55 protein-coding genes (1 of these 55 running past the window's edge) are annotated in these 57,671 nt (G+C 39.3%); 8 read left to right on the forward strand and 47 right to left on the reverse strand.

The genetic code is table 11. The features are described from left to right. Window positions 1–411 precede the first annotated feature (411 nt). From MOZ64_RS08300 to MOZ64_RS08345, 10 genes are all read right to left on the reverse strand, one after another. Window positions 412–1,896 carry a flippase gene (locus MOZ64_RS08300; RefSeq protein ID WP_320326097.1) on the reverse strand — a complete coding sequence of 495 codons (1,485 nt, stop codon included), beginning with the start codon at window positions 1,894–1,896 and terminating at the stop codon, window positions 412–414. Window positions 1,897–2,257: 361 nt separating this feature from the next. After that, window positions 2,258–3,124 carry an O-antigen ligase family protein gene (locus MOZ64_RS08305; RefSeq protein WP_320326098.1) on the reverse strand — a complete coding sequence of 289 codons (867 nt, stop codon included), beginning with the start codon at window positions 3,122–3,124 and terminating at the stop codon, window positions 2,258–2,260. Between the two features lie 401 nt (window positions 3,125–3,525). After that, window positions 3,526–4,545, reverse strand: coding sequence for a glycosyltransferase family 2 protein (locus MOZ64_RS08310; protein ID WP_320326099.1), 1,020 nt, complete (start codon window positions 4,543–4,545; stop codon window positions 3,526–3,528). Next, a complete protein-coding gene (locus MOZ64_RS08315) occupies window positions 4,508–5,542 on the reverse strand; it encodes a glycosyltransferase (RefSeq protein ID WP_320326100.1) in 1,035 nt (344 codons plus the stop codon). Before MOZ64_RS08315 ends, MOZ64_RS08310 begins: the two co-directional genes overlap by 38 nt. 8 nt (window positions 5,543–5,550) lie before the next feature. Further along, a complete protein-coding gene (locus MOZ64_RS08320; protein ID WP_320326101.1) occupies window positions 5,551–6,396 on the reverse strand; it encodes an N-acetyltransferase in 846 nt (281 codons plus the stop codon). Window positions 6,397–6,406: 10 nt separating this feature from the next. Then, window positions 6,407–7,555: a DegT/DnrJ/EryC1/StrS family aminotransferase gene (locus MOZ64_RS08325; protein WP_320326102.1), complete on the reverse strand. Its 1,149-nt coding sequence runs from the start codon at window positions 7,553–7,555 to the stop codon at window positions 6,407–6,409. Beyond that, window positions 7,552–7,974, reverse strand: a complete 423-nt coding sequence (locus tag MOZ64_RS08330) for a sugar 3,4-ketoisomerase (protein WP_320326103.1) — start codon at window positions 7,972–7,974, stop codon at window positions 7,552–7,554. The genes MOZ64_RS08325 and MOZ64_RS08330 overlap by 4 nt, the downstream gene beginning before the upstream one ends. Window positions 7,975–8,018: 44 nt before the next feature. Then, complete coding sequence (locus MOZ64_RS08335) at window positions 8,019–8,984, reverse strand: glycosyltransferase family 2 protein (RefSeq protein ID WP_320326104.1); 966 nt, start codon at window positions 8,982–8,984, stop codon at window positions 8,019–8,021. Between the two features lie 11 nt (window positions 8,985–8,995). After that, entirely contained in the window at window positions 8,996–9,856 is an 861-nt protein-coding gene (locus MOZ64_RS08340) for a glycosyltransferase (protein WP_320326105.1), read from the reverse strand. Next, on the reverse strand, window positions 9,843–11,252 hold the full coding sequence (locus tag MOZ64_RS08345) for a sugar transferase (protein WP_320326106.1): 1,410 nt from the start codon (window positions 11,250–11,252) through the stop codon (window positions 9,843–9,845). Before MOZ64_RS08345 ends, MOZ64_RS08340 begins: the two co-directional genes overlap by 14 nt. 178 nt (window positions 11,253–11,430) lie before the next feature. On the opposite strand from MOZ64_RS08345, the gene MOZ64_RS08350 reads away from it, so the two are divergent. Then, window positions 11,431–12,123 (forward strand): AzlC family ABC transporter permease, encoded by a 693-nt coding sequence (locus MOZ64_RS08350; RefSeq protein ID WP_320326107.1) that lies wholly within the window; start codon window positions 11,431–11,433, stop codon window positions 12,121–12,123. Next, window positions 12,120–12,410 carry an AzlD domain-containing protein gene (locus MOZ64_RS08355; RefSeq protein ID WP_320326108.1) on the forward strand — a complete coding sequence of 97 codons (291 nt, stop codon included), beginning with the start codon at window positions 12,120–12,122 and terminating at the stop codon, window positions 12,408–12,410. The genes MOZ64_RS08350 and MOZ64_RS08355 overlap by 4 nt, the downstream gene beginning before the upstream one ends. Here MOZ64_RS08355 and MOZ64_RS08360 read toward each other — a convergent pair. The 8 genes from MOZ64_RS08360 to MOZ64_RS08395 form a co-directional block, all read right to left on the reverse strand. Continuing rightward, on the reverse strand, window positions 12,407–13,747 hold the full coding sequence (locus MOZ64_RS08360) for an MATE family efflux transporter (protein WP_320326109.1): 1,341 nt from the start codon (window positions 13,745–13,747) through the stop codon (window positions 12,407–12,409). The genes MOZ64_RS08355 and MOZ64_RS08360 overlap by 4 nt on opposite strands. A 34-nt stretch (window positions 13,748–13,781) precedes the next feature. Continuing rightward, window positions 13,782–15,419 carry a Na/Pi cotransporter family protein gene (locus MOZ64_RS08365; RefSeq protein WP_320326110.1) on the reverse strand — a complete coding sequence of 546 codons (1,638 nt, stop codon included), beginning with the start codon at window positions 15,417–15,419 and terminating at the stop codon, window positions 13,782–13,784. Between the two features lie 89 nt (window positions 15,420–15,508). Then, window positions 15,509–16,045, reverse strand: coding sequence for a flavin reductase family protein (locus MOZ64_RS08370; protein ID WP_320326111.1), 537 nt, complete (start codon window positions 16,043–16,045; stop codon window positions 15,509–15,511). 38 nt (window positions 16,046–16,083) lie between these two features. After that, a complete protein-coding gene (locus MOZ64_RS08375) occupies window positions 16,084–17,250 on the reverse strand; it encodes a DUF349 domain-containing protein (protein WP_320326112.1) in 1,167 nt (388 codons plus the stop codon). A 384-nt stretch (window positions 17,251–17,634) separates the two neighbouring features. Continuing rightward, on the reverse strand, window positions 17,635–18,147 hold the full coding sequence (locus tag MOZ64_RS08380) for a glucose-6-phosphate isomerase family protein (protein WP_320326113.1): 513 nt from the start codon (window positions 18,145–18,147) through the stop codon (window positions 17,635–17,637). Between the two features lie 13 nt (window positions 18,148–18,160). Then, window positions 18,161–18,934, reverse strand: coding sequence for a glucose-6-phosphate isomerase family protein (locus MOZ64_RS08385; protein WP_320326114.1), 774 nt, complete (start codon window positions 18,932–18,934; stop codon window positions 18,161–18,163). 15 nt (window positions 18,935–18,949) lie between these two features. Next, entirely contained in the window at window positions 18,950–19,684 is a 735-nt protein-coding gene (locus tag MOZ64_RS08390; RefSeq protein WP_320326115.1) for a GntR family transcriptional regulator, read from the reverse strand. A 21-nt stretch (window positions 19,685–19,705) separates the two neighbouring features. Then, window positions 19,706–21,415 (reverse strand): class I mannose-6-phosphate isomerase, encoded by a 1,710-nt coding sequence (locus MOZ64_RS08395; RefSeq protein ID WP_320326116.1) that lies wholly within the window; start codon window positions 21,413–21,415, stop codon window positions 19,706–19,708. Between the two features lie 92 nt (window positions 21,416–21,507). Here MOZ64_RS08395 and MOZ64_RS08400 point away from each other — a divergent pair, with 92 nt between their 5' ends. Continuing rightward, on the forward strand, window positions 21,508–22,386 hold the full coding sequence (locus tag MOZ64_RS08400; RefSeq protein WP_320326117.1) for a DMT family transporter: 879 nt from the start codon (window positions 21,508–21,510) through the stop codon (window positions 22,384–22,386). A 214-nt stretch (window positions 22,387–22,600) separates the two neighbouring features. On the opposite strand, the gene MOZ64_RS08405 is transcribed toward MOZ64_RS08400, so the two are convergent. From MOZ64_RS08405 to MOZ64_RS08415, 3 genes are read right to left on the reverse strand one after another with little or no spacing between them, the layout of a single operon-like run. Next, complete coding sequence (locus tag MOZ64_RS08405) at window positions 22,601–24,415, reverse strand: CocE/NonD family hydrolase (RefSeq protein ID WP_320326118.1); 1,815 nt, start codon at window positions 24,413–24,415, stop codon at window positions 22,601–22,603. Then, window positions 24,393–25,664 (reverse strand): MFS transporter, encoded by a 1,272-nt coding sequence (locus MOZ64_RS08410; RefSeq protein WP_320326119.1) that lies wholly within the window; start codon window positions 25,662–25,664, stop codon window positions 24,393–24,395. The genes MOZ64_RS08405 and MOZ64_RS08410 overlap by 23 nt, the downstream gene beginning before the upstream one ends. Further along, entirely contained in the window at window positions 25,661–26,977 is a 1,317-nt protein-coding gene (locus MOZ64_RS08415) for an MFS transporter (protein WP_320326120.1), read from the reverse strand. The genes MOZ64_RS08410 and MOZ64_RS08415 overlap by 4 nt, the downstream gene beginning before the upstream one ends. Window positions 26,978–27,218: 241 nt before the next feature. Between MOZ64_RS08415 and MOZ64_RS08420 the strand changes: the two genes are divergently transcribed. Next, complete coding sequence (locus MOZ64_RS08420; RefSeq protein ID WP_320326121.1) at window positions 27,219–28,421, forward strand: ATP-binding protein; 1,203 nt, start codon at window positions 27,219–27,221, stop codon at window positions 28,419–28,421. Window positions 28,422–28,536: 115 nt separating this feature from the next. On the opposite strand, the gene MOZ64_RS08425 is transcribed toward MOZ64_RS08420, so the two are convergent. The 3 genes from MOZ64_RS08425 to MOZ64_RS08435 all read right to left on the reverse strand — a co-directional run bounded on the left by MOZ64_RS08425 (window position 28,537) and on the right by MOZ64_RS08435 (window position 32,452). Further along, on the reverse strand, window positions 28,537–28,950 hold the full coding sequence (locus tag MOZ64_RS08425) for a hypothetical protein (RefSeq protein WP_320326122.1): 414 nt from the start codon (window positions 28,948–28,950) through the stop codon (window positions 28,537–28,539). 13 nt (window positions 28,951–28,963) lie between these two features. After that, on the reverse strand, window positions 28,964–30,037 hold the full coding sequence (locus MOZ64_RS08430; RefSeq protein WP_320326123.1) for an endonuclease/exonuclease/phosphatase family protein: 1,074 nt from the start codon (window positions 30,035–30,037) through the stop codon (window positions 28,964–28,966). Between the two features lie 165 nt (window positions 30,038–30,202). After that, window positions 30,203–32,452: a glycogen/starch/alpha-glucan phosphorylase gene (locus tag MOZ64_RS08435; protein WP_320326124.1), complete on the reverse strand. Its 2,250-nt coding sequence runs from the start codon at window positions 32,450–32,452 to the stop codon at window positions 30,203–30,205. Window positions 32,453–32,536: 84 nt separating this feature from the next. On the opposite strand from MOZ64_RS08435, the gene MOZ64_RS08440 reads away from it, so the two are divergent. Then, window positions 32,537–33,559, forward strand: a complete 1,023-nt coding sequence (locus MOZ64_RS08440; protein WP_370659472.1) for a LacI family DNA-binding transcriptional regulator — start codon at window positions 32,537–32,539, stop codon at window positions 33,557–33,559. 37 nt (window positions 33,560–33,596) lie between these two features. On the opposite strand, the gene MOZ64_RS08445 is transcribed toward MOZ64_RS08440, so the two are convergent. The 13 genes from MOZ64_RS08445 to MOZ64_RS08505 form a co-directional block, all read right to left on the reverse strand. Beyond that, window positions 33,597–34,760, reverse strand: a complete 1,164-nt coding sequence (locus MOZ64_RS08445; RefSeq protein WP_320326126.1) for an ABC transporter ATP-binding protein — start codon at window positions 34,758–34,760, stop codon at window positions 33,597–33,599. Continuing rightward, on the reverse strand, window positions 34,747–36,252 hold the full coding sequence (malQ, locus tag MOZ64_RS08450; RefSeq protein ID WP_320326127.1) for a 4-alpha-glucanotransferase: 1,506 nt from the start codon (window positions 36,250–36,252) through the stop codon (window positions 34,747–34,749). The genes MOZ64_RS08445 and malQ overlap by 14 nt, the downstream gene beginning before the upstream one ends. A gap of 23 nt (window positions 36,253–36,275) precedes the next feature. Further along, window positions 36,276–37,280: a LacI family DNA-binding transcriptional regulator gene (locus tag MOZ64_RS08455; protein WP_320326128.1), complete on the reverse strand. Its 1,005-nt coding sequence runs from the start codon at window positions 37,278–37,280 to the stop codon at window positions 36,276–36,278. Between the two features lie 33 nt (window positions 37,281–37,313). Beyond that, window positions 37,314–38,147, reverse strand: coding sequence for a carbohydrate ABC transporter permease (locus tag MOZ64_RS08460; protein WP_320326129.1), 834 nt, complete (start codon window positions 38,145–38,147; stop codon window positions 37,314–37,316). 1 nt (window position 38,148) lies between these two features. After that, entirely contained in the window at window positions 38,149–38,991 is an 843-nt protein-coding gene (locus MOZ64_RS08465; protein ID WP_320326130.1) for a carbohydrate ABC transporter permease, read from the reverse strand. Window positions 38,992–39,053: 62 nt separating this feature from the next. Next, window positions 39,054–40,385, reverse strand: a complete 1,332-nt coding sequence (locus tag MOZ64_RS08470; protein WP_320326131.1) for an ABC transporter substrate-binding protein — start codon at window positions 40,383–40,385, stop codon at window positions 39,054–39,056. 121 nt (window positions 40,386–40,506) lie between these two features. Next, a complete protein-coding gene (locus MOZ64_RS08475) occupies window positions 40,507–41,091 on the reverse strand; it encodes a metallophosphoesterase family protein (protein WP_320326132.1) in 585 nt (194 codons plus the stop codon). Next, window positions 41,088–42,794 (reverse strand): BMP family ABC transporter substrate-binding protein, encoded by a 1,707-nt coding sequence (locus tag MOZ64_RS08480; protein ID WP_320326133.1) that lies wholly within the window; start codon window positions 42,792–42,794, stop codon window positions 41,088–41,090. The genes MOZ64_RS08475 and MOZ64_RS08480 overlap by 4 nt, the downstream gene beginning before the upstream one ends. An 11-nt stretch (window positions 42,795–42,805) precedes the next feature. Then, window positions 42,806–43,726, reverse strand: a complete 921-nt coding sequence (locus MOZ64_RS08485; RefSeq protein ID WP_320326134.1) for a DUF1848 domain-containing protein — start codon at window positions 43,724–43,726, stop codon at window positions 42,806–42,808. A gap of 17 nt (window positions 43,727–43,743) precedes the next feature. After that, complete coding sequence (locus tag MOZ64_RS08490) at window positions 43,744–44,223, reverse strand: GNAT family N-acetyltransferase (protein WP_320326135.1); 480 nt, start codon at window positions 44,221–44,223, stop codon at window positions 43,744–43,746. A gap of 1 nt (window position 44,224) precedes the next feature. Next, on the reverse strand, window positions 44,225–45,103 hold the full coding sequence (locus MOZ64_RS08495) for an alpha/beta fold hydrolase (protein ID WP_320326136.1): 879 nt from the start codon (window positions 45,101–45,103) through the stop codon (window positions 44,225–44,227). A 12-nt stretch (window positions 45,104–45,115) separates the two neighbouring features. Then, window positions 45,116–45,532, reverse strand: coding sequence for a PTS mannitol transporter subunit IIA (locus MOZ64_RS08500; protein WP_320326137.1), 417 nt, complete (start codon window positions 45,530–45,532; stop codon window positions 45,116–45,118). Then, the gene (locus MOZ64_RS08505; RefSeq protein ID WP_320326138.1) at window positions 45,532–46,701 is read right to left on the reverse strand and encodes a pyridoxal phosphate-dependent aminotransferase; all 1,170 of its coding nucleotides are present in this window, start codon (window positions 46,699–46,701) and stop codon (window positions 45,532–45,534) included. The genes MOZ64_RS08500 and MOZ64_RS08505 overlap by 1 nt, the downstream gene beginning before the upstream one ends. Window positions 46,702–46,835: 134 nt before the next feature. Here MOZ64_RS08505 and MOZ64_RS08510 point away from each other — a divergent pair, with 134 nt between their 5' ends. Together MOZ64_RS08510 and MOZ64_RS08515 are read left to right on the forward strand one after the other, a co-directional pair. Beyond that, window positions 46,836–47,117 (forward strand): autorepressor SdpR family transcription factor, encoded by a 282-nt coding sequence (locus MOZ64_RS08510; protein ID WP_320326139.1) that lies wholly within the window; start codon window positions 46,836–46,838, stop codon window positions 47,115–47,117. Continuing rightward, window positions 47,101–47,733: an SdpI family protein gene (locus MOZ64_RS08515; protein ID WP_320326140.1), complete on the forward strand. Its 633-nt coding sequence runs from the start codon at window positions 47,101–47,103 to the stop codon at window positions 47,731–47,733. Before MOZ64_RS08510 ends, MOZ64_RS08515 begins: the two co-directional genes overlap by 17 nt. A gap of 24 nt (window positions 47,734–47,757) precedes the next feature. Here the strand turns inward: MOZ64_RS08515 and glpK are convergent, their stop codons facing one another. Then, a complete protein-coding gene (gene glpK, locus MOZ64_RS08520) occupies window positions 47,758–49,254 on the reverse strand; it encodes a glycerol kinase GlpK (RefSeq protein WP_320326141.1) in 1,497 nt (498 codons plus the stop codon). A gap of 66 nt (window positions 49,255–49,320) precedes the next feature. On the opposite strand from glpK, the gene MOZ64_RS08525 reads away from it, so the two are divergent. Then, complete coding sequence (locus MOZ64_RS08525) at window positions 49,321–50,235, forward strand: alpha/beta fold hydrolase (protein WP_320326142.1); 915 nt, start codon at window positions 49,321–49,323, stop codon at window positions 50,233–50,235. 8 nt (window positions 50,236–50,243) lie between these two features. Here the strand turns inward: MOZ64_RS08525 and MOZ64_RS08530 are convergent, their stop codons facing one another. The 9 genes from MOZ64_RS08530 to MOZ64_RS08570 form a co-directional block, all read right to left on the reverse strand. Next, complete coding sequence (locus tag MOZ64_RS08530; RefSeq protein WP_320326143.1) at window positions 50,244–50,552, reverse strand: DUF956 family protein; 309 nt, start codon at window positions 50,550–50,552, stop codon at window positions 50,244–50,246. Then, a complete protein-coding gene (locus MOZ64_RS08535; RefSeq protein ID WP_320326144.1) occupies window positions 50,549–51,298 on the reverse strand; it encodes a PTS system mannose/fructose/sorbose family transporter subunit IID in 750 nt (249 codons plus the stop codon). The genes MOZ64_RS08530 and MOZ64_RS08535 overlap by 4 nt, the downstream gene beginning before the upstream one ends. Window positions 51,299–51,310: 12 nt before the next feature. After that, window positions 51,311–52,090 carry a PTS mannose/fructose/sorbose transporter subunit IIC gene (locus MOZ64_RS08540; protein WP_320326145.1) on the reverse strand — a complete coding sequence of 260 codons (780 nt, stop codon included), beginning with the start codon at window positions 52,088–52,090 and terminating at the stop codon, window positions 51,311–51,313. Between the two features lies 1 nt (window position 52,091). Then, window positions 52,092–53,069 (reverse strand): PTS sugar transporter subunit IIB, encoded by a 978-nt coding sequence (locus MOZ64_RS08545; RefSeq protein ID WP_320326146.1) that lies wholly within the window; start codon window positions 53,067–53,069, stop codon window positions 52,092–52,094. A gap of 127 nt (window positions 53,070–53,196) precedes the next feature. Further along, window positions 53,197–54,483 carry a dicarboxylate/amino acid:cation symporter gene (locus tag MOZ64_RS08550; RefSeq protein ID WP_320326147.1) on the reverse strand — a complete coding sequence of 429 codons (1,287 nt, stop codon included), beginning with the start codon at window positions 54,481–54,483 and terminating at the stop codon, window positions 53,197–53,199. Beyond that, on the reverse strand, window positions 54,470–55,324 hold the full coding sequence (locus MOZ64_RS08555) for an SDR family oxidoreductase (RefSeq protein WP_320326148.1): 855 nt from the start codon (window positions 55,322–55,324) through the stop codon (window positions 54,470–54,472). The genes MOZ64_RS08550 and MOZ64_RS08555 overlap by 14 nt, the downstream gene beginning before the upstream one ends. 47 nt (window positions 55,325–55,371) lie before the next feature. Next, window positions 55,372–56,739: a sodium-dependent transporter gene (locus tag MOZ64_RS08560; RefSeq protein ID WP_320326149.1), complete on the reverse strand. Its 1,368-nt coding sequence runs from the start codon at window positions 56,737–56,739 to the stop codon at window positions 55,372–55,374. An 80-nt stretch (window positions 56,740–56,819) separates the two neighbouring features. Next, on the reverse strand, window positions 56,820–57,368 hold the full coding sequence (locus MOZ64_RS08565; protein ID WP_320326150.1) for an LOG family protein: 549 nt from the start codon (window positions 57,366–57,368) through the stop codon (window positions 56,820–56,822). Window positions 57,369–57,390: 22 nt separating this feature from the next. Then, window positions 57,391–57,671 carry the 3' portion of an NAD(+) diphosphatase gene (locus MOZ64_RS08570; RefSeq protein WP_320326151.1) on the reverse strand. Its footprint extends 220 nt past the window's final position, so 281 of the gene's 501 nt are visible here — the last part of the coding sequence; its start codon lies beyond the right edge, outside the window; it ends in the stop codon at window positions 57,391–57,393.

Genomic DNA, 57,671 nt, shown 5'->3' on the forward strand with positions numbered 1-57,671 from the left:
ATAATTTAGACTCCAATCTAGAATTTTTTAAAGTTCTTGGAGCAGCTCCAAAAACTCTAATTGAATTCACTAAAATTATCGGAGATTTATTGATGAATTGGAATCCACTGTTTTATCTGACGCTTACAATGTAAGCGAGAACTCACAAAGCCACTTCAGGACATCGTTGAAGTGGCTCTATTTTTGTTGATTTAGTGTAAGCGTCTGATAAACTGGTGTCGATGATGTTAGAATAAAAAGGTACTTTAAACTTGGCGGGGTTGATTATCCCGCCAAGTTTAAATATAATTTTTGATCATACCTCTCTATAATTTAAAGCGTCAAAAAAAGCGTTGACTTTTTTTACTTTGTCAACAGTCTGCGATGGTGCGCTACAGGCTCATCATTTTTCCGTTATGGGCATAATAAGCCTCAATCTTTTTTTAAACGATTCTTTATTTGATCAAGCATCATATTAACAATTGGGTTCTTTAATAGAAAAAGGGAACCTGTATAAACAAAAAATGATCCAGCTATAGCAACTAGTGTCTGAATTATTATGTTTGAAATAAAAGCAGACGACATAACACATATCACAATAATCGATGTACAACCAACTAGAATTGTTAAGATATTTCTTATTGTTATCTTATTTATAAAAATATCGCCTATTATGTCTCGGATATTGTAAAAATTCATGCTAGCCATGGTAAATTCAGCAAGTACTGTAGTGATAGCGGCTCCTCTTTCCGCGAGAAGTGGAATCATAAAAAAATTCAACCCAATATTTTCACAGGCACTAAAGACAGAAGAAAAGAGTGAATACTTCTCTCTTCTGTATGGAATCAGAACACATTGATTAAAAAGTGTACTAAAGATAGAGAAAAATATTGCAATACTCAATATGATCAATGATGTTTGTGATGCCTCATATTTACTGCCTCCTATAATTAATACAATATTTTTGCTCAACATGATTAGTCCTATAACTGAAGGGAAGATTATAACAAACAGACTATTTGCAACTTTAAGCATAAGAGAATCATATTCTTTTTTCATCTTCATACCGGCATATAGAGAAAATCTGGGAATCGTTACCGTTAATGCAGCTGCAAGTACTGGAAGAATTGCATTATAAATTTTTGTAGAAACTCCATATATTCCGACTGTATAGTCATTTTTCAAATACCCAAGCATAGTTATATCTGAAGTAACATAAATCTGTATTGCTACATTCGAAGCAAAAATAATTAATATAGGTACAAGTCTTTTCATCCATTCAAAGTGGATTTTAAGATGAATATTGCATAATTTTCTTGCATGAATAAAATTTAGAACATTTGATCCGACAGTAGCAAATACTGTGACAGCTGTATAATTTAAATAGTCGCCGGGTCTTTTTACAAAAGTAAATAGCAACATTATTGAGATTATTTTAAAAATAATACTTCTGACTGTAATATATTTATATTCTTCATATATAACATACAACCATTCTGTTCCAACAGTTGTAAATATAATTTGAATACTAAATATGATGATACAAGTAGCATAATTCTGTGCTTTCTGAGAAAAAATAAGATACAAAAATAAACACCCATACGATATCAAAGTTGATGAGATATTTATAGTAAATATTTCACTTGAGAATTGACTAATCTTCTTCCTATCATCTCTATACTTTGCACCTTCTCTAACTGCATATTTGTCTATTCCAAGTGCAGCTAAGAGAAGAAAATATGATATTATAGAACTCGAAAAATTATATTTTCCAAGTTCACCAACCGAAAGGATTCTAGATACATAAGTGAAAGTTATTAAAGGAAAAAGTAGATTCAAAACAGTTCTTACACTATTTAAAATTGCGTTAGTTTTTATTGATTTCGTCTTTTTTCCTGCTGCAGGATATTTATTCATAATTGAAAACCTTCATTAGTCTTTAAAAATAACCTTTCTAAACGTTATTATCTTTCCTTAAAGATAATTCCCATACTTTACTTATAAATATCACCTATGCCTTTCTTCTTTTAACATTTTATTAAAATGCAGTTTGATAAAAACATTCAATACTAGTACTTTTATAAGAGGGCTATACATTCACAAAAACCCTAGTATAAGTTTCAATATAAACTATTTTTTGATATTCAGGATAAAAAATTTAAATATTTTTACTTACTATTTTATTGATATTAATTATTTTCATAAAATCAAAATAGTCTACTAGATAGTATAAAATACCTATTTTACAAGTTTCTTATTTCAAAAAAACTTCCACTAGTTAACTGGCAGTATCTCGAATATTACATAGTGAAATGGCCATCCCTAACATAAAGAAGATATATGGATCAGTAAGATATGTACCTGATATGCATAATTTAATTAGTCCACAACATATAAAAATACAAAATATATTTTTAATGTTCCATGGTATATTATTTTTAATTAGCGCAGAAAAAATTAACCATACAATTCCAAGAATTAATATAAATCCAAAGAAAACTCCAAATTCAACAATTAGTTCCAAAAATATGTTATGAACATATGCTCCTGCAAAAAAAACATCACTCGAGAGTCCATATCCTAAAATATTATCTGATATTGCTTTAATAACTTTTTTTCTTAAAATACTTCTACCACTATCAAAAGGTGAATTTATTTCTCCTTTCATAAAATAAAAAAGTCTAGTACTCAATCCATGCGTGCTAGCATAATTGTATATATTCAATAAAAATGAATTATAAAAATTTCCCACTGTGAAAATTACAATCAAAAAAAGAAATACTACAATGGAAATAATCTTCTTGTGCAAACTTAATTTCATAAAATATCTATATAAACAAATAACAAAAAATATTATGGAACAGATAAGCGATCCTCTATTTCCGAGCATAACCATAAAAATAAATCCCAAGATAGAGATAAATAGATACATAATATTATTATAGTTTACAGCAATATAAAATACACATAAGACATGTGGAAGTATAATGTATGAATAATACATACTTCCACTCCAATCGGCTTGAATATTAGCTCCTGATTGTATAATAACTAAAATTGTAGAAATTAAACATAATAAAGAAATCAATCCTAAATATCTAACATTTCTATCATCATATAAGATATTTAAAATAACTCTACCCATAAAAATCATCGGATAACACTGAAGAACAAATATCCATATGTATGTATTTATAAATTCCTGATTATATTTGCTATTAATCAAAACTGTAACACATACTACCAATAATACAATAATTGTATAAAAAACATCTATTATATCTAGTTTCCCAAGTATATATGGCAATGAACCTATTAAAAGTAATATTAAAACTATGAGTCTAAAATAATTCAAGAAAAAATCACCAAAAAAAGGTAACCTTGATAAAATTACAGACACATACTTAAAAAGAGTGTTATAAGTCCACAAAACACATGTAAAATAGAAGAATATTTTTTTGCTTATGGTTTCTGATTTTGTTTGCATCTTCAATTAGCACCTACTATCATTTTATTTCGATCCACTAATTTTTAGGGAAAAATATTTTATTTTATTTTTTTCATGTGGACAATTAATTTATCCAAATGAACACTCACATTGTAATATATCTGTAAAATTGTAATTTTAAATTGTAATTTTTTCTTTTCAATACGATCATTTTTATCAAGATCTTGATAAAAATGATACATAAGAAAAGTATAATGAAATGTTTTTTTATCAAGATTTTTAATCAATGGTTCAATATATGGTTGATCTTCTTTTTTATAGTTCTCAAATATATATTTAAAATCATACAAATGTCTTATAAAACAAGATTTTTCAAATGATTTGTCTATATCAAGCTGCAAATCAAATATTATTAAATTTCTAAAACATCCATATGTTCTTTTCTTACCAGTCCAAAGTCCATCTCCAGTTAGATTATATTGTGCCCACAATTTATTAATATAATATATTTTTCCGTATTGTAGAATTATATAAGTAATGAAATTATCATTTAAGAAATTCCGATACTTAGGGTTAAGCATCAATTCTTTGCAACATGATCTAAAAAGAATTGTATTTGTATGAAAATAGAGTTTTTCCCAATAATATTTTGAATCGATAATTCCTTCATGTAAAAAAGTATCTACTAATGGATATTTTTTTGCATTATTAATATCATTTGCCATAATATTATGTGCAACGCATGAACACTCTATATATTTTTTGTCATCCAACAATTCAACTTGTTTTTTTATTTTCTGAGTTCCAATAAATTGATCATCACCATCTAAAAAAATCAAATACTCACCAGTTGCTTTCTCCAATAGGTTTGCTCTATTTTTAGCAGCCCTGGTCCCATCTTTTTTGGAATCCTTATCTCTTTGCATAATATATAGCTTAATATTATTTGGAAAACGGTTTATCCATTTATTTATACGTTCTTGTGTAGTGTCACTAGAACCATCATCTCCAACTAATAGTTCCCATGAAAATGGCATTTCTTGGATAACTACACTTTTGATTGCATCATCAATATATTGTTCACAATTGTATGCTGTTATTAAAATTGAAACTTTCATTTTTCTTATTCATCCCAAATCTATGAGTAACTTTTTTATAATTATGCAAACAGTAGTATAGTAAAGCGGGCATATATTTTGCTGTAGCATAAACAAAGTAAGATTTATTTTTGTTTTTTTGCTTTCCCAATGCCATCAAATAAATATATTCATTTACTTTTGGTATATATCTACAATATTTCCTTCCGTAAACATTAGGATTTTTCTTTATTTCTTTTCTATCGTAAGTTATAACATCCTTGTAATATTTTAATCTCTTAGGAGAAAACATTTCCTTTGAGGCAGAAACTCCTATGTTTGATCTATGATTGACTGAATATATATCTAAAAAACCAAATCTATTATGATTCTTTAATATTTTTAATACTGTTGGAGAATCATCAATGACCATGTAGTCTTCATCACATCCACCCACATCATTGTAATAATCCCTTGTAAAAATGGTTGCCTGTACTGCAATAGGAAAAATATCATTATTTGTAATGTATCTACGAGATTGGTCATAAGTCATAGAAAGTACTTTTGAAATTGCATTATTTGATTTCTCAACGCGTGCATCTTTAATAGGTTTCATAAAAGCATCACATTGTTGACATTTTGATACAGCTCCATACAAGTTTTTATGAGAATTTAAAAATGCTATTTCTTTTGAAAATACTCGATAATCAAAATAAGTATCATCTCCACCAATAATTTTAATAAATTGCCCTTTCACTAAAGGAAGGGCTCTATTAATATTTTTTACTGTTCCTCTATTTTTTCCGTCATAAAGAATTAAAAATCTTATTATGTTTCCATTATTATTATTAATAATATATTTTTCAATTTTTTTAACATCCAGTTCTGGAGTCCCATCGTCAGCAATGATTAATTCAATTCTCGCATAATCTTGCATTAATATAGATTCCAAAGTTTGATATAAATAGTTTTGTTGCTTGTAAGTGACAACTATGATGCTCAATAGCTTGTTTTGGGCTTGCATAAGTTTACTATCCATTTTCTAGCTCACTCTTCTATATTTTCAATACCATATTTTTTCTTTTGCTCCAAAGTAAGCGAGTCATACCACTTATGAAAACCAACACCATTCCAAGGCATGTAATTACTAAAATGTTCCCTCCAAGGGTATGCAGGGACTCCTGTAATTTTATTTTTAGTTCTCCGGACATCAGAAATACATTTTGCAGGATTCCCTATTGCTACCGCATATGACACAACCGATTTCGTTACAATTGCACCCGCACCAATTAAACAATCCTGTCCTAAGTCTAATCCTGGCATGATAATAGCTCCTGTCGCAACGATAGCAAAAGGATGAATATGAACTCCAACAAAATTATTTGAAGGTGGTGTCGGATCATTTGTAAGAACAACGTAGGGAAAAATCCACACAAAACTGTCAATCTCGGATAGTTGTCCAACGTGAACATTCGAATGCATCCTCACATAACTTCCAATTCTACAATTTCCCTGGATATCACTAAGCGTTCCAACGCTTACATTGTCTCCTATCACTGTTTTTTCACGAATGGTCACCTGATGGCCAGTTTGAAAATTGTCACCTATATATGACTCTGTATAAATAATAGAACCACTTCGAATCAATATATTATCGCCTATTATCAGTTTATGATTATGCTTTTTCCTATCTATACAAAAATCCATTTCATACTCACCAATGATACAATTTGCGCCAATAAATCCGTTTTCCCCAATCTTTGTACCAGATCGAATAATTGTATTGCTATCTATATAACAGTTATCTCCAATTGTTACATTTTCTTCTATAGTACAATTATCCCTAATAATGACATTCTGACCTATTTTTGCATCTTTTGATATAATGTTCATACACTACCTTCTATTTTTCTTCAGGATTCCATTCATTTATCTTGTCAATCACAAACTTAATCTCTTCATCAGTCATTCCATAATATAAAGGAAGACTGAGTTCAGTAGCACTAATTTCCTCAGCAATCGGGAAATCTCCTTTATGAAATCTCATGTTTTCATAGCACTTCTGAAGATGTATTGGAATCGGATAATGCTTGTTTGTTCCTATACCATTATCATTCAACCACTTTTCAAGTGAATTTCTTCCAACTCCAAGCTTTATCTTTCCATTCTTTTCCTCATTTGTTTTTATACGGACACCGAAGATATGCCAAACGGGTTCAGTATAATACGGAACAAATGGAAGAATTACATTTGGATTATTAATACCATTTAAATATTTATTAGCTGTTTCTCTTCTATTCAGATTCACTTTGTCCAAAAATGGTAGCTTTGCCGTGAGAAATGCTGCTTGAAGTTCATCAAGGCGACTATTATGTCCTTTATATATATGATGATACTTATAGTCAGAACCATAGTTACCTAATGCTCTTACCTTGTTAGCTATTTCTTTATTATTAGTAATAATAGCACCTGCGTCTCCAAGTGCTCCCAAATTCTTGCCAGGATAGAAACTAAAACCAGCGGCATTGCCAAAACTTCCAATTTTTCTCCCTTTATAGGTGGCCCCATGTGCCTGAGCACAATCTTCAACAACCTTCAATTTGTATTTATCAGCCAATGACATAATCGGATCCATATCACACGCCTGACCATAAAGATGTACTGGGATAATAGCTTTTGTTTTTTCATTTATTTTTTCTTCAATCTTCAATGGATCAATATTAAAAGTTCTTATATCCGGCTCAACAAAGATTGGTGTTGCACCCGTATATGTCACAGCTAAAGCAGTCGCAATATATGTATTGGACGGAACAATTACCTCATCTCCCACACCAATGCCCAATGCTTTCAATGAGAGCATTAATGAATCAAGCCCGTTGCCACAACCAACAGCATACTTAGTTTCACAATAATTCGCAAATATCTTTTCGAAATTCTTATCTTCTTCTCCTTCAATATACCAAGATCGATTATATACTCGATCAAAAGCATCTCTGAGTCGTTTGTCAAGATCCTTTTCAAGTGGTTTAAATGTCACAAAAGGGATTTTCATATATTTGCCTCTTCTTTCTGTACTTTAAGATAATTTATATATTCATCGTAATCTCTTATATAATCTGATTCATCATAATATTGATCTGCTGCTACACACAATACGGAATTATCGATATTCCAAAGCATATCCCTCCAAAGACCAGGCTGTAATACAATTCCTATACTAGGATTATCGAGATGGATTTCTTCTGTTTTCTCACCATCACTAAGAAATATTGTTACACTCCCATATGGGCAAAAAAGCATTTGTTGTAAAGTCTTATGAGCATGAGCCCCTCTCTTTGCTCCAGCAGGGACATGATGGATATAATATATTCTCTTGATAGTAAAAGGAAAGTCATGAGCTCCTTCAAAAAACGAAAGTTGACCCTCCTTCCTTGTTTGAACTGTTTTGATGTTAATTATTTGATATTGCATTACTTATCATGTCTCCTTCCACAACATTCCACAAGTATTGAAATTCAATACTTACTTTCACCCTTTAGATAAAAAAGCACTCGACTACTTCTTGTCCTCATATAGTACATAAGTGGTACTGAATACCTAATAACTAATTTTAATTTTCCTATCCAATCAGAATTCTCTAACTGGCAATATTCAACTCGAAATTGGCATATTTTATATCGCATATTCACATACATTTTCCCAATAGTATCTTTTATGGGTTCCAACGAAATCCTATAATATTTTTCCAAATCCTCATAGTACTTCAATTTTCTTTTATTAAAAGCATTATTCGACGTAGAAACCCCGACTTGCCCTCTATGCTTTACACAAATTTTATTAATATACCCAATTCTCTTCTCGTTTTGTACAATTTTTATTGACATGGGAAGATCTTCAATTAAAAGAAATCTCTCATCATACAACCCTTCTGTTTCAAAGAATTCCTTTCTAAAACACATTGCCTGTGTTGATAAAGCTTTTTGATTCTTACGAACGATGTATGTTAGAAGTGAGTTTTTTTTCGTAAATATAGAATTATGATCATCTTCTACTAAAAATCCGGACTTTGATATTGGATTCATCTTATCATCGCATTCTAAAATATTTCCTACAACAAAATTAGTCTTTGGATGATTTTTCAAATAATTAATTTGACAAGAGCAAACCTCAGGTGAAGCCAGTTGATCATCTCCTGCTATAGCTTTAATATATTTTCCCTTAGCTGATCTTATTCCATAATTCAAGTTTTTCACTGTACCAACATTTTTAGAATTCACAATGATTTGAATATTTGTAATATTGCTTTTCTTATGATCAGATATGTATTTTTTGACTTGGTTTTCATCAAAAACAGGAGAAGCATCATCGCAAATCACAATCTCTATATTTGGATAATTCTGGTCTAATATTGAATCTAATGTCTCATAGAGCATATTATTGCTTTTATATGATAAAACAATTATTGAAAGTAAATCACTCATGTATCTTCCCTCTAATTGTTACGGAACAACTTTCCGTAAAGTTTTCTCACTAGATCTGAGTTAATAAAGAAATAACTTAGTCGAGCAGCAATATAATAAACCGGCCCGATCTCACTTTTAGCAGGAATAATAACGGTATCCAACACTCGTTTCTTATCTGCCATATAGATTGGATTCATACTTGTCCCTATCCCACCATTAGATCGATATTTAATGGCGTAAAAGGGTGAGTAGAAAATTTTACAACCACGCTTTGTAATATATAGCCATGTTGGCCAATCTTCCATTAATTTATATGATTCATCATACAATCCATATTCCTCAAAAAAAATCCTCTTAAAGAAAAAGCCGCCCGCCACAAGATTATTGTGGATACAAAGTCGCCTAAATACTTCTTCTGGAGATAAATCATTAATTTTCTCTGGGAGTCCTTTGTTATACTTTCCAAGTGGGTTCAAATTTTGATCACAATTCATTACATCTCCTGTTACAATTCCACATGGAGAGATATTCAAGGCTTTAGCTGCTTGTAAAAGTGAATCTTTATTGTACAGTGCATCATCAGCAGCAATAAGTTTTATATAATTTCCTGTTGATTTTTTGATTGCACCATTTGCACTTTTCACAGTTCCAACATTTTGCTCATTCTGATAAACAATTATATTAGTAATATTATGCTTTTTATTATCTTCTATATACTTTTGGATACCATCCTGATTAAACATCTTTGAGCCATCATCCACAATAATGATTTCAATATTCGGATATTTTTGATTAAAAACCGAATCCAAACATTCTTGAATATACTGTGCATTATTATAGAGCAAAATAATGACTGAAAAAAGTTCTAATTCCTGATTAACCCCTTCCACATTCCTCACCTTTACTTATATCCTTTATAAAGTTTGTAGTTTCTAATTTATTAATCTTTCCAGTATCTCCTGCTGTTGTCTGCCCTTCTGCGATTCCTTCTGTTGAATCCTTAATGAATAAGACTTTAATTGTGGCAAACATGATTTTTAGATCATTCCATAAGCTTGGATGTGAGATATACATAAGATCAAACAATAATTTATCTTCCGGTTCTGTATTGTATTGTCCATAGACTTGAGCATATCCTGTTAATCCTGCTTTTGCTTGCAACCGAAGTCTAAATTCCGGTAAAAATTCATAATATTGGTCCGCTATTTCTGGACGTTCAGGTCGAGGACCAACAATGGTCATATCTCCTTTTAAGATATTGAAAAGTTGAGGTAATTCATCAAAACGAATCTTACGAATAATCTTACCGACTTTTGTGATGCGATCATCCTTATCTCCGGTAGATAATCTTGCGACACCATCTTTTTCAGCATCCACACGCATAGAACGAAATTTCAGAATTTCAAATTCTTTTTCATCTTTAGTTAAGCGAGTCTGTTTATATAAGGCCGGCCCACCATCTAGCTTCACCAAGAATGCAGTAATGATCATGAAAGGTGATAAAATGATAATACCTAAAAGAGAAAGAATGATATCTACTGCTCTTTTAACAAAGAGATAAATGTTGCTAGGTTGATAACGATTGATCTTCAACAAAGGCAAGTGCACCAAATTCGCTTCACTTCCACTTAACATGACCATATCATTCACTGTTGGGATCGTGTATACCGTAATATTGTTGGAAATACAATATTGAAGAATATCAATACTGCTATTTTCTGGAACACCGTATAAAAAAACGACATCTATGCCATTTAAAGGATTCTTCGGTTGATTTTTAAATGTGGAAATCGACATCTTTTCAATCGCATAGAAATCCCGTTTAATATAATCATTTGTCAATCGATTCATCAAGCCCTTGGATTTGCTGTAAATAATTAATCCATGTTTTGGATGATAATCCTTGTTATATTTTTTTTGTACAAAATATACCCAAAACACAATAAATATGTAGTTTACAATGGCTGTAATGATCAATGGAAAAATATTTAGGAAATCAAAATATAAAACCAAATATAGAAGATAATACAAGAGATGCGGAATAAAAGACGCAAGAAATTGGCTTAATATCAAGGTTTTTCCATGATATCGATCCAATCGAAATCCTTCATACAATCTGATCAATGAAATATAAAAAATCAAAAAAATACCACATGGAACGATCCATGGAACCGACATAGAGTATGTATAATAACGGAACCAGCATACAGAAAAAGTAAATGTGATAAACCAAATATTCACAATTTCTGAAATAAAAATGATAAAATTTTGTGCTGATTTTCGCATGGATTATCATTCCCCCTCGTATCTCTCTCAATTCATTTAATTCTGCACGATATTGCATGCTTCTACATATTATAGTTTTATTAATTATTTTTCAACCATGACTTAAATAAATCTATGTAAATTCTTAAGAAAGCGTTATCATTTTACGGATTTCCGTTTATGTTCTATACTTATAGATATGAATAAAAGAACTGCCTTTCAAACTGGATTGGTTGATGCCATCCCCATCATGTTGGGATATTTTGCGGTTGGATTTTCTTTGGGCATTGCTGCCAAGAATGCAGGGTTAAACTCGCTACAAGGCTTTTTCATTAGTTTTTTCTGTAATGCCTCTGCCGGCGAATACGTAGCCTTTACTGTTATTGCTGCCCATGCCACCTATTTAGAAATGGTCATTGCCACTTTGATCACCAATGCCCGTTATTTTTTAATGAGTGCTTCTTTAGCCCAACGACTGGATGCCAATACATCCTTATTCCATCGCTTGCTCATTGCGTATGACGTTACCGATGAACTCTTTGGCATTGGCATTGCCAAGATCCATACCTATGGACCCTTTTATATGTATGGTGCCTATGCCGTTGCCCTACCTGGCTGGGCCTTTGGCACCATGTTTGGAGTCATTGCCGGTAATATTCTACCTAGCCCTATCGTAACGGCTTTAGGCGTTGCCCTCTATGGCATGTTTCTTGCCGTCATCATTCCTGCCGCCAAAAAAGATCACATGGTCCGCTATGTGGTCATTGTTTCTTTTCTTGCCAGTTGGCTTTGGGATCAATTCCTGCCTTCTGATAGCACCAAGACCATCCTACTGACGCTATTGATTTCTACGCTGGCCGCTTGCCTCTTTCCAAAAAAGGAGACCTCATGAGCATTCCTATTTATATTGCCTTGGCCGCATTGACAAGCTTTGTCATTCGCGCCCTACCATTGACCCTGATTCGCAAACCCATACAAAATACCTTCATCCAATCGTTTTTGTATTACGTGCCCTATGTGACCTTGAGTGTCATGACGTTTCCAACGATCCTTCATGCCACCAATAATCCTATGGCAGGAAGTGTAGCTTTGATCGTTGGCATTGTCTTATCCTGGCTGGGCGCTTCCTTATTTCAAGTGGCCTTCGCTTGTTGTCTTTTGGTTTGGTTCTTGATCTAAAGTTGGAGATCCTTTTCCATCTTCCGATAATAATAAATGGAAATATACGCACAAATGACTTCAGTGATTGGTACAGCCCACCAAATGAAATGGAGTTGATGAAATAAGGTCGACAACAGATAAAAAGCCGGCACAATGATCAAAAATTGACGAAGTATATTAATGATCAAAGTATAGCGAGCATGTTCCAAAGCTTGCATAGTGGTGGAACGAATCAAACTGATGGAAGCAAAGGGTAAAGAACTCACACAAATACGCAAAGCAACAACACCAATCTTTAACATGTGATTGGAAGCATTGTACATTTGTAAGAAAGGTTGTGGAAAAGCTTCCAAGATAATCATCTCACATACCATCAAGGCAAGCGCGAAACGAAATGCCAATTGACCGGTTTGTTTCACCCGATCTTTTTTATCCTGGGCCAAGTTATACGATAAGATAGGGATCATTCCATTGTTCAAGCCAAATAATGGCATACAACAGAAATTTTGTAGCTTTAACCAAATGCCATAGACAGCCGTTGCTGTGGTGCTATAGCCTAAAATGATCATATTGACACAAAAGGACGTTGCCGAATTCAAACCAATCGTGACCATACTGGGTACACCCACTCGAAAGATTTCTTTGGCGACATCGGGTTGGAACCGGATCAAAGACCATTGAAAATGGATCCAATGATTCTTATGATGATTCATGAAAAAACCAATACAAGTGGAAAACAATTGGCCACCAACCGTCGCAATGGCCGCCCCAGCAATTCCCCATTTGGGAAAGGGACCGATTCCAAAAATCAATAAGGGATCAAATACAATATTAAACAGGGCGCCTGAAGCTTGGGAAATCATAGCGAATACCGGATTGCCGGTACACACCAACATCTTTTCAAAATATTGGCAAAAGAAAACACCAATTCCTACACACCAGACAATGCGTAAATAAATGGTGCCTCCTTGAACGATTTCCGGTACATTGGTTTGGACCAAATAAATCTTTTGGGCAAATAAAGCACCTAAAACAATGAACAATCCCGCAAAACATACGTTCAAAAAAATACCAGTATGGGCCACTTGATTGGCTCGCTTTTCTTTTTTTAGACCAATATAATGCGGCACCAAAGCACTCATACCAACGCCAATGCCAACCGCAATCGCGTTGGCCACTTGCTGCATGGGAAACGCTAAAGAAACCGCCGTCAAGGCATTTTCGGAAATCTGGGCAACAAACATCGAATCGACAATGTTGTAGAGGGCCTGGATGAAAAAAGAAATCATCATCGGCACCGACATATTGACTAATAACTTGGGAATGGGCCAAGTCCCTAACTTATTTTCTCTCATACCGATTCATTATAACATAAAAAAGCACCAACTCTTACTGAGCTGGTACCGGTTCTTGTTCAATTTCATTTTCATGCAGATTGATTTCAATGGAATCAAATTGTTCTGCAATGTCTTCGGCATGATCATTGATACGTAAAAAATCATTGAAGACCCGCGACATCATGATACCTGTTTCGGAATCCATCGCATTGTCTTTGATTTCTTCAATTTGTTCCTTTCGCCACAAATGAATCAAAGAATGGAGCTTTTTCGTATTTTGCTTGATGGCATCTAGATCATATATATAATCTTTGGAATGCATGGTCATTTCCGACATATGCAAGATCATATCCAAATCTTTGGTTGATAATTTATTTTCGGCTTGTTTCTGAGCCTGTTTGGAAATATTCACGGAATAATCACTGATTCGTTCCAAATGGACCAAAGACAAATAGAAAGCTCCTAGCGCTTGAGAAACATTCGCATTAATATTTGGTGTGGATATAGCCGTCGTGATGTATTCCGAAATGGCTTCATTCAATTTGTTGACTTGTTTTTCTCGATCAAGGATCAGATCACATCGATCACTTGAGTACGAAATCAACTGCTTGGATGCATCCTGCACATTTTCGTAAGCTACATCCATCATATGGATGATTTCATCACTGACTTGATACACATTGATGGCATTGGCACCAATCAACTTATTTGATTTAGGTAAAGGTTGCAGATACAACAAGCCATCTTTCTTCTTTTCAGGTTCGCTTGGTAAGATCTTTTCCGCAAAATCCGCCAATTTATAACCAAATGGAATCAATAAGATCGTCGTACAAACATTAAATAACGTATGCATGTTCGCAATTTGTTTTGGTGCATTGGTTGGCGTCCAAGAAATGACCCAATCCGTTAATGGCGTACTCATACAAATGAGCGTAAAGATGATCGTACCAATGATATTAAAGCTTAAATGAATGATCGTTGTTTGTTTCGCTTCACGGCTTGCCCCAATCGAAGCCAAGACCGCGGTAATACAAGTACCAATGTTTTGACCAAACAAGACATAAACGGCGGTATGCAGATCGACGATGCCCGAAAGAGCCAAGGCCTGCATGACACCAACCGATGCTGAGGACGATTGAATCAAAGCCGTAAATCCAGCACCTACCAAGATACCAATCAATGGATTGGAGAAACTGGAAACCATATTAATAAACGCATCACTATGACGCAATGGCACCATCGCACTGGACATCATATTCATTCCTAAGAATAGGATACCTAAACCGGCAATGATCTCACCAATTTGACGTTTGGTTTCTCCCTTTAAGAAAAGCACCATGGCCACACCCAAAAACGCAATCAATGGAGCGATGGCACCAATATCCAACGCAATCAACTGACCGGTAATGGTCGTACCAATATTGGCACCCATGATGACCCAAACCGCTTGTCGCAACGTCATCATTTGCGCATTCACAAAACCAACCACCATGACTGTGGTGGCTGATGACGATTGAATGATCATAGTGACCACACAACCCAATAAAATTCCTACAAAACGATTGGTCGTTAATTTCTCCAAAATCGATTTCATCCGGTCTCCAGCCGCAGCTTCCAGACCACCTGACATCATCTGCATACCATACAGAAACAATGCCAATCCACCCATAAGGTTTATCACAATTTCCATAAAGAGCTTCTCCTCTATCTCATCTTTACCTTCACTTTACAATAAAAAAAGTCCAATCCCTTGGACTTTACATAATCTTTACAAAGCTTTTACGATTCAATGATGTACGCATTGACAATTTTCGCACTATACGCAATATGCGTATCCTTATTCGAACCCGTCGCATAACTATCCACATCTTGGGGATACCATTTTTGTAACGAAGGATCCAACGCTCCTAAATCTATGGCTTGTTTTTGGACCACTTTACACTCCAATGTCAATGGATATTCCACAATGGCCGGTACATTTACTTTTTCGCCATCAACCAAATGCAAATGAGCCATCTCGATCTTATCGATATCCCGTCCACTTTGCGAACCACAAACCTTGGTGATGGTTGGATCTACCTTTCCCAAAGGAATATTCAAAGTAAATTCTCCCGTTGCATCCAACTGATCACGAGTAAAACGATGTTCCCGAATAAAACAAGTAAAAATAGGCAACGACCAATTGAAACCCAATTGTCCCCAACCAATGACCATCGTATTGACCTTTTGATCCTTTGTCGTCAACAAAATACCCTTTGGCAAGGCTTCAACGATATTTTGTGCATATTCTGATATATTTACCGCTTTTTTGATCATAAACAACTCCTTCAGAAAAGCAGATACCCTTGTATCTGCTAATTCTCTTCATTCAATTTTTCATCGATATCCGCAATTTCATCTTCCAATTCGGAAATGAATTTTTCTTTATCCTTGATATCTTCTTCGATCTGATCACGTTCACTATCACTCAACAAACCATTCATATCATCATTCAATTGTTTGATTTGTCGCTTTTGATTATCGATCAAAGATTGCTTATGCGCAACCGTATCATGCATACGATCGACCCAATTTTGATGCTTCTTCTCATTGAAAGCACGCAAACCTTCAAAATAATCATCCATGAAACTACGGAATTCAGCCCAGATCTTGTTTTCTTTATCACGACCACAAGAACCAATATCCTTCCATTCTACACTGAGATTCTTCATCGTTTCCGTATTCTCACGCGTATACGACTCGGTCTCCGCAATCAATTGGGCCTGTTTGACCAATTGCTCTTTCTTTTCATAATTCTCATTTTGTTTTTCGTGCAACTCATCAAAATACGTATTCCGACGATCATAGAAAACTTGACGCGCATCACAGAAAGCCGTCCATAAAGCATCTTCATATTCACGACCCGCACTACCAGCCGCTTTCCATTCATCCATCAAATCACGATAGGCCTGCGAAGTTTTCTTCCATTCTTCCGAATTTTGTAAAGCCTTCGCCTTTTCAATCAAAGACTCTTTGACTTGACGAACCTGTTCAAAAGACTGATTCATCTCTTCCCAATGCTCATGTTTACGATCATAGAATTTCTGACGCGCATCATGAAATTGCTCCCACAATTCATCGTCTTGACGACCCGCATTACCAGCCGCTTTCCACTCATCCATCAATGTTTTCATGGACTCTGTCGTTTGTTTCCATTGATCCGAATTCGCCAATTCTTTAGCACGCGCAATCAATTCTTCCTTTAAAGCAACACTCTTTTGAATTTGTTCATCCCGTTTGGCATAAATCTTATCCAAAACGGCTTCAAACTGATCATGAAGTTGTTCTTCATAGACCGATTGTGAAAAATGAATACGACGGAAACGACGACGCAGATCCTCTGCGCGATCCATCTTTTCATTTTCCGTCAACTCTTCATTTTCTTCCACATCCTTGGCCTCTTGGATCAAAGCCTCTTTCGCTTCAATATCCGCATCCATATCATCGACTTCTTCATTATAGTTCTTGTACTCTTCTGCCATCTCTAAACACCCCAAATCTCTATTAGCATTATTCATATATGTTATATTTTACAACATATCCCAAAAATCACCAAATGAAACCGTACACAATCATTTCAGTTCCTTTAGAGAATTTATAATCTTCTATCCAAAAATACATATGATTGGATATGCTTCTTATTGTCTATTATTAAAATAAATGTTCTATATTCAGAACAGAAATGGATATTTTGTTGTTTGTGTTCTAAAATCAGAACACGCAGATCTTGTTGAATACATAGAAATCATAAAGGGGATGACTGCAATTCGAAAGTATATCCCACCTTCGAAAGCGAAATACGATCATTATATGTTGCATCGATGATCACTACACAAAAAATGCCAGATAGACTTTCTGGCATTTCTTTACTTCTTTAGAAGAATTTGATCATTTTCCTTAAAAACACGAATTGGAAAGGTCAAATTATAATCATGACCTGCATCGGCTGGCCAACAAGCAATGACAGATAAAGCTTCCTTTCCCGTATTGATACAACGATGCGCCCATTGCCCATGGATATGATGTAACGAGCCTGGCTTCATCTTCTCGCACCAACATTTTCCTTGTGCATCCATCAACATCAATAAACCTTCACCTTTTTGGCACCAATAATATTCATCCAGATCCCTTCGTTGATGAAAATGGCCTCGCGTCATGTTGCATTCTCCATGGACCAAAACCGGTTCCAAAATGGTCTGTCCCCAAAGCAAGGATCCCGAAGTTGTGCTATAGACCGTATACATCAACTTATCTTTTGAAAGGCCATCGACCCGTTCATAAATCGATTGGATATCGGCAAAATGCGTTTGTTTGCTGATGACACCTTCGCCTTTGGGAATGGATCCCCACTCTTGCATGAATTTTGCTTCTTCGATCATCGTTTCCTCCCCATTAAAAATGATAATTCTTCCATACGTCTTTAGCGATGTCAGGATGAGTGATGAACGCAAAGCGATTTGGATCTTGTTCATATTGTGTATAAATGGGAACTTGTCCTTGTAAACCCAATTCCAGATAGGCCCTTGTCTTGACCACTTGAATAGGTTGGGCATGATACATAGGATTGGCTACAAAATCGATGCCATCCTTTTGAACTTGGGGATAGTAAGCCACACCTTGATGGGCCCGAACCCCCGTATAATCGAACCCATAGTCACGAACACACCAAGCGCCAAACAACATGGCCTGACTAGGATCGGCATTGATCGTACAATGCGCCCAATGCGGTGGAACAATGATGACATCGCCTGGCAAACCATAGACCGCATAACACCGACCCGGATCATCTTCGGTTGTTTCTTGCATATAAATATAGGCTGCGCCTTGCCAAATTTCATAGACTTCACACGTCGAATCGTTACAAGAAGGCGAAATCGCATGCACATGCCCTTGTGAACGAACCGATTCTTTTCCTACTCTCCCTTTTTCAAAGATCATGGCTCCATACAACAAGTTTCGCTCGATCAGATCTTGACGATCCTTTTCTTTTCCTATATCCATTGCTACCGCATACACAATATCGGGTCCATCCACATGCGGATCCGATAAGCTTCTACGAATATCATCCAAATGCTGTTTTTCCGTCTTGGGTCCAAATACATCCTTTCCATATTCAAATTCCAATGTGGAAAGATTGGCCTGCAGGGGAAATCCTACATCGATCATTTTCATTTATCCTTTTTATTCGCCATACGATACCGAATATACATACTTATCCGGTCGATAAAAAACAACCACATATTCAATGATCCGTCCGGTTTGATCATACGATGTCCGCACCCGTTTCAAAACAGGCGCATCCAGATCCAATCCCAATTCCGAAGCCAGCCGATCATCCGCATACGCAATCGAAATTTGTTCATCCACTTTCTTGATAGAAATGCCCTTTTGTTCCAAGATCGCATATAACGAACCTTTATAACGTTCACTATCCATCGATAAATCAACGGATCTAGGCAGAAAACTGGTCATCGAAAGAAAAGGAATCCGTGAAATTTCACACACACGATGCAGTTCATAAACCTTTGTATCTACCGGTACTTGTAGATGTTGGGCCATCCAATCATTGGCTGACACAAATTTGATCATCGATGACTTCACTCGATAATCCACATTATTTCGTTCCATTTCTTGATGAAAACTCGTAACCTGATTCAACTTTTCAACGATTCGCGGCCCTAAGACCCGGGTCCCTTTGGGACGTTCTTTGACGACCAAACCATCACTCACCAAAGAATCCACCGCCAACCGGATCGTCATGCGACTGACCCCAAACATTTCTTCCAATTCTTTTTCCGTTGGAATAAAATCACCCGGTGCATATTCTTGATCCACAATTTTTTGATACAAGATATCCCGAACTTGTCCATATAAGGGTTTGGCACCCGCACTTTGATCTAATGTATACGTTTTCATCACATTCATCTTCCTACTATTTTATGATTTAATATTAGCACGAATAACTTTCACAGGTCCATGGGTCGCCACCAATTGATACGTTTGCACCGATGCCGGCACAATAAACGTTTCCGCATAATGAATGGTATACGGTTCAAAAGCTTGGGTTGGCGATACCACTTGAACGGCTTTTCCTTCGATCAAATTCAACATATCCACGCTATCGTGCATTTCGATGGTGACTTGGTCATCAAAGGAATAACGCAACGTATCGATAAATTCCAATTCATGCAGACCGGTACGCTCCAAAGTATATGCATCCGTTTTTTCCAATATTCGATCGCGATGAATCAAATTTTCTTCAATCCATTTTGTCCTCCGATCGGTCTGAATGTTTTCTTTGCCCCGATCAATATTGACTGGACGCGGCTTGCCATCCAGACCAACACGACCCCAATCGTATAATTTAAACGTAAAGATATAAGGCGTTGCACTAATTTCCAACACCATGGTTCCCGCTCCGGAACAATGGATCGTTCCCGCTGGGATCAAAACATGATCATGTTTTTTAACCGGGATCGCATTGATATATTTTTCATCCGGGAATCGACAACCAGTTTCTTGGGCCTTGTAAAGATCATCAATGAACGCATCAAAATCCGCCCCTTCCTTCAAACCCAAATACACATGGGCTCCTGGTTGGGCATCCAAAATATAATAACTTTCATCTTGCGTATAATGCATGCCAAAATGATCTTGAATATATTCCGTCAACGGATGGACTTGCAACGATAAGTTACCGCCATGGATCGTATCCAAGAAATCAAAACGAATTGGAAATTCTTTCCCAAATCGGGCATGGACACGACGGCCTAATAGCGCATTGGGTTGAGCATGAACCAAATTGATAGCGGGAATATCCACCAGTGTTTTGCCGATTTGCAGACAAATGCTGTTTTCTTCCGGCACCCCATCAAAGCACCAGGCATAATTGTTTTTCTTTTGGGGCAAATCAAAGTGTTCCTGCATCCATGTACCACCCCAAATGCCTTCATCAAAATAAGGCACCAAACGGAATGGGTTAGTCGCAAAGAGTTCCATGCCTCGATCATAGGTTTGTCTATCGATCATCTTGGGATGACCGAGAGTCGATGCATCGACATAAAAGTCACAATCCGGCAATACTTTGAATTTATAGCGATCAAAGATGCGCCATTCCACAAAATAACCACGCTTATACTTTCTTAGGATGTCTTCGTCATAGTTGCCAACACCCCAATTATCCAATGCACCCGAACGATAGCGCAATTGGATCTCCCAACGCGTGATATCAAAATACACATGGATATCGCCGGGATGGATCAAAGAAGCACCGACCCCATAGATGATGGTCAACCCATCGGAAATATGCGACCGCAATTCTTCGATTTTTCCGGAATCCATTAATGAATCTAAGACTTCGGTAGTCAACACCCCAAACACACGATCATCGGTAATTTGTCGCCCTAAAATAGCTTGGATCTCTGCTTCGGATCGTTTCGCTGAATCCGCAAACAAGATCGTATTGGGATCTAAGGCATCGATCAATTCCGTCAATACATTTTCATTGGATACGCCATGATAAAAATCCAGTGTCAATACAACTTGGCCCGCATACGCCGACAAAGCTTCTTTTAACTTTTCTACGATAGCTGGATACCCATCATAGACGGTTCCCTTTAATGGTTTACTTGGATGTAAATCGTACATATGAATCTCCTTTTTTCACATTTTATCGTTATAACCTTATAATGTAAAGAAAAATTCATGATCACTGAATCAGTTATGCTATAATATCAACCATGAATAAAACCGAAATCACCCACATTGGCATCTTATTGCTTACTTCCTTGATCTGGGGCATGGCCTTTGTTGCCCAAAGTGTCGGCTCCCACTTGGTCGGCCCCTTTACGTTCATGGCCCTTCGCAGCTGGCTTGGTTTTTTTGTGCTGGCACCTTTATTGCTTCACACTCTTCGCAAAGTCGGTGTAAACCGCAATCTAGTCATTGGATCCATTTGTTGTGGCATGGGCCTTTTTGTAGGCTCCATCCTCCAACAATTTGGCATTGCCTATACAACCACGGCCAAAGCCGGCTTTATCACCGCCCTCTATATGATCTTTGTCCCCATCTGCTCTTGGTTTTTGCATAAGCCCATCCATAAACAAATCTGGATCTCCGTTTTGATGAGCGTGATGGGCCTCTATCTCCTTTGTTTCCATGGCTCCATCGCCGCCTTCAATCAAGGCGATCTCTTGATGCTTTTGGCCGCATTGGGCTTTACCTTTCAGATCCTGGCAGTCAATCACTTTGTCACCCAATGCCATCCCATTTTATTATCGGGCGGTCAATTCTTGTTTTGCGCCATCCTTTCCACCTTGTTGATGACAACCGAAACCATAACTTTACCAACATTAAAACAAGCCATGATCCCCATCCTATATACCGGCATCTTTTCAACCGGAGTGGCCTATACCTTACAAATGATTGGTCAAAAAGGCCTAAACCCGACCATTTCTTCTTTGGTGATGTGCCTAGAAAGTGTCTTTTCCGCTTTGGGAGGTTGGTTATTGCTCGGTCAATCCCTCAGCATCCAAGAACTCACCGGCTGTTCCCTGATGTTTTTAGCCATCATCTTTTCCCAAGTATCCCCACGAAAAAAAGGAGTTGTTTCAAGATAACAGGAACAACCCCTTTTTCTATTCAATATCTTTATTTGCGATTTTCATCTAAAATTATAAGGCAAAAGCATGGCTAGATTTGAAGAAACATCGAAATGATATCCTTCAAATGGCTTCAGAAAAAAACCGTCAGCTACACATAGAGAAATACTTATCATTCTTTCCATGTCTATTTCATCTAAAAAAGCCAATGGCAATTAAATCCATTGGCTTTTTAACGATTACTCGTTATCTCCTCTTGTATAGGTAACGATAATACGATCGAATCCTTTTCAATCGTAATTTGGGTCTTGGTGTACGGCAATTGCGTTTGATCTACATCCATACCATATACGATCAAACACAAGGTATGATTCGGTACGATGCGATAATCATTCGAAACAAATTCCATCTCATACGTATAGAACGTATTGGGATCAATGGCTTCTTTACGATAATTGCACGTCCGATTTTGTGCATTCATCCATGCGCGGCTGATCACAAAATAATCCGAAGGCTCACTTTCTTGTTGAAAGGTAAAATGGACATTTTCATCCCCATCCAACGTATCCAACAAACGACATTGTTTACCAACATCGACCAACATGGCACTCAAGATAGCCGTTGGCTGATTGATCTTGGCTCGAAACCGAATCTTGGCTCGACCCGAAAAATGCGATTCCTTTTCGATTGATCGTAGATCCAAACGATACGAAAAAGCATTTTTTTCCTTTACCAATTGATCCAACCATGCCTGGGTATTCTTTTCTTGACGATCATAGACACTCAAAGAAAGATCATCGATAAATGTGGCTTCGGGATGCTGCACATTCCATGATTGATTTGGCATTGGCGGCCAAGCACAATACGTATCCCAACGCTTTTGATCCAAGTTATTTTCCACATAGATCCGGGGTCCTTTTTCAATGCCATTGTCGATGCCTTTCAAATAATGATCCAACCAACGATCAATCAGATCCAAAGTGGGGGCACCCTCTAAATGATAGGTATAAATATGTTGTCCGCGATGCAAAAGCATCATACATTCTTTGCCTCGCGCTTGCATCGCTTCAAACAAACGAATGCCTTGATCCGGTTTCACATTCCAATCATTCAATCCCTGGATCACAAAGATCGATGCCTGGATGTTGTCAACGTGTTTTAAATAATTGCGCTCATCCCAGAATCGATTGTAGTTGGCACTTTCACGATCTTCTTGTTCCTGCAATTGTTTTTGACTCTTTTCAAAACGGGACTGGATCGTTGGATAATCTTGTGGATCCAAGGCCCGGGAAAAACAATAGCGCGCTAAGATATCCAGATCATCTCCTTGCCAATCCATGGCTGGCAAGGTCAGGCCATTGTGGCGATAATATTCATACCAATTAGAAATACCCGCTTCCGGAATGATAGTCTTTAATCCAGGTACACCCGTTGTGGCTACCCCAATGGCCATGGTTCCCAAATAGGAACGAGCCGACATGGCCACATTCCCACTGCACCAATGTGCCTTGATCTGGATTCCATCTTCACGATTGGTAAAGGCAAGAGCATTTCCATTCAACCAATCAATGACCGATTTAAAAGCAAGAATTTCTTCGTGTGATCCTGTCAGAGTGATGCCATCACTGCCTTTGGTTCCCAATCCGCCACAAAATACAGCCGCATAGCCCCGATCAATCAAATGATCATATAGATCGGAAATGCATTCGTATTGATTCGGTGACGGTTCCGGCATGGTGTTTTCATCCGCTTGACCATGAATCGGACGATGCGCCAAGGTTTTCGGAACATAGATATATTGAATATCCTTTTCATCGATATCCTGGGTGGGATAGGCTTTGATATTGGTGTTGACATCATAAAGCGTATACCAATCTTCGTTACAATGAAGCATATAGGGATTGGCCACATACACAGCGGGTACAGGATGGGATACAAGCGGTCGTTTGATATAGACCGCAATCAAATCCCGCTTCCCATCCCCATCGGTATCTACAGGCGTTTCCACATAGACTTTTTCAAATTTAGTTGGCTTTGGCTGTGACATGTTTTTTCAAATAAGCTTTCCAGATCACGACAAAGATCGCACCAAGGATCAACATAACGATCAAGAAACCAAAGAATTGTCGATAACCCGCAACACCTGGATGTTGATCAATCATGATACCGGCCAATAAAGAAACAAAGATTTCAGGCAAATAACCAATGGTTGAAATGATACCAGCTGCGGTTCCAGAATACTTTTCCGGAATGGCACCTTCATCCATCATCGCCCATGTTTGGGCATAATTGACATTATAGAAAATATAGATCACGATAAACAAAATGGTAAATGGCACAATGCTGGATTTGTTCAAAGGCAAGATCAAAATGGCAGCTGTACCAACGATCATCACGATAAAACTGATCAATAAAGCTTTGCTCGTACCAAACTTATCGGAGAAATAACCGCCACCAATATTTCCAAACAAACTAAACCAACGTTTCATGGCAGCTAACATCGCACCAAATGTAACGGTTGCGCCTAAAATACTTGTGGCATATGGCGTAAAATAATACAAAGACAAGGTAAATACATAGTTACAGAAAGTCACAAACCCAATGATCCATACTGCCGGCATCTTTAAGACTTCGCCAATGCCTTTAAAAGAAATACGATCGCTTGGATCCATTTTTTCATCTTTGACCGTAAAGAAACAGAAGATTCCCATCGCAATGGTCAAGATGGAATAATACAAGATCACGGCTTTCATACCAGCTACTTCATTATCGATACGACCAATGCCATAACGGAAAGCGGCAACAGCTCCCATAGCCATCAAGGCCGCACCGACACCACGACCCCCCTCAAAGAAGCCATACGCTTTTCCTTGATCATCCGATCCGGATAAGATACGAACGGCTTTGACACAAGCGGGCCAAAACGCAAATAAGCTCGAAACACCCCAGAAAGCATAGAGACAAACCAATTGATAATAATTCAATGGCAATAGGTGTACAAAGCCACCCAAACCCGTACCAATCAAGGATACCGTCAAGATCATACGCGTTGAGAAACGGTCCGCAACCACGCCACCAAACAAATAGGAGATCATACCAAAGATACCCAAGATACTACCAAACACACCCATTTGGGTATTGGTCAAATGATATGTCTTTAAATAAGCATCATAGTAATCAAAACGAAAATATGGCAAGCCATAAATGATGGCCCCACTAAACGCAACAATAAGGATGGCCCAGAAGTTCTTCGCTAATTTCTGCCCCATACCTAATTTCTTTAAAAATGTATTCATAGATTTTCCCTCACAATTTCTTCTTCCTTATGGTTATACTTGCGTATACCAAAATACAAGACAAATCCAGCAATCAAATATAAGACCGCCGCAATGTCATAGGCTCTTTGATAGCCCGATTGATGCAAAAATAAATAACTACCCGTAAATCGACCGGATAATATGCTGACAATACCAGCAATAAAATTCACCAATGAAGTAAAGACAGGCCGCATGGTCTTTGGCACCACATCCATTGATAAGGCACTATCGGCTGGACTGGACAAATTGGCAAGGCCCGCCCGAATGAATAGCGCCGTTCCTACCACAGGCACGACCCAAGCACCAAACAAATCACCATGACCAATGATCAACATAAATGGAACCGACAAGACCACGGTAAAAAAGATGGTACCGACTTTTCCAAATTTCTTTACACATTTTGGCGTAAAGAACATAAATAAGACAATGGCCACATACGAAATGGAAACCATCAAAGAACTGGTGGCCTTATCAATATGCAGATTTCGATTTAAATAAACCGTATAATACGATGTGAACAATCCCATCGCAAAGGAAATCAAGGCCCAATAGATCAAATAAGCCCGTGCATAGCGATTGAAAAAGACCGTTCGTACCTGCAACATTCTTTCTTTTATCGAAATGACTTTCTTCTTTGGTGGAACGGGCTTGGTCTCTTTGATCATCGCTACCGGAACAATGGATGCCAATGCAATGATCCCGACAAGGATCAATACCATACGATTGGCTTGTAGATAGAGCGTATGCATCGATGGACTCATTTGGACGATATAGCGTGTGGCTTCTTGTGCAGCGCCAAATGAAGTATGCGCCAACATCGCAAACAGTTGTACCACCAAAGCACCCCCAGCATAGGTCGCCATTAAATAACCAATATAACCCATATAATACGTACGTGTATACCAACGGATACTATCGTCTTTCAAATCTTCGGTATTGGCAGCCACAAAGGGACTCAACATGATAAAATGCAGTTGCACTCCTGTCAATGCCAAAAGCGTGGCCACATACAATATGGCTGGATTGCCTACATAGACTACGCCAAAGAACGCAACGGCCGTACCAAGCGAACAAAAATATAATAACTTCTTATATCCCAGTTTCGGTGCCAGCAACAACAAGCCGGCCGCAACAAAGGTCGCATAGCCATAAAAGGCCCAAAATGAAGTAGCGATCGAGAGTTGCACATCTTGAAGATAATTGACATACGTATCGTATAAAACGCCACTGGCTAAATTATTGATCACATAGCTGATGATAAAAAGAACCAAGTTTCGTTTTTCTGTTTTCAATATTTCCCTCCTTTTTATAATATTTTTGATTATACAACAAAAAAGAAGCCTACTAAACCCTTCATTGTAGGGAATCTGTCCAATTCAGAACATAATGAACGCAGGATTATTTGGAATGAATAAAAAAGTTTTTATCGAAAATAAGAAAAAAGTTTTGAATTTCATCAAGTTTTTCATCATTTTAAGTAAAAACTTTTAGAATGTTTCTTTTTTTAGTACAATAACAATGGAGGTAACCTTCATGATACCAAGACCTTATTATCTAAATCTTCTAAATCGTTATAAAAATCTTCCTTTAGTTAAAATTTTGGCAGGTATTCGTCGATGTGGAAAATCAACAATACTAGAAATGTTTCGTGATGATTTGATCCAATCCGGTATCAATGAGAACCATATTATTCAAAGACGATACACATCCGAGGATTTTGATAACGGAATGACTGACAAAGACATGTATGAAGATATCATAAAAACAATCACAGATGAAAAGAAATATTACTTGTTGCTCGATGAAGTACAAGAAGTAAAAAATTGGGAAAAAGCCATCAATAGCTTGTTAGAAAACTTTTCAACGGACATTTACGTAACCGGGTCTAATTCAAAACTTCTGTCTAGAGAAATATCAACCTATCTTTCTGGACGATACATTGAAATACCGGTATATACTCTATCTTTTTCTGAATATTTGACTTTTAAATCTAGAACTGGCTTATCAAAGATTGAATTATTCAATGAATATATACGAACGGGTGGGTTTCCAATCATAGCCGATCATGATTTAGATGAACGATCTTCTTATCAAATCGTGGAAGGAATCTACAATTCAGTGATCACAAACGATATCACAAAACGATTCAACATCAAGAATTATGACCTTTTTAATCGCGTAGTAAAATTTATCATAGAAAATGTTGGAAAAACATTTTCAGCCAACACCATTGTCAAATATTTAAAAAGTGAAGGTCGTTCCCTCACAATAGAATCTATCTATAATTATTTGGAGTGGTTAGAGAAAGCATTCGTGATCTATAGATGCTCCCGATATGATCTTCAAGGAAAATCCCTATTAAAAACACAAGAAAAATTTTATTTAGCCGATTCGTCTTTAAAATACTGTATTTTAGGATTTGATCCTCAATCGATTGCTCCCATGTTAGAGAATATTGTATATTTCGAGCTGTTGCGAAAAGGATATGCTGTTTATATTGGGAAAAACGAAAAAAAAGAAATTGATTTTATTGGTGTTCATCAAGACAAAAGAATTTATGTTCAAGTATGCCGAAGACTTCCTGACGACTCGGATCGAGAAATCAATAATTTATTGGAAATCAACGACAATTTTCCAAAATATGTAGTCACCATGGATGAAATGGATGTTGGCAATGTACGTGGAGTACAAATTGTGCACGTAGTTGATTTTTTGTTGATGGACACCTACGATTAATGTATACCAGAATGCCTGCATACGTTCAGATGTTTCTGGTACTTATTCCTAAAGTTTTACCAAAAATAAGTAAAAACGTATGAAAAGGTCCACTCGTGTGAATGGACCTTTTTAACTATAGAGAATCGGTTCGATCAAAGACACCCAAGGACATAAAGGGCAGATGATTGCGAATAAAATCCGTCAGATCGACATCACCTGCATAGACCTTACCAATCATCGGACCTTTGAGTTTTTGTTCGGAATCATCTTCATAAACGATATGCATTTCCCATTCACTGGCATCGGCCTGCGAAAGCTCAGCGGGTTGTTTGGCATATTGCTCCAACAGATTCAAAATCTCGATGGCCAGTTCTTCATCAATTTCTTTTTCCTCTTTCCAACAAGGATAGCCTTCATGACTAATGGCATCCAATCGTACGGTTCCATCTCTTTGAATCGTCAATTTTTGTTCCACCTCATCACTGGCTTGATAAATTTGATCCGGACGACGAAGATCCGAATGAATCACAACTTGTTTGATTGACATAGACATTCCTCCCTTATTGATTCAATGAAAAATCCAAATAAACTGGATTATGATCACTATGTTTGAATTTGGCATCCACGACCTTTGCTTCTTTGACCTGGACATTCTTCGATACGATAAAACCATCGACGGTCAAGACAAAATCATCTTTTGAATACGGTCGATCCGCATTGCGACACGAAGGCACCGGATTCGTTTTATCAATAGGGGCCACCAATTCTAACGAACTTGGCATCAAAGAGGTATCGATCGGTTTGGCCCAATCCCCCACATTTTTATCGCCTTGCTTAAAAATGGCATACGAATCTTTTAATAGATCCTTGTTGAAATCACCACCTGCAATCACATACGCACCCTTTTGTGCTTCTTGATCCATGTCCGTAAATAACATCTTTAATTGTTTTGTAGCTGTATCGCCTTTGGTGGTATAGGCGGATAAATGAATATTATACACAATAAAACGTTTGCCATTGTCCACCTCAAACACTTGTTTGATGTAACAACGATCCAGATCCATAAATTTACTAAATCCGGTTTCGATTGGCAAGGAACGTCGAACGGCACTTGTGGCTTGGACATCAGAAAAAGTAGCCATGCCCGCTTTATTTTTGCCATGTGGCATAGACAATGGATACAACAAATAGGGACTATCATAATTCTGTGCAAAAACCGACGTATCGTCTTTTAGCCCAACTTCCAACATTTGATACTCATTCACATGATAACTTCGGGTTCCATCGATATCTACTTCTTGAAACATCGCAAAATCTGGTTTTAACGATTGAATCGTCGCAATCTCCCCTTCGACATTGGTCTTGACCTCTTCTTTCGAACGAGCACGGCTATACTTTCCCCCATCCATGAAGAATGAATAATCATCGCTATACGCGCCAAAACCAATATTGGCACTCGAAATACGATATTGTGTATCGGTTTTCAACGTTTTGGTTGTTGCGAACTGACTAATGGATAATTGTTGATGATCTTCCACACGATAATATGTTGCATAAACATAAATAAAATAACCCAGTACAACGACGATACACAAAAGAAGCAGTATTCCGATGATCTTTAAAAATTTTTTCATACTGATCCTCTTTCTGTCTTTTATTCTATTATACCAAAAATCAGATGGAGCGTACGGCTTATCAACAAATACGATGCCTCTTCGAAAAATATACAGGCAACCGCCTGTATATTTCTTATATGGGATTGAATTAGTTTGTGAATGAAATAGGAGAAAGAGATGCCACTAATCCAATTTCCAAATATCGTGATTGTATTGCTCAATCGTACGATCACTGGAGAAAAAACCAGCCTTGGAAATATTCACAAGCGATTTTTTCATCCAACTTTCCGTATCCTGATAATCCTTGATCATCTGATTCTTGGTCGCAATATAGGATTTCAGATCCAACAGAGCCATGAACCAATCTTTGTGATTCAGATCTTGATACAACCGTTGCAGACAAGTCGCATCACCAATCGCTACCATCTCATCGGAGATCAAGAAATCCAAGATCGTTTGCACTTGTTCATCGATATGATCTTGTGGATGATAATCCCCATGGGCATAATGCGCAATGACCGTTTCACTGGATTGACCAAAAATATAGATGTTCTCTTTGCCCACTAAATTCGCAATTTCCACATTGGCACCATCCATCGTACCAAGCGTAACGGCTCCATTCAACATCAGTTTCATGTTACCCGTACCACTTGCTTCTTTGGATGCCAAAGAAATTTGTTCCGAAATATCCGCTGCCGGAATCAATTTTTCGGCTTTTGTGACATTATAATTTTCTACCATGACCACTTGGATATATTGTTTCAATAGCTCATCCTGCTCAATAATGGTTTCCACACATAAGATCGCATGAATGATATCTTTGGCCAAAATATAAGCAGGTGCTGCCTTGGCCCCAAAAATGAACGTGACCTTCTGATCCGGACGTAAACCTGCACGAATCTGTTCGATCAACCAAATGATATACAAAAGATTCATTTGTTGGCGTTTGTATTCATGCAACCGCTTGATCTGGATATCAAAGATGCTATGCGGATCCATTTGAATACCTTGGCTCTTTTCCATATACGCACACAATCTTTGTTTATTCCGATCCTTGATGGCTTTCAATGCAGCCAGATCTTCTGCATGATCAAATGCAGCCAGTTTGGTTAATTCATCGGCATTCTTTTTAAAGCCAGGACCAATACGTTTTTCGATCCATGCGGATAAGTCTGGGTTGGTGTATAGAAGCCAACGACGGAACGTGATGCCATTGGTCTTATTGTTAAATTTATCAGGATATAATTCATAAAAATTTTTCAACTCACTTGTCTTTAAAATTTCGGTATGTAAAGCTGCAACCCCATTGATACTGTATCCATAATGAATATCCATGCTCGCCATATGGACCCGTTGTTTGTCATCAATGATCTCGGTTCCCGCTTTTTGTGGTGCCAACATGTGCAAGACTTCAATGATCGGCATCAATTGCGGTACAATATCCGCCAACGTATCGTAAGGCCATGTTTCCAACGCCTCCGCTAAGATCGTATGATTGGTGTACGCACACGTATGCGAAACAATTTCAATAGCTTCTTTCAGACGCACCCCTTCAAACATCAAACGCCGGATCAATTCCGGAATGATCATGGAAGGATGGGTATCATTGATCTGGATACACACATATTGATCCAAATGATGAAGATCATGTCCCAACTTCTTTTGTTCCCATAAAATATATTGAGCGGCATTGGATACCATGAAATATTCTTGATACACCCGCAATCGACGTCCAGCCTCCGTACTATCATCCGGATATAAGAATAGCGTCAAATTGCGATCGACCAAGCTCTCATCAAAGTCAATCCCTTCTTTGACCAAGCTTTCATCCACCCCGTCCAGATCAAATAAATGCAAGGTGTTCACACCACTTTCATACCCCACGACATCCAGATCATAGAGATGGGAAGTCACGCGGCTATGACCAAACGCAACCGGAAAAGAAATACCGGTATCTTCTAACCAAGACGGCTTGGTCAACCATGGATCTTTGGTTTCATATTGTTTGTGATCTTTAAACAATTGATGAAATAAACCAAAATGATAGTTCAAGCCAATCCCGTCGCCATTCAAGCCTAAAGTCGCTAAGCTATCCATGAAACAAGCCGCCAAACGACCTAGACCTCCATTGCCTAACGATGGTTCTAATTCCAATTCTTCGATATCACTCAACGATTTGCCAATGTTGTCAAGACACGTTTTGACATCCTCATAGATGCCTAAATTGATCAAGTTATTCGACAACAATTTGCCAATCAAGAATTCCGCGGAAATATAATACAACTTCCGTTGCGAATGTGGATGTGAACAATGATGAATGCGCTCTTTACTTAATTGCAGTAAGGCCCCATAGATTTCTTCATTGGAACATTGATCCAATGTCTTTTCAAATTGTGCGGCCACAATATGTTCTAATTGTTCTTTTACTTGCATGCGTTTCCTCCTGTAAACGTTTCCATTTGCAGTTTTATTATACCTTTATTTCGGTATTTTCTACTCAAAAATAAAGAAACTTGTATGCAAAAGTTTGCATTCCCTTGCATAAGACAGTATCGTATAGATATGAGTTATACATTAAAAGACATTGCCAAAAAAGCCGGTGTGTCCGTTTCTACCGTTTCCCGGACCCTGCATGATCATTACTCGATCAGTGAACAAACCAAGCAAAAAGTACGCAAAGTAATGGAAGAAATGGGCTATACCGATGCCAATCGACTCGAGGTCCGATCCATTGGTGTCATCTTCCCAAAGACGGATCAAGACTCTTTAGAAAACCCCTTCTATCTAGAAAGTGTCCAAGGCATCGGCAAGATCTGCCTCCAACAAAACTTTCGGATCCACCTCATTACCGGATCGAGCGATGCTGAATTAGAAGCCGCCATTAAAATTTCCCATGCCCAAGGCTACATCTTTCTGTATTCTGAAAATAGTAAACATCTCATTACGACGATGCAAAAACATAAGATTCCGTTTGTGATCATTGGCAAACCCAGTCATTCCAACAACACCTCTTTGTATGTCGATACCGATAATGTCGAAGCCGGAAAGGTAGCCACGCAATATCTATTAAACTATCGACACAAACGCATTGGCTTTATTGGTGCAGGCAGTGATGCGATTTTCTCGATTGAACGCAAAGTGGGATATATGCAAGCCTTGTTGCAGGAACAAATCGAATCCCGACCCGAATATATCTTTGATACCTTTGAAAAAGAGGCCCTTCTTGCTTTGATGAAAAATCCAGAACATCCCACCGGTTGGGTATGTTGCGATGATTTGATTGCCTTAAAATTAGAGCATCTTTGTCATCCCTGTCATCTCCAAATTCCAGAAGATATATCCGTAATTGCTTTCAATCACTCTTTGATTGGCAATCAATCCATTCCGCCTTTGACCACGATCGATATCCATGCCCAACAATTGGGAATGGAAGCCGCCAATCAATTGATCAAACACATCGATAATCCCTATTTATTCGCAACCAAGATCATTGTTCCCTTCTCGATCATTGAACGCGAAAGCGTAAAAAAGCCCAGATAAGCATCGACTTATCTGAGCCCGTGGAAGGAGAACATGTCTACTTGTGATATTCCAAATTCAAAGTAGATACCGGATCAAAGACATGAATGGCATGACTAGAGAAGGTGAATTGAATATCACTACCCATGCCATAGTCATTGCCGGCCTGCAAATCAATCGTTGGCACGATGATCACGCTATCTTTTCCCAATGCATTGACATGCAAATGGATCGCACTTCCCATCATCTCGGAAACATCCACCGTTCCATGGATCATCTTGGATGGATCCCCTTCTAAGGTGATATGTTCCGGACGAACACCAACGATCACATCTTGTTCGGTTACATGGTTGCGTGCCAAATTCGCCGATTTCTCTTTCGATAATGGCATGATGATATCGCCCACTTGCACACTGTATGTATCTTTATCAAAAAGTAACTTGCCATTGTATTGATTCATGGCAGGAACACCAATGAAACCAGCTACAAATAAATTGTATGGATTGTCATACACTTCTTGTGGTTTTCCTACTTGTTGGATGATGCCATCTTTCATGATGACGATGCGATCACCCAAAGTCATGGCTTCGGTCTGATCATGGGTAACATAAATAAAGGTCGTCTTGATTCGTTTTCTTAATTTAATGATTTCAGCACGCATTTGGTTACGCAATTTCGCATCCAAGTTACTTAAAGGTTCATCCATCAATAAGACCTTGGGTTCACGAACAATGGCACGACCAATCGCTACACGCTGTCTTTGACCACCCGATAAAGCTTTGGGCTTCCGATCCAAGAATTGGGTGATATCCAAGATCTCCGCCGTTTCATTGACTTTTTTATCGATGCTAGCTTGATCCATTTTACGCATCTTTAACGGAAACTCTAGATTTTGACGAACCGTCATATGCGGATACAGTGCATAACTTTGGAACACCATCGCAATATCACGTTCATTGGGTGCTACATCATTCACCCGTTTGCCATCAATAAATAAATCTCCACGGGTAATTTCTTCCAATCCAGCAACCATACGTAAGGTCGTGGATTTTCCACATCCAGAAGGACCAACCAAAACGATGAATTCTTGATCATCGATGTCTAAATTAAAATCTTGGACGGCAAATACACCTTCATCGGTCACTTTTAAATTATGTTTTTTCTTGCTCTTTTTTCCAGCAGGATATACTTTTTCAATATGTTTTAAATTAACTGTCGACATGTGAGACTTCCTTCCACTTTCTATTTCGACCATATAAGATGGTCATTTTTTCTAACTTCTTTATGATAGCTTCATTGAGTTCTTTTTCTTCAAACCGCCATACCCAATTGTTTCCCAATGTACTTGGCACATTGATGCGGCCTCGATCATCCAATCCTAAGATATCCGCCATGGGAATGATGGCCCAATCCGCTACACTTCCAAAACAACCACGAATCATGCCCCAATGGTATCCTTCCTTTTCATCCAAATGGAGATACTCAATGGCTTGTTGCACATTTTCTGGACTGGCTGAGTGCATCCAACCAAGTACGGTATCATTATCATGGGTACCCGGATAGACAACACAATGTCTTGTATAAGAATGGGGATAATATCCACTGTTCGTATCGCGATCATCAAACGCAAATTGTAAGATCTTCATACCGGGATATCCCACTTGTTTAACCAGTTCGTACACATCCGGTGTTAAGAAACCAAGATCTTCAGCAATGATATTTAGATCACCACATGCATCATGGATCGCATCAAATAAAGCAATGCCTGGTCCTTTTTCCCAATGGCCATGGCGTGCCGTCTGATTCGTTGCAGGAATCGCATAATATCCCGCAAAACCACGGAAATGATCAATGCGCAAGACATCCACAAAACGCATTTGATGCGCAATGCGATCGATCCACCATCGATAGCCATCGGCTTTCATTTTTTCCCAATCAAATAAAGGGTTGCCCCATAATTGTCCATCTTCACTAAAAGCATCTGGGGGACAGCCGGCAACAAAATCGGGATTGCCTTTTTCATTCAGTAAGAACTGTTCTGGATGGCTCCAAACATCAACACTATCCATCGCCACATAAATAGGGATATCCCCAATGATCTGGACATGATGGGCATTCGCATAGGCTTTCATATCGGCATATTGTTGAAAAAAGAAATATTGAATGCCTTTCCAAGTACGAATAGCGGATGCATGTTCTTTTTGGATTTGTTCTAAAGCTTGTGGCTCTCGATTTCGCAACTGAGCAGGCCAAGTTAAAAAAGATTTTCCATCATGTAAATCTTTGATGGTCATGAATAAGGCATAATCATCCAACCAATCCGCTTCGGCTTGGCAGAAAACATCAAAGGCCGGATCATCCAATCGTGCTACGGCTTTTTTCAAAACTTCAAAACGATGATCAAATAATTTCGCATAGGCAATTCGATGCGGATCATTTCCCCAATCCAACGAATCATATTCTTCACGCAACAAAAGTCCTTGATCTTTCAATGTATCAAAATCGATGAAATAGGGATTGCCCGCATAAGAAGAAAAAGATTGATACGGAGAATCTCCATAGCTTGTAGGCCCTATGGGTAAGATTTGCCAATAGGATTGTTTGGTTTGTTCTAAAAAATCAATGAAGTCTCTGGCTGCTTGTCCTAAAGTACCAATTCCATAGGGACTTGGTAAAGAGAAGATCGGACATAAAATTCCAGCACTTCGTTTCATAAGCACCCCTTCCTAACGAAAGTTTATTTTCGATTCGCAACTGTTTTTCCTTGAATGATCTCAAAGGGAATGCATTCATATTCAGCTGCTTTATGATAGTTCATTCGTAATAAAATATTTTCTGTCGCTTTTTTCGACATTTTTTCGATATCTTGATAAATGGTCGTTAATCGAGGAATACAATATTGACCCAAATCAATACCGTCAAAACCAATGACCGAAATATCTTTTGGCACATCCAATTGATGATCTTTGATACATCGCAAAGCCCCAATCGCAATGGTATCTGCTAGGGCAAAAACGGCCGTGATATCTGGATGCCGAGACAATAACGTGTTCATGGCCGTATAGCCACCATCAAACGAATATCGACCCGGTTCATAATACGTTTCATCAAAATAGATCTTTTGTTTCTGCATCTGCTTAGCCGCCCCGGCCAATCGATCATTGGCAGTATGTGAATGTGGATTTCCACCAATCACACCAATCTGGGTGTGGCCATGATCGATCAAATATTGGATCGCAAAGGCACCTGCGCGCAAATTATCGGTTGTATATGAAGAAACATAAGGATTTTGAACATGTTTGGCATCATTGGTCAATAAAACCGAAGGAACATCGGCATCTTTAAAATATTGATCATAATGCTCCAAACTACCACCTAAGAAAATAAATCCCTTGGGTTTTTTTTCGACATAGATATGATAGGCCGTTTCGACTTCGTCGCCATCTTCATCCAAATAATAGATAGAAACTTCTTGTTCGGCCTCATCTAAGCTGGATTGCAGTTGCTCTAAGAGCTCGAAAAAGAACATGTTCGCATATCCTTTAATGATGATGGCAATGATATTGCTCGCTTTTAGTTTCATGAATTTTGCGTTCGCATTGGGCTGATAGTTTTCTTTTTCGATCACCTTTTCGATGGCATCCTTCGCTTTTTCAGATACATCTGGATGATGATTGATCACACGAGAAACCGTGCCAATACTGTAACCACTCAATTTCGCAATATCTTTGATTGTCGCCATATACCTGCCTCCTCAAAATGATTAAATATAATTCTAACCTTTCACAGCACCGGCTGCAACGCCCTTGATAATGTATTTTTGCGCACTGAGATAGAATACGATGACAGGAATGACAGCTAATATCAAGGAGGCCATGATGGCACCCATATCGACGCGACCATAGCTTCCCTTCATATATTGAATGGCAATGGACAGGGTCTTGAAACGATTCAGATCTAAGACTAGATATGGCAATAAGAAGTCATTCCAGATCCACATAGTTTCCAAGATACCAACCGAAATATACGTTGGCTTCATGATTGGCAATACGATCTTAAAGAAAGTTTGAAGTGGTGTACATCCATCGATCATCGCTGCTTCTTCGATCTCGATCGGTATGGATTTGACAAATCCACAAAACATGAAGACCGCCAATCCTGCGCCAAAACCAAGATAGATGATGATGATGCCCCATGGTGTCACCAAGCCTAAAATATTGGCAATTTTACTTAATGTGAACATGACCATTTGGAAAGGCACGACCATCGAAAATACACATAAGATATAAATCGCTTTGGTGATGCGATTGGATACACGCGTAATGAACCAAGCACACATGCTTGTGCAAATCAAGATCACAAGGACACTACCCACAGTGATAAATACGGTCCAACCAACGGCCTTCAACAATTCATACGAAGTAATGGTTTCTTGGTAATTTTCCAAACCAATAAAAGTATCTACATTGGGCAAAGCAAATGGTTCTTGAGAGATCCATACTTTATTCTTGAACGAGTTGAATAAGACGATCAATACTGGCATGACCCACCAAATGGAAATGAATGTAAGAATACCTGTACCTAAATAACTTTTGGCTTTCTTGCTCATATTATTGTTGCACCTCCTTGCTGCGGGTTGCACGCAATTGGATCAAACCAATACCAACCACAATGATAAAGAAGATCACAGCTTTGGCTTGACCTACACCTTCGAATCCACTTCGTCCATAGAATGTATTGAAGATGTTCAAGGCCATCAATTCACTCATCTTGCCGGGTTCACCAGCTGTCAAAGCTAAGTTTTGATCAAACAATTTGAAGCCATTGGTGATCGATAAGAACGTACAAATCGTAATGGATGGCATCATCATCGGGATGGTGACCTTAAACAATTTTTGTCGATTGGTGGCCCCATCAATTTCAGCCGCTTCCAACACATCGCCTGGAATGGACTGTAACCCCGCAATATAGATGATCATCATATAACCAATTTGTTGCCAACATACCAAGATGACCAAGCCCCAGAAACCGAGGCGTGCATCCAAATTCATGGCCATATCATATTTGGATAAAATACCCGCAAAGATCAATTGCCAAATATAACCCAAAACGATACCACCAATCAGGTTTGGCATGAAGAATATCGTTCGGAAAATATTGGTTCCTTTTAATTTCTGGGTCAAAGCCATAGCTAAGGCAAAAGCGACCACATTGATGATGATCAACGTTACGATTGCGAAAGCACAAGTCAACCAGAATGAATGTTGAAAGATCTTGTCGCCAAATGCTTTTGCGTAATTGCTCAAACCAATAAATCTGGCATCTGTCACCGTCGTAAACTTACAAAAAGACAGATAGATACCCATGATAAATGGAATCAAAAAACCAATCGCAAAAGCAGCCATGGTCGGTAACACAAAGATCGGCCAATACTTCTTAATATTTCTTCCCATAACTTCTCCTCTCTTTTAAAAAAGCGGCAAGCGATTGAACATCACTTACCGCTATTGTGTTATTATTCGCTATCCTTTGTAGCTGCAGCTTCTGTCTTCCATCCATCAACGAAAGCAGAAACAACTTTGTTCCAATTTTCATCGGTTTGCTTAGCCGCATACGTTGTCAAAGCCGAACCAACGCCATTTTTCCATTCTTCACTAGGCATTGTCGTAAAGTTCCAAGTGATCGGTGTTTTACCTTTCTTGTCATATTTTGCTGCACAGTTTACCAAGTAGTTCGAAGATTTTAAGTTCTTCTTGAATGGAATATTGAATCCCATACCATCTTTTCCACTAGGCATTGCTTTATCGCCACCACATAATGCTTTCAAACCTGTCTTAGAAGTCACACACCAATTCATGAAATCCAACGTTGCATCGATGTCTTCTTGACTTGCTTTACTATTAACACACCAGTAGTTTTCTGTTCCTGTACATAATCCTTCGTTCTTATCATCAACACCGAAGTAGATTGGGATCATCGCTAAGTTTTCATCACCAATATCTTTGATATCGTTATAAGCCCAAGTACCATTTTGATAGAATACAGCTTTATTGGTTACGAATTCAGCCGTGGCATCATCACCTGTCTTGCTAGACAATTGTGTTGGCTTGCAAGTGGCATTATTGATATATAGATCCCACAAATTACGATAGTTATCTAAATATGTACCCTTAATGGCATCTGTACTGGAAATACCATCTTGTTTATATTCATAGTAAATAGGTAAGTTAGCTAAATGTGTCTTGAAACGCCAATCGCTCGATTTATCCATACCAGCGGAAGTAAAGGCACTGAATCCCAATTTCTTTTTATGTTTTGTGATATCTTCCGCAACCTTTTTCAAAGAATCATAATCTTTGATATCACTTACAGAATAGCCTGCTTTTTTCAACAATTTCTTATTGACGATCAAACCATAAGATTCGGTTACATAACCAATACCAGCCATCTTATCGCCATCCATCAAAGCATAATCTTTGCTGGTTAATTGTTTCGCTATTTTTGAACCACTCAAATCGTAACAATAATCTTTCCAGCTCGCCAATCCAACCGGTCCATTGACTTGGAATAACGTTGGCATCTTCTTTTTGGCCATTTCTGATTTCAATGTTGATTCATACTGACCACTCGCTGCCGTTAACACCGTTACTTTGACACCCGTCTTTTTGGTGTACAGCTTCGCTAATTCTTTCCATTGCTTATCAGCTTCTGGTTTGAAGTTCAAATAATAAACTTCTCCTTTTGAAGATGATTTGGCTTGTACTGGCGTCGAAACCCCGGCACTCGCTCCGGCAAACATAGCAACGGAAAGAGCTCCACACATAAACTTTTTCAATACGTTTTTCATGATCTTCCTCCTCATACTCTCTACGTTTGTAATCGTTTCCGTTAACGTTTACATTTTCTATCTCTATAGTATTGTAAACGTTTCCAAAAATCAATAAGAAAATTAAAAAAATCGTAGAAAATTAAATTTCTACGATCGTATATCCATATCCATTGATCAATGTCGCTCCCGATGGATGATGTCGAATTCTCTCAAACGACCCATATTCCGGATGACAATGTCCATAAAACATATAGGCCGGATGATATTGATCTAAAAAATCATTAAAACACGCAAAGCCTTGATGCATCATATCCTCCAGATCGCCATATCCCATACAAGGTGCATGACTCACAAAGATATCAATGCCTTTCTGTTTACGAATCTTTCGACGCAGCTTTTTGATTCGCTTTTCCATTTCCTTTTCATCAAACAACCAAGCCTGTTCATACAAACCAAAGGCACCACCCAATCCTACAATTCGTAAACCATGTGTTTGAATGATGTCATCATCCAAACAGATACAACCTTCGGGTTCTTTTCCGAGATCATGGTTGCCATGTACATAATACAACGGACGTGAAAACATCGTAACCAAATATTCTAAATAGGAAGCATGCAGATCGCCACAAGAAAGGATCAGATCAATGGGATGGGTATCACGAAATTGGGTGGCATTCCACAAAGCAGGCGACTCCATATCCGAAATCACTAAAATACGGGTCATTGGGGAATCACTCCGATCACATTTTCATTGAGCCAATGCATTTGAAGGATCTCGTCTTGGGTCCATCGTGCATCCTGGCGATGACGAATCAACCCCTTTTGACTATAGATCTCCCCATCAAATGGATGAATGTCCCCTTTGATCATAGCTTGTTTCAAATCATAAATTAGATTTTGCGTAGGATATGGCACATGCTCCGAAATGATCAAATCGATAATGCCACTGTCCATGCCCCACCAATTGTTGTGGCCACGCACCGCTTTTTCACCACGATCCAAGATATGTTGGATCAATAAAACATAATATTTGCCCCAATGCACGATTGGCATTGCCAAATTGACGATCGTATCGCCTTGCTTTTGATAGATACCAAATTCCCGGGATGTATTGTCCCAACAAATGGAATCCGGCCCCGAAATCACATCCGCCAAGACCTCCTTGGATGCATAGCTCCAATCCAAATACACTTTGACTTGGGGATCGATCATGCCCGCTCCAATCGCAAACGCATTGATGTTTGGAATATCGCCATATATCGGATATTCCGATTGATAGAGAATACAATGGGTCTGGGACATCGAAGCCGCAATCATGCCCAATAAGAACTTGGCTTCATACAAGCGAGAATAGAAAGTATGCACATTGGTCTTTTGGAGCAAAACAGAACAATTCATAAAATGAATCGATGGATACTCCAAAGAAAGCTTATATGTCGCTAACAATTGCCGCGGACTGATACTGATCACGATATCGGTTTGTTTGGCAATCGTAGGTACAATATCTTCCATCTTTCCATCATACATGTGGGTCTTGACCACGCCCCCAAAATAGGTTTCCATATACAATCGACCCAATTCATGATCATGGATCCAAGTGGATGATTCCATCGACGAATCGGCAATAAAAGCAATCCGTAATGGATAGCTCACACTATACTTTTTATTAAATAAAGAGACTTTTCGATACATTTCCGGTTTATCGATCCATTCTTGCTGGACCGATTGCCCAGAAAGTAAACGCTGGATCTTTTCTTTGTCTTTGGCCCCATCCAGACCATAAAGTTGACAAGCCAATAAAAAGACATCGGATTGCACATCATAGCTCGCTGGATACAAGGAACAAAAGAGATGAAATGCACTACGCACATGGGCAATGGTTTCGCCATTCCATGGATGTGTAAGATCTTCATTCAAACACTTGGCAAAAGCGATATAACTACCAGCCTGGGTAAAATAGAGATCATTGATCTGGGTGACATTGTAAAAGTCAATATATTCATGATCCATTGGGGCTTCCTCGCCCTTTTCAGGCAAAATTCGAGTTACATTGGCACGCATGGAAGGCATGCCCACATATTTTGCGACCGACACTCGTTTATTCCCTTCCTGAACATAAAAAAGACGACGATATTCAAACACCTGAATGGGATCTCGAATGCCTTCTGCCAATTGAGAAACATAGAGATTTTCCCACTTCATCGCAAATTCACTATCTTCATCCAAAAGGGGCATAAAGCCTGGCGCAAACGCGGATACACGACCTCGTGTTTTCGTACCGACGATTCGATTGGTTGGAATATCGATACAACCCAAATAGGACCGATCCAATCGATCGATACGATCTACCGTTTCATCCAAAACCGGCAACTGCCCTTGCTTCCGATTTTTTTCACCCATTTTTCTGGCCTTACTGTATTCTTTCATATCCATCCCTCTCAAAACAAACGTGGCTGATTGGACAAGCTCGAAGTCGGATCGACTTCTACGATCGTATCATTGGGCTGTACATGCCCAATCAATAACGGTGAATACGGATCATGGAAAGCTTGATTTTGTTTGACCAACGTTTGATTTTCATTCGCATAACAATACAAACAACCATGTCCACATGTATTATAGGCACCAATATCATTTTGGAGCAGACACCGACAGCCTTTCCGCGCATAAGTCGTTGGTGGTTTCAAACCAATATGAAACGCATCCTCCAATACAGCCTGACTCATACATCCGGATGTATCAATGCCATACTTCGATAATCCCTTTTCCATACAAGCATATACTTTCATATCGTATGAGGAAGCGATGGATACAAAAGCTTGGCTGATCCTTTTTTGATCATCCAGAGATACTTCCTGAATATTGGGAAAATTGCGTTTGGTCTTCGCATAGAGATCAATAAAACTAATGATCACATGATGGGTATAGCCCGACAAGGCTTTACACAATTGTGCAAACGCTCGAATATGGAATTCCACCGTATAGGTTTCATTCAACAAGATGGGATCATAGCGCCAAGCCATATGCTCGCTTCCTATCGTATCTGATAATTCGCGCATCGATTGTAAGACCCATCGTTTATTTTGAATATGCGGTTCAATCTCTTTCCCATAAGGAGTCAAAGTCACCATCCAATACATGCGATACGATGATAATTTTTCAAACTGTTGGAACATGGGACGCGGATTCTTGGTACAGAAACAAAGCAGATCGACCACTTCGGGATGAAGGTCATAGCGATAAATCGTATGCGGATCATAGGGACTACGACTCAACACATAGCCAGCCTCAATACGATGATAGAACCAAGACGCATAGAAAGCCGGAATATCGGTACGATTGCCCGTATTAATGATCATGACGGCCTCTTTTCTAACTATAACGTTTTATAGTGGACGATGATATCTTCATAGGTGCCATCATCCAACGCAAAACCAGAGGGTATCACGCCCAATGGGACAAAGCCCAATTCCTGATAGAGGTGCAAAGCGGCAGCATTGGTAGCAACAACCGCATTGAATTGCAAGATACGAAAGCCCAGTCGCTTGGCTTGGCACATACAATCTTGGACCAATTGCTTCCCAATATGTTTTCCTCGCTGATCTGTCTTGACCGCATAGGATGCATTACAAATATGACCACAATGCCCTACATTATTCGGATGCAAAATATACAAACCAACAATTTGGCCATCACAAACAGCGATACCGGTGTAGCTTTGTGATGAAAAGAAAATATAGCCCTCTTTTTCATCCAAGAGATCTTTTTGGGGAAAGGCCACGCCTTGTTTGACGACTTCATTCCATATGTCTACGACTGCTTTTGTATCTGCTTTTTTAAATTTTCGTATTTCCATTTTATAACCTATACTTTCGAATAAATAAGACAACCATCTTTTGAAGTTGATTCAAACCAATGACCTCGATGGGCAAATGGCCAGCTCCTTCTAAAAGAACATGATATTTGTCGGCCCCGATCCGTTCATAAAAGGACATAGAATCCGCCGGATCGATCCATTGATCCATTTCTGGCTGTACCCAGAGGATCGGCACTCGATAGTCTTCGGGCGGACACAAAGTAGGATGCGCCAGAGTGTGTAAGAATTCCTGTGTGACTTTTGCACCTGCAGATTGTTCATCTTCACTCAATAGCTGACAAACCGCGGGATTGTTCGAAATCGTTCTTGTATCAATCACGCGTTTGATCTTCAAAGCTCGCCATCGCAATAGACGTGCATGATTTTCAAAAACCGGATCGAGCCAGACATCATTCTCTACGTTTTTATCATTGAGATCCAACAAATGAGTCACGATGACACCTCGAATTTGCGGACAAAGAGTCCCCAATTGATACGCCAACATGCCGGACAGACCCAATCCCATCAAAAAGGTATTTTCAATTTCGGTCTGTTCAATCAATTTTTGACAACAAGCCAACCAGTCTTCATAGGTCGCTTGTTTGACATTGGACTGACCAAAAAAAGGTAGATCCGGACAAATCACCCGATATCCCAAGCGATAAAAAGGGACCGCTAAAAAAGACAACATTCGCCCATTCGCAATCAGGCCATGAAAGATGATGATGGTACCTTTAAAGTAGCGGGGTTGGTAAATATCCACATGCATATGGACATCATGATAATAAATATACTCTTCTTGGCAATGAATATCCGAAGTCATTCGATTCCGTAAGGGCAAATGATCTTGAAATGCTTGCCAACTTGGATACGCTTTCATAGGCTTATGATATCATTCTTTTGCCGTAAATGCTTGTGCGATCGTATCGATCGAGCTGCAAGCCAACCGATTGACTTCTTCTTGACCTGGACAAACCAGAGCAATATCGGTCAACATGCGCAAATGATCTTCCTCTTTGGCCGCTAGGGCAATGACCATTTTCACAATTTGATCATCCCAGATCGTCCCCTGGGGAAAAGCCATGATGGCCATACCAGAATGATGAACCAAATCGGCCTGTCCATGGGGAATGGCCAAGCCAAAACCAACAACGGTTTCATAGGTCGTTTCCGTTGCCAACATCGCCTCTGTATAGGCTTGATCCGTATAGCCACTTTGACATAAGCGATTTCCCAATTCCTGTATGATGCCTTTTTTTGATTTGGGTTCCGTTTCGATTGAAATATTTTCTTTTACTAGTTCTTCCATCATTGCCTCCAAATTCCTGCATCCGCCAAGCGTTTTCCAGCTTCTTGGATCCGATCGATATCTTCGACCAAAGCCAAGCGTACATAGCGCATGCCTTGTGCACCAAACGATTGACCGGGTGTCACCACGATACCGGTCTTCTTTAAAAGATCTTTCACAAACGCATTGGAATCTACATAAGCATCCGGAATCGGGGCCCACGCAAACATCGTACCGGCCGATGCCGGAATGGTCCAACCGGCTTGTCCAAAATATTTCACCAACGCATTGCGACGATCTTCATAAGCTTGTCGCGTTGCTTGAATGGCATCTTGACAATGATCTAACGCTTCGATGCCGGCATATTGAACTGGCAAGAAAACGCCATAATCCATATTGGATTTTAATTTTCGATACACACTGACCATTTCTTTATTGCCAACGACAAAGCCAAGTCGAGCCCCTGCCAATCCAAAGGTCTTCGATAAGGAATTCAATTCAATGCCTACATCCATGGCACCATCAAACGATAAGAAACTTTTTCCGACTTTGCCATCAAAGACCAATTCACTATAGGCATTATCATGGATGACCATCAGATCATATTTTTTCGCAAAATCGATCAATTCTTCATAGAAAGAATCCGGTGCAATCGCACAGGTAGGATTGTTTGGATAAGATATGATCAACATTTTGGCTTTTTGAGCCACTTCTGGATCAATATCATGAAAGTCTAAGACAAAGTCATTTTCGGCTTTCAACGGCATATAAGCCACCTGGCATGAGGCAATTTTAGGTCCATCTTGAAAGATTGGGTAACAAGGATCGGGCACCAAGACCAAATCACCTGGATCACATAATGCCAAACAAATCGTGCTCAAAGCCTCTTGCGAACCCGATGTACAAATGATTTGATCCGTATCTAGATTGACACCATAACGTTGGTGATACCACTTTTGCACCGTGGTCAACATCTCTGGCAATTCACTGATCGCATACTTAAAATTTGCTGGTTGTTGGATTCGCGCCACCATCTGTTCAACAATGGAATCCACCGGTGGAATATTCGGTGATCCAATCGAAAAATCAATGGTATCCTTCCCTGTTTTTTCGGTATATTCTTGTTTCATGATCTTCAATTCGGTAAAGATCGACGTACCGAATTCATTCATTTTTTTCGCTTTGTACATACTACATCTCCCCATTGGTTCTTATTATAACGCAGATACATCGATATCTCTATCTTTGGTACGATCATCTATTTAGATATTTATCTAAATAGATATTGACATTCTTTCTTTAAGCAATGATAATATATGTAGATATGGTAAAAACAAATGCATTCAAAGCCCTCGCTGATCCGGTCCGAAGAGAAATTTTAGAATTGTTGAAACACGGACCCATGCGTGCTGGGGATATCAGTTCACGTTTTGATCTGACCCCGGCCACTGTTTCCTATCATTTAAAAATATTGAAACAAGCCGATCTGATTTTTGAGGCTCACGAAAAAAATTTTATCTATTATCAATTGAACACATCCGTCTTGGAAGAGCTTTTCCTTTGGATCGCAAATTTAGAAGGAGGTACACATGCTCAAAACAAATAAACGGACCCTTATTCTGACTAGCTTGCTGACTTTGCTTCCCTTATGTATCGGCCTCTATGTGTGGAATCAATTACCCGATCCGATGGCAACCCATTTTGATCTCCATGGCACGGCCAATGGCTACAGTTCCAAACCCTTTGCGATCTTCTTTCTACCGCTTTTCTTGTTGGGCATCCAATGGTTTTGTATTTTCATCACCTCTGCCGATCCCCGAAAACAAAATATCAGTCCCAAGATCTTTACGCTCATCCTTTGGATCATTCCCATCATCTCCTTGATCATGGGCGTATCGGTATATGCCTATAACTTGGGCTATTCCATCCCGATCGAGACTCTTTCTCAGATCCTCATGGGTCTTTTGTTGCTTATTTTGGGAAATTATCTACCCAAGACAAGACAAAATTATACCATTGGGATCAAGCTGCCATGGACCTTGGATAATGAAGAAAACTGGAATCGGACCCATCGCTTAGCCGGTTTTGTATGGGTCATAGGTGGACTCGCAATCTTGTTGGCTGCCTTGCTCCATTTTCATTCCCTTTACTTCTCGTTGGGCGTATTGATCCTAGTTGGGATCCTTCCCTGTATCTATTCGTATTGGCTCCATACACATTAAAAGGTTCCGTCCAAAAACGGAACCTTATTCTTCTTTTGCCCAATTCCGACACCGTGCCACTGCTTTTTTCCAACCCGCAATTTGTTTCTTGGATTGATCCAAAGTCATGACCGGTGTAAACAATTTATCCAATTGCCAATTGGCACGAATTTCTTCTAGATCTTGCCAATACCCTGTTGCCAAGCCAGCTAAATACGCAGCCCCCATGGCGGTTGTTTCCACACATTTTGGTCGCAATACAGGGGCTCGACAAATATCGGTCTGCATTTGACATAATAAGTTATTGGCACAAGCACCACCATCTACTTTTAATTGTCCCAAAGAGACCTGAGCATCGGCTTCCATGGCACGAATGACATCATTGACTTGATAGGCCATGGATTCCAAAGTGGCACGAATGATATGATTCTTATTGACACCACGTGTTAAGCCAATGATCATCCCACGAGCATAAGGATCCCAATACGGAGCTCCCAATCCGGTAAAGGCTGGCACCACATAACAGCCATTGGTGTTGTGCACTTTTTTGGCATAATATTCACTATCTACACTGGATTCGATCAAACGCATTTCATCACGAAGCCATTGAATGGCTGCCCCGGCTACGAAAATGGATCCTTCCAGTGCATAGGTGATTTGATCATTCAATCCCCAGGCGATGGTGGTCACCAAACCATTTTGACTCCTCACCGGCTGATGACCCGTATTCATCAATAAGAAACCACCGGTCCCATAGGTGTTTTTGACATCACCGACATCAAAACAAGTTTGTCCAAACAATGCACATTGTTGGTCGCCGGCAGCACCCGCAATCGGAATTTCTGCTCCTAAAAACGAAGCATCCGTATATCCATAGATACAACTCGAAGGTTTTGGTGTTGGTAACATTTGTTCCGGTATATCCAATAGCTTTAAGAGATCCGTATCCCATTTCAAAGTATGAATATTGAACATCATCGTACGTGAAGCATTGGAATAATCGGTCACATGTACACGGCCTTTGGTCAATTTCCAAATCAGCCATGTTTCCACCGTTCCAAATAAAAGTTGACCCGCTTCTGCTTTCTGACGTGCACCTGGCACGTTATCCAAGATCCATTTTAATTTCGTACCCGAAAAATAGGGATCAATCAATAAACCCGTTTTTTCACGAATCATTTCCGAAAGGCCTTGGGCTTTTAAAGAGTCACAATATTCTGCTGTTCGACGGCATTGCCAGACAATGGCATGATAAATGGGTTCACCCGTTTCCTTATCCCAAACCAGGGTCGTTTCTCTTTGATTGGTGATGCCAATCGAAACAATTTGTGAAGCTTCCGCATTGATCTTCTGCATCGCTTCGACCGCTACACTGATTTGTGTGGCCCAAATTTGATTGGCATCATGCTCCACCCATCCGGGACGAGGATAATATTGAGGAAATTCCCGTTGGGCGACCGAACAAATTTCCCCTTTCTTATTGAATAGGATGCATCGATTGGAAGTCGTACCTGCATCCAATGCCATAACATATTTTTTCATAAGGCCTCCTTACAACCGCTTACATTATAACACTTTCGTGATAGAATAGGGATACGAGGTGAATACATGAAAACAAATCTATCTTATCCATCCAGTGATGGAGTCACAATGATCCATGCCGAAATGTGGGTGCCCGATGGTAAGGTACAAGCCATCCTGCAAATCGCCCATGGCATGGTCGAATTTATCGATCGATATGATCGTTTCGGTACTTATTGTGCCCAACAAGGTATTTTGGTTTGTGGCAATGATCATCTAGGCCATGGCCAAAGTGTAACAGGCAAAGCTCGTTTGGGTTATTTTGGCGAAAATGGGAATGAACATGTGATTGCCGATCTGCACGCTCTCTATGAAAAAATGCATAAGATGTATCCCGATGTTCCTTATTTTCTATTAGGCCACAGCATGGGTTCGTTCTTGGCTCGCCAATATATCACTCGCTACGGTGCCAATCTAACCGGTGTGATCATCATGGGTACTGGCTATCAAAGTCCGATATCTTTGAAAATGGCACGACTCCTATGTGAAAAAATAGCCGATCAAAAGGGTTGGATGTATCGCAGTCCCCTCTTGACGAAAATGGCATTGGGATCCAATAATAAGCATTTTGAACCCGCTCGAACCCCTTCGGATTGGTTGACCAAAGATACCCGAATCGTCGATGCTTATGTCCATGAACCACTGGATAATTTCCAATTTACGACCAATGCGTTTGATGAAATGTTCAAAGGGTTACAAGATGCCGATGCCCACATCGATCAAATCCCAAAAGACTTACCCGTTTTATTCGCATCCGGTGCCGATGATCCCGTGGGCGATTTTGGCAAAGGTGTGCAAAAAGTCTATCATTTGTTTGTCGATGCTCAAATAAAAAACGTAGAGTGCAAACTCTACGAAAATGATCGCCATGAAATTTTAAATGAACTCAACTACAAACAAGTCTATGATGATCTGATTGCTTGGATGAAGGAGGCCTATTAGCCTCCTTTTTATGTGCCCATACGACCAGCGCCAATGTAGGAACGAATCCAACGCAACACCTTTTTATTATCTTTGGACGTGAACATGAAATGATGATCTTCTGTTTCAATCGTAAAGCGCAAAATATGTTGATGAAGAAGATAAACTTTGACATAGCATATGTGTTGCCAAGGAATTTGGACATGATCTTGTACATTTCGGTCGTTATAAAATTCAAAGGCATGATTGCCAATCAAAATTTGACCATATTGGATCCATCCCCCAAATCTTTGGCCATCTATATGCAGATCCACTTGACTATTGAGTGATTGGATCATAATAGACCAATGGAATATCCGGCTACACCAATGATAAACATTGCCAGAATGAGAACGATCAACGACACATTTTTCTTCAAGGCCTTCATACAAAGAAAAGTCATACCAAGGCCAAAAAGACCAGGCACCAAACCATTCAATGTATCTTGGATCATGGGAATCTCAATTTGGACATAGCGTTGCACCAAAGCCCCCATCACAAACATGCCCACGATACTGGCTGTTCGGGTTGCTTTTTGAAGAAGACCACCCGATAGATCTTCACTGATATGTTCGCCTTTTTCATATCCCACTTCTTGGCTCTTCCACATAAAGCCAATGCGCATGAAGTTCCAACCCACAAAAAATAAGATCGGTCCTAAGATACTTCCTTCCATCGCTAAGGATGCCCCTAAGGCACCCAGCAAGGGACGAGCCGTAAACCAGAATACCGGATCGGCCACACCTGCCAAAGGCCCCATCATCCCCACTTTGACATCTTGCGATACGGGTTTTCCTTGGGCGCGTTGTTCTTCTTGCGCTAAAGCCACACCCAATATCGGCGAAACCACATAAGGATGGGTATTAAAGAATTCTAAGTTGCGATGTAAAGCCTCCACTTGATCGTCTTTTTTCGAATATAACTTCTTTAAAGCCGGAATCATCGCATAAGCCCAGCCACCATTTTGCATGCGTTCGTAATTCCACGAACCTTGTAAGAAAGTCGAACGCCACATCACTTTTTTTCGTGTTTTCTTATCTAACATGGTCAGATCCTCCTATTCATAGTCATCCAAAATATCGCCCAATGGATCATTGGAAGATGTCGTTTGTTGGGAAGAAAGAAAATGGATGGTCAGAAAAGCGAGGGCAAAGCCAATCGCAAAAAGGGCTAAAAGCGTAAATTGTTGGATCAATGCAAAGACAAAACCCAAAATAAAGAAGGGCCATGCTTCTTTGGTTGCGATCATATTGATGACCAAGGCATAGCCTACCGCCATCACCAAACTACAACCAATATCCAATCCCATGACTAACCATGTCGGCATACTTTGCATAAATACGTACACGGCTTCATTGGGCAGAGTCCACAACAAGATGGCAGGAATCACTACACGCAATCCTTGAAGTCCCAAAGCCATGCGTTGGATCCGATCGATTGCCTGAAAATCGGCTTGATTGGCCGCTTCATCCATACGATGGACCATACCCACCGCGATCGTACGAATCAACATGGTCAAAAATAAACCAGCAACAGCCAAGGGAATGGAACAAGCAATCGCAATGGCCACGCCATCCACGCCAAGACCACTTTTTACCAATAAGATCGAACTGGTAATCGATGCCAAGGCGGCATCTGGCGCTACGCTGGCCCCAATATTGGCCCATCCCAAAGCCATCATTTGTAAGGTCCCACCTAAGACCAAACAGGCTGGTAATTGATTCGTAGCCAACCCAATGAGCGTACAAGCAATCAAAGGTTGATGAAATTGAAATTCATCCAATATTCCTTCTACACCCGCTAAAAACGCAATCAAAATGATCCATATCCATGTCATCTTATGCCAACTCCTTTCGTGCTTGGGCGATCAATGCATCCATATTTCCGGGTGGATCCGATGGAACTTTGCGCACATCAAATTGCACACCCAAAGCTTTTAATTTTTCAAAGGTATCCACATCTTCTCTATCTAAAGAAATCGCTTGATTCACCGCACATTTTCCTTCTTTATGAGCCATCGAACCAATATTTAAGGTTTGGATATCCACGCCCTTGGAAATCACCGCCAAAGCATCTTGCGGGTTTTCAAATAAGACCAAGGCTTGCGTCAAACCAAAACGAGGATCTTTGGATGCTTCCACCAATTTATATAAAGGCACCACATTGGCAGGGACACCAGGAGGGGCTGCCTCAATGATCATTTGTTTGCGCAAGGCATCATGCGCTACTATATCACTGGCTACGATGATCCGATTGGGATGGGTCATCTTGGTCCACCCCGTTGCGACTTGACCATGCAACAAACGAGAATCGATCCGCGCCAAGACAAAATGAATGTGGCCGTCTCCCAATACGGTTCCTTTTGGGATGGGTCCCGATGGTTTCTTTTCGGTTTTTGTTTCTTCGTGTACTTGGGGTTCTAAAGATGCCGGTACTATACGGACGCCTTCTTTGGCCGTTTGGATGATATGCGAAGCCACTTCATGGGCACTTTCCATGGATAAACGAGATGCCAATGCTTCAATGACCATGGGTAAATTCATCCCGACGACAATGGCCCAATTCGTTTCATGACCATGAATCAAACCATTGGCTTGATTAAAGGGGGTTCCCCCATATAAGTCACATAAAATCAGGACTTGTTCGGTTTGAAAGGAAGCAATAGCTTCTTCCATTTGTTTGCGTATATCATCCGGTCCTTGCGAGGGTTGTAGCGTGATAGCTGCCACTTTTTCTTGTTGGCCAAAGATCATTTCCGCCGACATCTTGATGCCGGTGGCAAAATCACCATGACTTGCGAGTACAATTCCTATCATATGATTTGTCTTTCTAGGCCATGAATTGGCCAATGGATCTGAATTATTTTATAAATGTTTACTATCCATTTCATCTTTTCAATCTTATCATATTCTCGAAAAGAAAAAAGAACCATTTCGGTTCTTTCTACTCTTTATTAAAGACATCCACATCTAATGCATTGTTTTGTTTCGCAACAATGGTCGTACATACGGCATCACCGGTAATATTGACTGCCGTTCGTAACATATCCAAGATACGGTCAATACCCATGATCAAACCAATTCCCGATACAGGCAAGCCAACCGAATCAAAGACCATCGCTAAGGTGATCAAACCAACACTTGGTACACCAGCCGTTCCGACCGAAGCCAAAGTGGCGGTCACAATGACGGTCGCATAATCGGCGGGGGTCAAATGAATACCAAAGGCTTGGGCTACAAAGACCACGGCTACCCCTTGCATGATGGATGTTCCATCCATATTGATCGTAGCGCCTAGCGGAATCGTAAAACTCGAGATCTTACGAGAAACGCCCATCTTTTCTTCCAATGTATCAATATTCAATGGAATCGTAGCATTGGACGTGGCGGTACTAAAGGCAAAAGCCTGGACCGGAAAAAATTTCTTTGCGAATTTGAATGGATTCAATCCGGTAAATACTTTCAGTAAGATCATGTATACCACAAAACATTGAACACCCAATCCACAAATAACGGTAATCATGTATTTGAACATGGGAACCATGGCACTAAATCCAAGTTCACTGAAGGTTCGGCCAATCAAACAGAAAACACCAATGGGAGCAATCTTCATGATCATCATGGTCATTTCCATCATGATGTCGTTGCATTGGGTACAAAAGTTGGTGACCAACTGTGCTTTTTCTTTTAATTTTGCCAAGATCACACCCACCAATAGCGCAAAAACGATGATCTGCAACATTTCCCCATTGGCCAATGCCGCAATGGGATTGGTTGGAATGATATTTAAGATCGTATCCGTCAAAGACATATCCGTCTGTGTGGATGAGCTGGATACCGTTGTCTTGACATTTTCGATGGCACTCATATCCAAACCAATGCCCGGGTTGATCAATTTCGCTATACCCAATGCAACAGCTACAGCAATCATGGTCGTGGCCAAATAGAAACCAATCGTACGAACACCGACACTTCCTAAGGTCTTGGTGTCGCCAATCGCAGCCGCTCCACAAATGATCGAAAAGAAGACAAGCGGTACGACCAACATCTTCATCAAGGAAATGAAGCCTTGGCCAATCACATAAAATACCCCTTCGACAATGACATTCTTGATGACATCGATATCCATGAACCAGGTATTGATGATGGCACCAATCGCAGCACCCATGATCAAAGATATAAAGATCATTGTCGTCAGTCCCATTTTTTTCTTGCCTTTATTCTTTGCCATAACCATTCTCCTTCAGGTATCGATGTAACTCTGTTTTCCATTCGGGCATTTGATAAATATGGGTGATCCGCATCATCATATTATCTAAAAGCGTAAAGCGCGGTTTTCTGGGCTCTTTGGCTTGGGTATGCACGGCAATGTCGGCATAGCCACAAGTTCGTAAAATTTCACGTGCCCAATCCGCACGGGAACAGCCCCCTTCACAGCTGGCATGGAAAATGCCATATTCATCGGATTGAACGAGTTTTTCGACAAATCCAGCCAAAGCATTGGCCGAAGTTGGAGTTGAAAATTCTTCCAAGGGAAGAACGATTTCTTCATTGGCTTGGGCATGTTCAATGACTTTATCGACAAAATCTTTGGTCGCCAAGCCATAGTTCCAAGAACTACGAACAATGACATGTTTATCAATCAAAGATTCCACTAATTTTTCACCCGCAAATTTACTTTTTCCATAAATCGTCGTTGGAGTAGGTACATCAAATTCATTTAAGGCATGCGATCCTTGTCCACCAAACACATCGTCGGTGGAGATCTGGATCAATTTGGCATCCAAGCGACGCGCCGCAATGGCCAGATTTCGTGCCCCCAATGCATTGACTGTATAGGCCTGGTCGGGATTGGCTTCGCATGTGGCATCGTCGGTCAAGCCCGCACAGTTAATGATCACTTCGGGTCGGGCCACATTTATAAAACGTAAAATTTCATCTAAATTTTCTACTGGTACATCCGTATCACTTGTGACCAAACGGAAATCCGTATTGTTTGCGTATTCCTTACACAAAGCTTGGCCCAATCGTCCTTCAGCTCCAGTGATCCATATACTTGTTTGATTGATCATGATTCTCTCCTCTTCATTGGTAGTATTTTACCATAAATAAAAATGTACTACATATGAATAATACCTAGCACATCCAAAACGGAACTTGCCAATATGATCAACAAGAAGGGAATCGCTAAATATTTTAAGATAAAGATAAAGATCTTTTTTCGTTTAAATTGGGAAGAACGTTCGATTTCCTTGGACAAGCGAGGAATCGTGACCACACGCAAGACCAACAAACACGTACAGATAGCCGCAATCGGCATCATGATCGAATTGGTCAAAAAATCAAAGAAATCCAAAAAGTCCATGCCTAGAATTTGTATAGAAGCCAGTGGCCCAAATCCCAAAGAAGAGAGGGTTCCCAACCCAAGCATGATGGCACCAATCAACAGGGTACTTTTCTGGCGATTCCATCCCAATTCATCCTCAAATGTCGATACGGCACTTTCAGCCAAGGCAATGGATGAAGTCAGTGCAGCTAATAACACCAATAAGAAAAACAAGATGCCGGCAAAGGTCCCCATTCCCGTGGAGGCAAATACCTTTGGCAAAGTAATGAACATCAAAGAAGGGCCTTTCCCAAGGCTGGCGGCATCACCTCCACTAAACGCAAAGACCGCCGGAATGATCATCAAACCCGCCAAGATGGCAATCAACGTATCAAAGATCTCCACTTGGGATGTACTTTTTTCAATATCTACATCTTTTTTCATATACGACCCAAATGTGATCAAGATTCCCATCGCAATGGACAAAGAATAAAACATCTGTCCCAAAGCGGTCACGACGGTCATCCATGAGAATGCTTTGAAATTGGGAATCAAAAAGTATTTGACCCCTGCCATCGCTCCGGGGCGGCTCACAGAATAGCCGGCAATGATAAATGCCAACACGATCAAGATGGGCATCATGATCTTGGATACCTTTTCAATACCATTTTGTACACCCATGATGATGATCAACAAGGTCAGAAAAGTAAACAATAAAAAGAAGAGTTCCACCGATGTCCCATTTTGGATAAAATTCGAAAAATAGGTATCGGATGCCAATTGTTGGACATGCCCTTGCATATACGCAAATAAATATTTACACACCCAACCCCCAATAACACTATAATACGGTACGATCAGCATCGGAATGATGGCATTGATCCATCCACCAAAACGCAAGGAAAAACGATGTCCAAAGAAAGAAAAAGCACCAACGGGACTCTTCTTTGTCATGCGTCCTAGAGTTGTTTCTGACATGATCATGGTATAGCCAAAAGTAGCAACTAAGATCAAATACACCAACAAAAAAATACCACCGCCATATTTTGCGGCTAAATAAGGAAATCGCCAAATATTTCCAAGACCAACAGCCGAGCCGGCGGCGGCCATCACAAAACCCAGTCGATTGGAAAAATTAGCTCGATTTTTATCTTCATTCATACATTCATCTTCTCCTTCATGCAGCATGAAAGAGTATATCACAAAATTGTGCTTTCGTTATAAAAGAAGCAGAAGGCCCTTTATTGACCTTCTGCTTTTTGATCAAGGATATGTGCCAATGCATCCATGGTGGAAACAAAGAAAACCGAATCATAAATAGAAGCATCTACATATCCATATTCGATCATCTTGTCAATCTGCGCTTTTAATGGATCATAGTAATGATCTAGATCAAAAAGAATACAAGGGCCCACTAATTGATCCAATCGAATCTTTGAGATAATTTCAGATACTTCTTCTAAAGTACCGGGCCCTCCTGGCATGGCGATAAACGCATCGGCCAATTCGATCATCATCGTTTTTCGTTGGGCCATGGTATCAACGATATGCAGCTCATCCAAATTGGCATGTGCTTGTTCTTTTCTTTCTAAAAATTGAGGAATTACCCCAATCACATGGCCACCATTGGCTAATACACTATCGGCAACCACGCCCATCAAACCATTTTGTGCACCACCATACACCAAAGTATGATGATGTTTGGCCAACCATTCTCCCACTTTCTGCGCCATGGCTTGAATGGTTGGATCATTTCCCATACTGGATCCTAAATAGACGGCAACATTCATACACTCAACTCCTTTCAGCATATCAAAAGTGATAGGTACCATCTAGATATCCCAACAAAAAGGATTCCGCCAACGAATGCGGACGAATATTCTTTCGCGCTTTTTCTCGCGAAAACCAATGATACGCATCAATTTCCCAATTGGGTTGGACATGACCATCAACGATTGCGGTAAAGTTCAGCATCAACGTATTGGATTTTGCGAAATAATGCGAATGATTGAAACGAACTTGATGCACATCTAAATTCATTTCCTCTTTGACTTCCCGCACAACCGCATGTTCCGCATCCTCTCCTTTATTGA

It is taken from the genome of Absicoccus intestinalis (genome assembly GCF_033971885.1).
GTDB lineage: Bacteria > Bacillota_I > Bacilli_A > Erysipelotrichales > Erysipelotrichaceae > Absicoccus > Absicoccus intestinalis.

Coding starts and splice junctions, on each gene's coding strand:
- MOZ64_RS08435 (WP_320326124.1), bottom strand. CDS start 32,452: ATGCAAGTAAAAGAACAATTAGAACATATTGTGGCCGCACAATTTGAA.
- MOZ64_RS08325 (WP_320326102.1), bottom strand. CDS start 7,555: ATGAAAATCCCTTTTGTGACATTTAAACCACTTGAAAAGGATCTTGAC.
- MOZ64_RS08305 (WP_320326098.1), bottom strand. CDS start 3,124: ATGGGTAGAGTTATTTTAAATATCTTATATGATGATAGAAATGTTAGA.
- MOZ64_RS08350 (WP_320326107.1), top strand. CDS start 11,431: ATGAATAAAAGAACTGCCTTTCAAACTGGATTGGTTGATGCCATCCCC.
- MOZ64_RS08330 (WP_320326103.1), bottom strand. CDS start 7,974: ATGCAATATCAAATAATTAACATCAAAACAGTTCAAACAAGGAAGGAG.
- MOZ64_RS08480 (WP_320326133.1), bottom strand. CDS start 42,794: ATGAAAGAATACAGTAAGGCCAGAAAAATGGGTGAAAAAAATCGGAAG.
- MOZ64_RS08510 (WP_320326139.1), top strand. CDS start 46,836: ATGGTAAAAACAAATGCATTCAAAGCCCTCGCTGATCCGGTCCGAAGA.
- MOZ64_RS08550 (WP_320326147.1), bottom strand. CDS start 54,483: ATGGCAAAGAATAAAGGCAAGAAAAAAATGGGACTGACGACAATGATC.
- MOZ64_RS08530 (WP_320326143.1), bottom strand. CDS start 50,552: ATGATCCAATCACTCAATAGTCAAGTGGATCTGCATATAGATGGCCAA.
- MOZ64_RS08485 (WP_320326134.1), bottom strand. CDS start 43,726: ATGATCATTAATACGGGCAATCGTACCGATATTCCGGCTTTCTATGCG.
- MOZ64_RS08465 (WP_320326130.1), bottom strand. CDS start 38,991: ATGGGAAGAAATATTAAGAAGTATTGGCCGATCTTTGTGTTACCGACC.
- MOZ64_RS08300 (WP_320326097.1), bottom strand. CDS start 1,896: ATGAATAAATATCCTGCAGCAGGAAAAAAGACGAAATCAATAAAAACT.
- MOZ64_RS08355 (WP_320326108.1), top strand. CDS start 12,120: ATGAGCATTCCTATTTATATTGCCTTGGCCGCATTGACAAGCTTTGTC.
- MOZ64_RS08495 (WP_320326136.1), bottom strand. CDS start 45,103: ATGAAAGCGTATCCAAGTTGGCAAGCATTTCAAGATCATTTGCCCTTA.
- MOZ64_RS08405 (WP_320326118.1), bottom strand. CDS start 24,415: ATGTCACAGCCAAAGCCAACTAAATTTGAAAAAGTCTATGTGGAAACG.
- MOZ64_RS08505 (WP_320326138.1), bottom strand. CDS start 46,701: ATGTACAAAGCGAAAAAAATGAATGAATTCGGTACGTCGATCTTTACC.
- MOZ64_RS08395 (WP_320326116.1), bottom strand. CDS start 21,415: ATGTACGATTTACATCCAAGTAAACCATTAAAGGGAACCGTCTATGAT.
- MOZ64_RS08460 (WP_320326129.1), bottom strand. CDS start 38,147: ATGAGCAAGAAAGCCAAAAGTTATTTAGGTACAGGTATTCTTACATTC.
- MOZ64_RS08390 (WP_320326115.1), bottom strand. CDS start 19,684: ATGAAAACGTATACATTAGATCAAAGTGCGGGTGCCAAACCCTTATAT.
- MOZ64_RS08440 (WP_370659472.1), top strand. CDS start 32,537: ATGCAAAAGTTTGCATTCCCTTGCATAAGACAGTATCGTATAGATATG.
- MOZ64_RS08400 (WP_320326117.1), top strand. CDS start 21,508: ATGAATAAAACCGAAATCACCCACATTGGCATCTTATTGCTTACTTCC.
- MOZ64_RS08455 (WP_320326128.1), bottom strand. CDS start 37,280: ATGGCGACAATCAAAGATATTGCGAAATTGAGTGGTTACAGTATTGGC.
- MOZ64_RS08375 (WP_320326112.1), bottom strand. CDS start 17,250: ATGGCAGAAGAGTACAAGAACTATAATGAAGAAGTCGATGATATGGAT.
- MOZ64_RS08385 (WP_320326114.1), bottom strand. CDS start 18,934: ATGATCGATGTAGGATTTCCCCTGCAGGCCAATCTTTCCACATTGGAA.
- MOZ64_RS08490 (WP_320326135.1), bottom strand. CDS start 44,223: ATGGAAATACGAAAATTTAAAAAAGCAGATACAAAAGCAGTCGTAGAC.
- MOZ64_RS08310 (WP_320326099.1), bottom strand. CDS start 4,545: ATGAAAGTTTCAATTTTAATAACAGCATACAATTGTGAACAATATATT.
- MOZ64_RS08545 (WP_320326146.1), bottom strand. CDS start 53,069: ATGATAGGAATTGTACTCGCAAGTCATGGTGATTTTGCCACCGGCATC.
- MOZ64_RS08430 (WP_320326123.1), bottom strand. CDS start 30,037: ATGAAAAAATTTTTAAAGATCATCGGAATACTGCTTCTTTTGTGTATC.
- MOZ64_RS08555 (WP_320326148.1), bottom strand. CDS start 55,324: ATGATCAATCAAACAAGTATATGGATCACTGGAGCTGAAGGACGATTG.
- MOZ64_RS08515 (WP_320326140.1), top strand. CDS start 47,101: ATGCTCAAAACAAATAAACGGACCCTTATTCTGACTAGCTTGCTGACT.
- MOZ64_RS08470 (WP_320326131.1), bottom strand. CDS start 40,385: ATGAAAAACGTATTGAAAAAGTTTATGTGTGGAGCTCTTTCCGTTGCT.
- MOZ64_RS08445 (WP_320326126.1), bottom strand. CDS start 34,760: ATGTCGACAGTTAATTTAAAACATATTGAAAAAGTATATCCTGCTGGA.
- MOZ64_RS08565 (WP_320326150.1), bottom strand. CDS start 57,368: ATGAATGTTGCCGTCTATTTAGGATCCAGTATGGGAAATGATCCAACC.
- MOZ64_RS08540 (WP_320326145.1), bottom strand. CDS start 52,090: ATGACATGGATATGGATCATTTTGATTGCGTTTTTAGCGGGTGTAGAA.
- MOZ64_RS08500 (WP_320326137.1), bottom strand. CDS start 45,532: ATGGAAGAACTAGTAAAAGAAAATATTTCAATCGAAACGGAACCCAAA.
- MOZ64_RS08425 (WP_320326122.1), bottom strand. CDS start 28,950: ATGTCAATCAAACAAGTTGTGATTCATTCGGATCTTCGTCGTCCGGAT.
- MOZ64_RS08335 (WP_320326104.1), bottom strand. CDS start 8,984: ATGAGTGATTTACTTTCAATAATTGTTTTATCATATAAAAGCAATAAT.
- glpK (WP_320326141.1), bottom strand. CDS start 49,254: ATGAAAAAATATGTTATGGCATTGGATGCAGGTACGACTTCCAATCGA.
- MOZ64_RS08475 (WP_320326132.1), bottom strand. CDS start 41,091: ATGACCCGTATTTTAGTGATTTCGGATATGGAGTCGCCTGCTTTGTGG.
- MOZ64_RS08560 (WP_320326149.1), bottom strand. CDS start 56,739: ATGAATGAAGATAAAAATCGAGCTAATTTTTCCAATCGACTGGGTTTT.
- MOZ64_RS08410 (WP_320326119.1), bottom strand. CDS start 25,664: ATGAATACATTTTTAAAGAAATTAGGTATGGGGCAGAAATTAGCGAAG.
- MOZ64_RS08315 (WP_320326100.1), bottom strand. CDS start 5,542: ATGGATAGTAAACTTATGCAAGCCCAAAACAAGCTATTGAGCATCATA.
- MOZ64_RS08320 (WP_320326101.1), bottom strand. CDS start 6,396: ATGAACATTATATCAAAAGATGCAAAAATAGGTCAGAATGTCATTATT.
- MOZ64_RS08360 (WP_320326109.1), bottom strand. CDS start 13,747: ATGAGAGAAAATAAGTTAGGGACTTGGCCCATTCCCAAGTTATTAGTC.
- MOZ64_RS08420 (WP_320326121.1), top strand. CDS start 27,219: ATGATACCAAGACCTTATTATCTAAATCTTCTAAATCGTTATAAAAAT.
- MOZ64_RS08370 (WP_320326111.1), bottom strand. CDS start 16,045: ATGATCAAAAAAGCGGTAAATATATCAGAATATGCACAAAATATCGTT.
- MOZ64_RS08365 (WP_320326110.1), bottom strand. CDS start 15,419: ATGGAAATTGTGATAAACCTTATGGGTGGATTGGCATTGTTTCTGTAT.
- MOZ64_RS08535 (WP_320326144.1), bottom strand. CDS start 51,298: ATGTTAGATAAGAAAACACGAAAAAAAGTGATGTGGCGTTCGACTTTC.
- MOZ64_RS08345 (WP_320326106.1), bottom strand. CDS start 11,252: ATGCGAAAATCAGCACAAAATTTTATCATTTTTATTTCAGAAATTGTG.
- MOZ64_RS08525 (WP_320326142.1), top strand. CDS start 49,321: ATGAAAACAAATCTATCTTATCCATCCAGTGATGGAGTCACAATGATC.
- MOZ64_RS08380 (WP_320326113.1), bottom strand. CDS start 18,147: ATGATCGAAGAAGCAAAATTCATGCAAGAGTGGGGATCCATTCCCAAA.
- malQ (WP_320326127.1), bottom strand. CDS start 36,252: ATGAAACGAAGTGCTGGAATTTTATGTCCGATCTTCTCTTTACCAAGT.